At 35.5% G+C, this 57,671-nt stretch carries 59 protein-coding genes and 3 pseudogenes (1 of these 62 only partly in view); 38 read left to right on the forward strand and 24 right to left on the reverse strand.

Annotated elements, in window-relative coordinates; all coding sequences use genetic code 11:
• Positions 1-39: 39 nt before the first annotated feature.
• A complete protein-coding gene (locus CD30_RS02930; RefSeq protein WP_036172277.1) occupies positions 40-789 on the reverse strand; it encodes an HAD-IIB family hydrolase in 750 nt (249 codons plus the stop codon).
• Between the two features lie 228 nt (positions 790-1,017).
• Here CD30_RS02930 and CD30_RS02935 point away from each other — a divergent pair, with 228 nt between their 5' ends.
• Positions 1,018-1,740: a sulfite exporter TauE/SafE family protein gene (locus CD30_RS02935; protein ID WP_036172279.1), complete on the forward strand. Its 723-nt coding sequence runs from the start codon at positions 1,018-1,020 to the stop codon at positions 1,738-1,740.
• Between the two features lie 230 nt (positions 1,741-1,970).
• On the opposite strand, the gene CD30_RS02940 is transcribed toward CD30_RS02935, so the two are convergent.
• Positions 1,971-3,638, reverse strand: coding sequence for a M20/M25/M40 family metallo-hydrolase (locus CD30_RS02940; protein WP_036172281.1), 1,668 nt, complete (start codon positions 3,636-3,638; stop codon positions 1,971-1,973).
• 304 nt (positions 3,639-3,942) lie between these two features.
• Between CD30_RS02940 and CD30_RS02945 the strand changes: the two genes are divergently transcribed.
• Both CD30_RS02945 and CD30_RS02950 read left to right on the forward strand, forming a co-directional pair.
• Entirely contained in the window at positions 3,943-4,422 is a 480-nt protein-coding gene (locus tag CD30_RS02945) for an RNA polymerase sigma factor (RefSeq protein WP_036172283.1), read from the forward strand.
• Complete coding sequence (locus tag CD30_RS02950; RefSeq protein WP_235801993.1) at positions 4,422-4,949, forward strand: hypothetical protein; 528 nt, start codon at positions 4,422-4,424, stop codon at positions 4,947-4,949. The genes CD30_RS02945 and CD30_RS02950 overlap by 1 nt, the downstream gene beginning before the upstream one ends.
• A 176-nt stretch (positions 4,950-5,125) precedes the next feature.
• Here CD30_RS02950 and CD30_RS02955 read toward each other — a convergent pair.
• From CD30_RS02955 to CD30_RS02965, 3 genes and pseudogenes are all read right to left on the reverse strand, one after another.
• Positions 5,126-5,329: pseudogene (locus CD30_RS02955) on the reverse strand (effector binding domain-containing protein); the annotation flags it as partial.
• 274 nt (positions 5,330-5,603) lie between these two features.
• Positions 5,604-6,077 carry a DUF4188 domain-containing protein gene (locus CD30_RS02960; protein ID WP_036172287.1) on the reverse strand — a complete coding sequence of 158 codons (474 nt, stop codon included), beginning with the start codon at positions 6,075-6,077 and terminating at the stop codon, positions 5,604-5,606.
• 3 nt (positions 6,078-6,080) lie between these two features.
• Positions 6,081-6,635, reverse strand: coding sequence for a PadR family transcriptional regulator (locus CD30_RS02965; RefSeq protein ID WP_036172289.1), 555 nt, complete (start codon positions 6,633-6,635; stop codon positions 6,081-6,083).
• 168 nt (positions 6,636-6,803) lie between these two features.
• On the opposite strand from CD30_RS02965, the gene CD30_RS20015 reads away from it, so the two are divergent.
• Entirely contained in the window at positions 6,804-6,947 is a 144-nt protein-coding gene (locus CD30_RS20015; RefSeq protein WP_156962295.1) for a hypothetical protein, read from the forward strand.
• Positions 6,948-7,024: 77 nt separating this feature from the next.
• Here the strand turns inward: CD30_RS20015 and CD30_RS02970 are convergent, their stop codons facing one another.
• Positions 7,025-8,197, reverse strand: coding sequence for an MFS transporter (locus tag CD30_RS02970; RefSeq protein WP_036172292.1), 1,173 nt, complete (start codon positions 8,195-8,197; stop codon positions 7,025-7,027).
• An 80-nt stretch (positions 8,198-8,277) separates the two neighbouring features.
• Between CD30_RS02970 and yeiL the strand changes: the two genes are divergently transcribed.
• Entirely contained in the window at positions 8,278-8,967 is a 690-nt protein-coding gene (yeiL, locus tag CD30_RS02975) for a transcriptional regulator YeiL (RefSeq protein WP_036172294.1), read from the forward strand.
• Between the two features lie 82 nt (positions 8,968-9,049).
• Here the strand turns inward: yeiL and CD30_RS02980 are convergent, their stop codons facing one another.
• Positions 9,050-9,724 (reverse strand): NAD(P)H-dependent oxidoreductase, encoded by a 675-nt coding sequence (locus CD30_RS02980; RefSeq protein ID WP_036172297.1) that lies wholly within the window; start codon positions 9,722-9,724, stop codon positions 9,050-9,052.
• A 194-nt stretch (positions 9,725-9,918) separates the two neighbouring features.
• Positions 9,919-10,068, reverse strand: a pseudogene (locus tag CD30_RS19710) (anion permease); the annotation flags it as partial.
• 143 nt (positions 10,069-10,211) lie between these two features.
• On the opposite strand from CD30_RS19710, the gene CD30_RS02985 reads away from it, so the two are divergent.
• The 6 genes from CD30_RS02985 (at position 10,212) to CD30_RS03010 (ending at position 14,264) form a co-directional block, all read left to right on the forward strand.
• Positions 10,212-11,798, forward strand: a complete 1,587-nt coding sequence (locus tag CD30_RS02985) for an S-layer homology domain-containing protein (RefSeq protein WP_036172299.1) — start codon at positions 10,212-10,214, stop codon at positions 11,796-11,798.
• 198 nt (positions 11,799-11,996) lie between these two features.
• Positions 11,997-12,233 (forward strand): hypothetical protein, encoded by a 237-nt coding sequence (locus CD30_RS02990; protein WP_036172301.1) that lies wholly within the window; start codon positions 11,997-11,999, stop codon positions 12,231-12,233.
• A gap of 191 nt (positions 12,234-12,424) precedes the next feature.
• On the forward strand, positions 12,425-12,742 hold the full coding sequence (locus CD30_RS02995; RefSeq protein ID WP_036172303.1) for a DUF378 domain-containing protein: 318 nt from the start codon (positions 12,425-12,427) through the stop codon (positions 12,740-12,742).
• Between the two features lie 164 nt (positions 12,743-12,906).
• A complete protein-coding gene (locus CD30_RS03000) occupies positions 12,907-13,149 on the forward strand; it encodes a DUF1540 domain-containing protein (protein WP_036172305.1) in 243 nt (80 codons plus the stop codon).
• Positions 13,150-13,583: 434 nt separating this feature from the next.
• Positions 13,584-13,907: a DUF4190 domain-containing protein gene (locus tag CD30_RS03005; RefSeq protein ID WP_052126025.1), complete on the forward strand. Its 324-nt coding sequence runs from the start codon at positions 13,584-13,586 to the stop codon at positions 13,905-13,907.
• A gap of 48 nt (positions 13,908-13,955) precedes the next feature.
• Positions 13,956-14,264, forward strand: coding sequence for a DUF4190 domain-containing protein (locus tag CD30_RS03010; RefSeq protein ID WP_052126026.1), 309 nt, complete (start codon positions 13,956-13,958; stop codon positions 14,262-14,264).
• A gap of 64 nt (positions 14,265-14,328) precedes the next feature.
• Here the strand turns inward: CD30_RS03010 and CD30_RS03015 are convergent, their stop codons facing one another.
• From CD30_RS03015 to CD30_RS03035, 6 genes are all read right to left on the reverse strand, one after another.
• Entirely contained in the window at positions 14,329-14,652 is a 324-nt protein-coding gene (locus CD30_RS03015; protein ID WP_036172307.1) for a DUF5658 family protein, read from the reverse strand.
• Between the two features lie 201 nt (positions 14,653-14,853).
• Positions 14,854-15,045, reverse strand: a complete 192-nt coding sequence (locus CD30_RS03020; RefSeq protein WP_036172309.1) for an H-type small acid-soluble spore protein — start codon at positions 15,043-15,045, stop codon at positions 14,854-14,856.
• 11 nt (positions 15,046-15,056) lie between these two features.
• A complete protein-coding gene (locus CD30_RS20275; RefSeq protein WP_170215800.1) occupies positions 15,057-15,227 on the reverse strand; it encodes a YfhD family protein in 171 nt (56 codons plus the stop codon).
• Positions 15,228-15,343: 116 nt separating this feature from the next.
• A complete protein-coding gene (locus tag CD30_RS03025) occupies positions 15,344-16,000 on the reverse strand; it encodes a hypothetical protein (RefSeq protein ID WP_036172311.1) in 657 nt (218 codons plus the stop codon).
• A 118-nt stretch (positions 16,001-16,118) separates the two neighbouring features.
• The gene (locus CD30_RS03030) at positions 16,119-17,309 is read right to left on the reverse strand and encodes a M14 family metallopeptidase (protein ID WP_036172313.1); all 1,191 of its coding nucleotides are present in this window, start codon (positions 17,307-17,309) and stop codon (positions 16,119-16,121) included.
• A gap of 10 nt (positions 17,310-17,319) precedes the next feature.
• Positions 17,320-18,738 (reverse strand): LysM peptidoglycan-binding domain-containing protein, encoded by a 1,419-nt coding sequence (locus CD30_RS03035; RefSeq protein ID WP_036172315.1) that lies wholly within the window; start codon positions 18,736-18,738, stop codon positions 17,320-17,322.
• A gap of 242 nt (positions 18,739-18,980) precedes the next feature.
• Here CD30_RS03035 and CD30_RS03040 point away from each other — a divergent pair, with 242 nt between their 5' ends.
• From CD30_RS03040 to CD30_RS03060, 4 genes and pseudogenes are all read left to right on the forward strand, one after another.
• On the forward strand, positions 18,981-20,729 hold the full coding sequence (locus tag CD30_RS03040; protein WP_036172317.1) for a DUF6583 family protein: 1,749 nt from the start codon (positions 18,981-18,983) through the stop codon (positions 20,727-20,729).
• A gap of 19 nt (positions 20,730-20,748) precedes the next feature.
• Positions 20,749-21,969, forward strand: coding sequence for an ABC transporter permease (locus tag CD30_RS03045; protein WP_036172319.1), 1,221 nt, complete (start codon positions 20,749-20,751; stop codon positions 21,967-21,969).
• Positions 21,970-23,115 (forward strand): annotated as a pseudogene (locus CD30_RS20500) (ABC transporter permease).
• A complete protein-coding gene (locus tag CD30_RS03060; protein WP_036172325.1) occupies positions 23,108-23,779 on the forward strand; it encodes an ABC transporter ATP-binding protein in 672 nt (223 codons plus the stop codon). The pseudogene CD30_RS20500 and the gene CD30_RS03060 overlap by 8 nt, the downstream one beginning before the upstream one ends.
• A gap of 284 nt (positions 23,780-24,063) precedes the next feature.
• On the opposite strand, the gene pgeF is transcribed toward CD30_RS03060, so the two are convergent.
• From pgeF to CD30_RS20020, 4 genes are all read right to left on the reverse strand, one after another.
• The gene (gene pgeF / locus CD30_RS03065; protein ID WP_036172327.1) at positions 24,064-24,822 is read right to left on the reverse strand and encodes a peptidoglycan editing factor PgeF; all 759 of its coding nucleotides are present in this window, start codon (positions 24,820-24,822) and stop codon (positions 24,064-24,066) included.
• Between the two features lie 62 nt (positions 24,823-24,884).
• Positions 24,885-26,570: a beta-N-acetylhexosaminidase gene (gene nagZ, locus CD30_RS03070; protein WP_235801994.1), complete on the reverse strand. Its 1,686-nt coding sequence runs from the start codon at positions 26,568-26,570 to the stop codon at positions 24,885-24,887.
• 152 nt (positions 26,571-26,722) lie between these two features.
• On the reverse strand, positions 26,723-27,844 hold the full coding sequence (locus tag CD30_RS03075; RefSeq protein ID WP_036172330.1) for a M20 metallopeptidase family protein: 1,122 nt from the start codon (positions 27,842-27,844) through the stop codon (positions 26,723-26,725).
• 395 nt (positions 27,845-28,239) lie between these two features.
• A complete protein-coding gene (locus CD30_RS20020) occupies positions 28,240-28,377 on the reverse strand; it encodes a helix-turn-helix domain-containing protein (protein WP_156962296.1) in 138 nt (45 codons plus the stop codon).
• Between the two features lie 457 nt (positions 28,378-28,834).
• Here CD30_RS20020 and CD30_RS03085 point away from each other — a divergent pair, with 457 nt between their 5' ends.
• Entirely contained in the window at positions 28,835-29,680 is an 846-nt protein-coding gene (locus CD30_RS03085) for a hypothetical protein (RefSeq protein WP_036172334.1), read from the forward strand.
• Between the two features lie 118 nt (positions 29,681-29,798).
• On the opposite strand, the gene CD30_RS20025 is transcribed toward CD30_RS03085, so the two are convergent.
• Together CD30_RS20025 and CD30_RS03090 are read right to left on the reverse strand one after the other, a co-directional pair.
• Positions 29,799-29,969 (reverse strand): hypothetical protein, encoded by a 171-nt coding sequence (locus CD30_RS20025; RefSeq protein ID WP_156962297.1) that lies wholly within the window; start codon positions 29,967-29,969, stop codon positions 29,799-29,801.
• Positions 29,970-30,089: 120 nt separating this feature from the next.
• Positions 30,090-31,475, reverse strand: a complete 1,386-nt coding sequence (locus CD30_RS03090) for an amino acid permease (RefSeq protein ID WP_036172336.1) — start codon at positions 31,473-31,475, stop codon at positions 30,090-30,092.
• A gap of 242 nt (positions 31,476-31,717) precedes the next feature.
• Between CD30_RS03090 and CD30_RS03095 the strand changes: the two genes are divergently transcribed.
• Together CD30_RS03095 and chrA are read left to right on the forward strand one after the other, a co-directional pair.
• The gene (locus tag CD30_RS03095; protein WP_036172338.1) at positions 31,718-31,909 is read left to right on the forward strand and encodes a hypothetical protein; all 192 of its coding nucleotides are present in this window, start codon (positions 31,718-31,720) and stop codon (positions 31,907-31,909) included.
• A 120-nt stretch (positions 31,910-32,029) separates the two neighbouring features.
• Positions 32,030-33,232 (forward strand): chromate efflux transporter, encoded by a 1,203-nt coding sequence (gene chrA, locus CD30_RS03100; RefSeq protein ID WP_036172340.1) that lies wholly within the window; start codon positions 32,030-32,032, stop codon positions 33,230-33,232.
• Between the two features lie 40 nt (positions 33,233-33,272).
• Here the strand turns inward: chrA and CD30_RS03105 are convergent, their stop codons facing one another.
• Both CD30_RS03105 and psiE read right to left on the reverse strand, forming a co-directional pair.
• Positions 33,273-34,571 carry a PLL family lectin gene (locus CD30_RS03105; protein WP_036172342.1) on the reverse strand — a complete coding sequence of 433 codons (1,299 nt, stop codon included), beginning with the start codon at positions 34,569-34,571 and terminating at the stop codon, positions 33,273-33,275.
• A gap of 130 nt (positions 34,572-34,701) precedes the next feature.
• Positions 34,702-35,109, reverse strand: coding sequence for a phosphate-starvation-inducible protein PsiE (psiE, locus tag CD30_RS03110; protein WP_084077620.1), 408 nt, complete (start codon positions 35,107-35,109; stop codon positions 34,702-34,704).
• Between the two features lie 356 nt (positions 35,110-35,465).
• Here psiE and CD30_RS03115 point away from each other — a divergent pair, with 356 nt between their 5' ends.
• From CD30_RS03115 to CD30_RS03140, 6 genes are all read left to right on the forward strand, one after another.
• The gene (locus tag CD30_RS03115; RefSeq protein WP_036172344.1) at positions 35,466-36,137 is read left to right on the forward strand and encodes a YdeI/OmpD-associated family protein; all 672 of its coding nucleotides are present in this window, start codon (positions 35,466-35,468) and stop codon (positions 36,135-36,137) included.
• Between the two features lie 473 nt (positions 36,138-36,610).
• Positions 36,611-37,837 (forward strand): ABC transporter substrate-binding protein, encoded by a 1,227-nt coding sequence (locus CD30_RS03120; RefSeq protein WP_036172346.1) that lies wholly within the window; start codon positions 36,611-36,613, stop codon positions 37,835-37,837.
• Between the two features lie 103 nt (positions 37,838-37,940).
• On the forward strand, positions 37,941-38,819 hold the full coding sequence (locus CD30_RS03125; RefSeq protein WP_036172348.1) for a branched-chain amino acid ABC transporter permease: 879 nt from the start codon (positions 37,941-37,943) through the stop codon (positions 38,817-38,819).
• An 11-nt stretch (positions 38,820-38,830) separates the two neighbouring features.
• On the forward strand, positions 38,831-39,769 hold the full coding sequence (locus CD30_RS03130) for a branched-chain amino acid ABC transporter permease (protein ID WP_036172350.1): 939 nt from the start codon (positions 38,831-38,833) through the stop codon (positions 39,767-39,769).
• Complete coding sequence (locus CD30_RS03135) at positions 39,766-40,545, forward strand: ABC transporter ATP-binding protein (protein ID WP_036172352.1); 780 nt, start codon at positions 39,766-39,768, stop codon at positions 40,543-40,545. Before CD30_RS03130 ends, CD30_RS03135 begins: the two co-directional genes overlap by 4 nt.
• On the forward strand, positions 40,545-41,252 hold the full coding sequence (locus CD30_RS03140) for an ABC transporter ATP-binding protein (RefSeq protein WP_036172354.1): 708 nt from the start codon (positions 40,545-40,547) through the stop codon (positions 41,250-41,252). Before CD30_RS03135 ends, CD30_RS03140 begins: the two co-directional genes overlap by 1 nt.
• A 91-nt stretch (positions 41,253-41,343) precedes the next feature.
• Here CD30_RS03140 and rluF read toward each other — a convergent pair whose 3' ends face one another.
• Positions 41,344-42,045 carry a 23S rRNA pseudouridine(2604) synthase RluF gene (gene rluF, locus CD30_RS03145; protein ID WP_036172356.1) on the reverse strand — a complete coding sequence of 234 codons (702 nt, stop codon included), beginning with the start codon at positions 42,043-42,045 and terminating at the stop codon, positions 41,344-41,346.
• 358 nt (positions 42,046-42,403) lie between these two features.
• Here rluF and adh point away from each other — a divergent pair, with 358 nt between their 5' ends.
• The 4 genes from adh (at position 42,404) to CD30_RS03165 (ending at position 46,550) form a co-directional block, all read left to right on the forward strand.
• On the forward strand, positions 42,404-43,924 hold the full coding sequence (adh, locus tag CD30_RS03150) for an aldehyde dehydrogenase (protein WP_036172359.1): 1,521 nt from the start codon (positions 42,404-42,406) through the stop codon (positions 43,922-43,924).
• Positions 43,925-44,079: 155 nt separating this feature from the next.
• Positions 44,080-44,439: a DUF779 domain-containing protein gene (locus CD30_RS03155; RefSeq protein ID WP_036172361.1), complete on the forward strand. Its 360-nt coding sequence runs from the start codon at positions 44,080-44,082 to the stop codon at positions 44,437-44,439.
• 165 nt (positions 44,440-44,604) lie between these two features.
• The gene (locus tag CD30_RS03160) at positions 44,605-46,032 is read left to right on the forward strand and encodes an aldehyde dehydrogenase family protein (RefSeq protein WP_036172363.1); all 1,428 of its coding nucleotides are present in this window, start codon (positions 44,605-44,607) and stop codon (positions 46,030-46,032) included.
• Positions 46,033-46,073: 41 nt separating this feature from the next.
• On the forward strand, positions 46,074-46,550 hold the full coding sequence (locus tag CD30_RS03165) for an acyl-CoA thioesterase (protein WP_036172365.1): 477 nt from the start codon (positions 46,074-46,076) through the stop codon (positions 46,548-46,550).
• Between the two features lie 37 nt (positions 46,551-46,587).
• On the opposite strand, the gene CD30_RS03170 is transcribed toward CD30_RS03165, so the two are convergent.
• A complete protein-coding gene (locus CD30_RS03170) occupies positions 46,588-47,898 on the reverse strand; it encodes a globin-coupled sensor protein (protein WP_036172367.1) in 1,311 nt (436 codons plus the stop codon).
• A gap of 244 nt (positions 47,899-48,142) precedes the next feature.
• Between CD30_RS03170 and CD30_RS03175 the strand changes: the two genes are divergently transcribed.
• The 10 genes from CD30_RS03175 to gltX form a co-directional block, all read left to right on the forward strand.
• Entirely contained in the window at positions 48,143-48,364 is a 222-nt protein-coding gene (locus CD30_RS03175; RefSeq protein ID WP_036172369.1) for a hypothetical protein, read from the forward strand.
• A gap of 206 nt (positions 48,365-48,570) precedes the next feature.
• Positions 48,571-49,038, forward strand: a complete 468-nt coding sequence (locus tag CD30_RS03180; protein ID WP_036172371.1) for a CtsR family transcriptional regulator — start codon at positions 48,571-48,573, stop codon at positions 49,036-49,038.
• A gap of 11 nt (positions 49,039-49,049) precedes the next feature.
• Complete coding sequence (locus CD30_RS03185; protein ID WP_036172373.1) at positions 49,050-49,604, forward strand: UvrB/UvrC motif-containing protein; 555 nt, start codon at positions 49,050-49,052, stop codon at positions 49,602-49,604.
• Positions 49,601-50,701 (forward strand): protein arginine kinase, encoded by a 1,101-nt coding sequence (locus CD30_RS03190; protein WP_036172374.1) that lies wholly within the window; start codon positions 49,601-49,603, stop codon positions 50,699-50,701. The genes CD30_RS03185 and CD30_RS03190 overlap by 4 nt, the downstream gene beginning before the upstream one ends.
• Positions 50,691-53,132, forward strand: coding sequence for an ATP-dependent Clp protease ATP-binding subunit (locus CD30_RS03195; RefSeq protein WP_036172376.1), 2,442 nt, complete (start codon positions 50,691-50,693; stop codon positions 53,130-53,132). The genes CD30_RS03190 and CD30_RS03195 overlap by 11 nt, the downstream gene beginning before the upstream one ends.
• Before the next feature lie 205 nt (positions 53,133-53,337).
• On the forward strand, positions 53,338-54,717 hold the full coding sequence (gene radA / locus CD30_RS03200; protein ID WP_036172379.1) for a DNA repair protein RadA: 1,380 nt from the start codon (positions 53,338-53,340) through the stop codon (positions 54,715-54,717).
• A 223-nt stretch (positions 54,718-54,940) separates the two neighbouring features.
• Positions 54,941-56,041, forward strand: coding sequence for a PIN/TRAM domain-containing protein (locus CD30_RS03205; RefSeq protein WP_036172381.1), 1,101 nt, complete (start codon positions 54,941-54,943; stop codon positions 56,039-56,041).
• 36 nt (positions 56,042-56,077) lie between these two features.
• Positions 56,078-56,773 (forward strand): 2-C-methyl-D-erythritol 4-phosphate cytidylyltransferase, encoded by a 696-nt coding sequence (gene ispD, locus CD30_RS03210; RefSeq protein ID WP_036172383.1) that lies wholly within the window; start codon positions 56,078-56,080, stop codon positions 56,771-56,773.
• A gap of 195 nt (positions 56,774-56,968) precedes the next feature.
• A complete protein-coding gene (gene ispF / locus CD30_RS03215; RefSeq protein ID WP_036172557.1) occupies positions 56,969-57,445 on the forward strand; it encodes a 2-C-methyl-D-erythritol 2,4-cyclodiphosphate synthase in 477 nt (158 codons plus the stop codon).
• Positions 57,446-57,542: 97 nt separating this feature from the next.
• Positions 57,543-57,671: the 5' end (the start) of a glutamate--tRNA ligase gene (gene gltX / locus CD30_RS03220; RefSeq protein ID WP_036172385.1), read on the forward strand. Its footprint extends 1,332 nt past the window's final position; the window shows 129 of its 1,461 coding nt (coding positions 1-129); it begins with the start codon at positions 57,543-57,545; the stop codon falls past the right edge of the window.

Consider the following 57,671-nt stretch of genomic DNA (forward strand, 5'->3'; position numbering starts at 1 on the left):
CCTGAAATAGGTTTTAAAAGAACACTCAGAAACACTATATTAATAGTATTTCTGGGTTTCTTTATGAAGAAATTTATTGCTTACTTCAAAAATAGTACTGGCAACATCTTTATTTGAAATCGTTAAAGAAGCAAATTTTTGTACATCGTTTTGCCCAACACATACGCTATAATATGCTTTTTCAAACAAGCACTGGTCATTACTGTCATTTCCAAAAGCAATGAAATCCTTTATATGAAGTTTTTCCAGTCCATAAACTTTATTAATACCTAATGGGCTAATATCAATGGCATCCTCACTTTTATAAGCTGTTACACAAACGGGCAAAGTGCTAAGTGCATGAATGGTAGCTTGAGTAGGCTTAAAAAGTACTAATTTACAAATTTTTTGTAGGGCAGTAATATCAACATTTTTTGCAGAGCTTTGGTTAATATTGTTGTAAATAGGGTGATCTTCACTTCCTGTATAAGCATAATCCCATTCACCATCTGCTAAATAAGTAAGCTGATGCTTTTCAATCATTGTATGTAGCTGTGTCACTAGCTGAGGTGTAAAAGAATTCGCTATAATTTGTTCATTATTTGAAATGAAACAACCATTTCCACCAACTAGTTTTCCTGTTTTAAATGGCTCAGGGAGTATAGGTACTAAATCTCGAATTGGCCGAGCAGAAGCAAAAATAACATCGTGTCCATCTTTAGAAAGCTTATCTAAAGCAACGACAATCGAATGATCGATTGTTTTCCCATCAAAGCAAAGCGTGCCATCAATATCAAATACAAAATTCATTCGAATCCCCTCCTATAAACAGTATAATAGGTTCAGTTTTTAAATGGGGATAAATTTGCAGTTATTCTAATGGCTCACGATTCGAAAAATCATATAACCGAACTTATACAACCGTATTATTAAATATAATTTGGATGGTCGAACAATTAATGAAATGTTAAGATAGTTGGAGAGATACTGTTTATTAACGGTATCTTTATTTTTTTGTTAAAGGGGAGTTGATATTTTATGGAGATAATAGCATTTATTATAATCATTTTAGTCGCTTCCGTACTTCAAACAAGTACAGGATTCGGATTTTCGATTTTGGCAACTCCCTTTCTTCTTTTAATATTTGAACCAATTGAAGCAATTCAAATAAATTTAATATTGTCTTTCATAATTTCTAGTGCATTAATAATGAAAATTAGAAAGGATGTTGACTTTGGCATCCTTCGAAGATTTGTGGTAGGAAGTGCTGTAGGTCTGCCTATCGGAATTCTAATCTTCCTGTTAGTCGATATAAATAAATTAAAGTTGGGAGTGAGCCTTATTATTTTAGTATTAACAATAATGCTCATTCTTAAGTTTCGAATTAACCAAAATAAGAAGAGGGATTTAATTGTTGGTGGACTATCAGGTGCATTTACTACAAGTATAGGAATGCCCGGACCTGCTTTATTAATATACTTTTCAGGAACAGATACTCAAAAAGAAAAATTAAGAGGAACGACACTAGCCTTTTACTTATTTATATACATTGTTAGTTTAATCATCCAAGTAATTTTTGCAGGAACAACTAAGACAGTCTGGGTTTCAAGTTTATGGGCTTTACCTTTGATATTTGTGGGATTGTACTTGGGACAACTATTATTTGAAAGGATTAATCAAAATGCTTTTCGAATTTTTACATATATAATTTTATTGTTTACAGGGATTTACTTGCTGATTGAAAGTTTGGGATTACTATAATTAATAAGTTTATCAATATATGTTTTACTACAACCTAGATTCCGAAACCGTCGTATAAGTAAGTACAGTTTATGAAAAGAACCACCTAAAACAATTAGATTAACAATGTTTTAGGTGGTTTTTATTTATCTAATGCGATAATGTCTTTTTCAAAATATGTGCCTGTAGCTGTCTGTTTTTGAAAATCCAACATTTCTCAGGAAATGACAGGCATTATTCCTGTCGATTAGCTACAGGCTTTTCTCTTCGTTGGTAAATAGATTTTGAATAACAAGGTTTGTGATATTTGGTACTATTTCGAGTGAGTATTTCATTTCCATTCTTTCAAGCTTCTTGTGAGCATCCAAGCCATATGGGCCGATATTAATCACAGGTACATTTATATCTCGTATATCTTGAAACTCGACATAGTGTTTTGTGCCCCAACCAGGGTTATTTTTTGAAACAGCGTTGATGCCATCTTCATCATCACTTAAAGCCATAAAGCTCATATCAGAAATATACGGGAAAAAATTCCGAGTAACAATCGGATATGGATATTCAGGCTGTATGGTCTCCACTGCTTCATCTAGCGCTCTAATTAAATTAAGCTCATCAGTTGTTTTCCCTGTCATTTCAATCCTTGGTGAGTAAAGGGAAGAGTAAAATAAAATAATAGCTGGAGCTTTATCCTTCATCCATTTCCAGGATTCTTCGACAACTCGTGCAGCATACATCCGGGTATCTAAATCTAAATTTGTCAGTAGGTTTTGTTTAAACCCGTTCATGTGTGTGATGAATGAATCACCATTTTCCTCGATTAATAGCAGCTCCATCTCTTCATATGTAAAAACTCTCGGCTTCCAAGAAGGGGAGACAAAGGGTTCACCACTAATTTCACTATATTTGCGATACCGCTCTTCAAAAGTAGCTAGCGCATTGGTAAAAGCAATCGTAGCTTGTTCCTTAAGCTTATCCAGTACATCTTTTGGAGACCAGGAATGAATAAAGAAATTATAATAAACATAAGCCGATAGTGCTGTTTGTACAGTATAAGACGGTTTTAAGTCTGTTTGTTTTAATGATACGGGCGGAACGGTCGTTTCTCCATAAGCCTCGTTGCAAAGCTCGGGATTATAATTTATTTGTTTTGTCAGTTCAGCAGCGATAAAGTTAGGATCTAAACCTTCAAAGGCTGAACCAACATGTGTCTCTGCGCCTGTTATAAAGAATGACGGCAATAGTTTACCTACCGTACCTTTATAAATATAACGATTTTCATCCCCTTCAAAACGAGGTGAAACGAAATCAGAATTAATGGCAGCAATATATTCAAAACCATGTTCCTCTTTCCATTTCTTCAACGTTTTCAAAGAGGAAAGAACCCCGTGTGAGCTATCTTCCTCATCACATTCTGCTAACAACAAAATGTTGCCGTCCAGTTCTTCAGGATGTTCGGAAAAGTACTTTAAGAGATAGAGATTACTTGCAACGCCGCTTTTCATATCAAGGACACCACGGCCAAATAACCAATCCCCAGATTCTAAATGTTCTTTGGCTGATGTAGGCAGTTTTTCCCTTTTCAATGCGTCCATCAGTTCATCTGGGAAACAAGCATGTTCCTTCAATTGGTTAAAGTCCTCAATCCCAACTGTATCGATATGTCCCATTAAAATAATTGTGCGGTTGCTGTTTCCTTTCTTTCCTTTAACAAATGCCATGACATTACATCTTTCTTGCTCATCGTTTATAGTCTTCTCTAAAGCTACTGAATTGGGATTTTGTAAAAAGTATGGTAATGAAGAGATGATTTGGAATAGAGAACGGGCAATTGTCCCCTCACCAGTTGTATTTACGATACTTTCTATATTAACAAGCTGTTTCGTATAGGAAAGTATATCGTCACGACAATTCAACATAAGACGGCCTCCATTTTTTGTATATGATTTTATCAAAATGTAACGAATGATATAAAACTAGTCAAGTATACAATCATACAAATAAACTAAATTGCTAATGCTAAATTTCATATCAAAACCACAGCTTTTGTATTAGAAGGGTGAGAAGTCGCGATTTACCTGATGAATTCTCTCTCTTTTTCTATTAAGGTATATCTTAAATGACATGCAAATCTATTTTTATAGAATTAATTTGTGAAAAAAAATTATCTATTGCACGAATCTTTGATGATGAATCGTATTATGAAGTGAAGGAGGCCTGAGTATGAAAACGTTCGCCGGCTTACGTGTTCATGAAATAGTTCAAACTTATAGTGACACTTTAATACGAATTGCTGTGCAGCAGACAAAAAACATGTCTGAGGCTGAGGACATTGTGCAAGAGGTCTATATGACACTTATGAAACAGAAAAAGCCTTTTGATAATGAATCGCATTTAAAGGCTTGGCTTATCAAAGTGACTTTTAATAAATGCAAGGATTACTTTAAGTCTTCTCGTGTTAGGAAGACAGTATCGATAACAGATGAGATGACGTTTATTGCAAAAGAGGAACAAAGTGTTCTCCCTGAAATTTTTGAACTTGTTCAAGAAGATAGGGTCATTGTTTATTTACATTATTACGAAGGTTACACGACAGCGGAAATTGCCAATCTATTAGAAATGAAAGTAAATACGGTAGGCTCAAAGCTGAGAAGGGTTCGAATGAAGCTAAAAACGATTTTAGAAGAAGGGAGTAAAGTGTGATGAGTGCTTATAAGAATGTGATGAAGCAGATTCATGCTTCCGAAGAATTTAAAAATAAAATGCAAAATGAAATGTTGGAATATGAAATAAAAGAAAAGAGGGGCTTTATGAAAAACGTAAGATTAATGGTTGGAAGTTTTGTAGCTTGCATCGTAATCGCTGTAATTGCGGTTGTTACTTTAACAAACATAAACAACGATGTAGCGTCGTTAGATTTAACGGATAGAATTGTGGTGGATAATTCAGGTCCTGCTGCAAGTGTCATGCTTAATATTGAAGGAGTTATAACTGAAGTTGGAGAAGACGGGATGAGCTTTACGTTGGATAATGGAATGAAAGTTGTGGTTACAGATGAAACAGAATTGGGGATAGATGGCCCAACAGCCCCCCCTAAGGAAGAACAGTTATTTGAACCTACGTTTAGAGTAGGGAATTTAATAGGCGGTTTTACGGAAGATACGTCGGCAGATCCAGTGACTGCTGCGGTAATCTATACTAACTGGAACTTTGAAAACCCAATTCGATAAGAAGCTGTAAATTCCTTTAGGTTCTGATTTTTAATATAAAGACTATTATGCAATTGTTATAATATCAATTTAAAAATTATAGATTAATATGATGCGCGGATAAAAAATTTCAGTTTATAGAGAAAATAACAGCACCCTCTAATATGGAGAGGTGCTGTTTAGTTCGGTTCCACCCTTTATTTCCTCACAACAGGAATCCACATTTCACCAAAAACTAAGCCATTTCGCTCTCCCATTTCAACGGTTGTATTCGGTCCACCGACATAGGCGAAATCCTTTGCTGTTGGTAATACTTGACCAAAGGCAATACCAGTAAGCATATTACTCAACTCAAAAGCTGTATTCGCTTCACCTTTAACAACCAGGTATTCGCCCTTAGGAAGTATCAATGTTAGTAATTCAGAAGAAATAACAGAGATAACAAATTGGCTACGTTGTCTTGGTAGTGATATTAAGATTAGGGAAGTGCCAATAGAAGTTTTAGAAGTTTTCCAAGAGAGAGTAGGATTTTATTGCCCATAATCGAAGCTAGTAAGAACTCAAAGTAAATGTTTTAAAGTAAATGAGGATAAATTCGCTTTATAAAAGAGAATTAATGAACTACTTATAGTGAAAAAGGAAACTGTAAGTAGTTACAAAAGGATGCTTAGAAAACTATACATTAAGTCGTTTCCGAGCATTATTTCTCTCTGCAGAAACTGGAATGTGGTTTACTGCATTTCCTAGACCATAATGAGGCATATTCACATAAACGGATTCATAGTTCCCTTTACTTAATTGATAAGTTTCATGATAAATTCCAACAGCGTCGTTATTCCCTACTTTTTTATTAAAATTTTTCCACGCAGCTAAATGCTTTTCACTTTTGGCATATGCGAGTAGGTCGTCGATTGAACGCCAATATTGAATCATCGTAGTTGTACGAAGACCGAAATAACTTTCCATTGATAAAAATCCTAAGCTTTCCTTGTTCGTATAAAGCTCCTTAATCATCCCAGGCATCGCATTGAATACAGGCAACCACTTATGAATAGCTAGCCGCTTGTTAACTCTCATTCCAATAATAAAAACAACTATATCCTCTGTATTTTCAGTTGTAAAACGTCCTGTATAAACATGCTTAGCCATCACTTACTCCTCCTTAATAAATAATTTATCTAAAGTATACTCACACCATTCCAATGCAGCTTTCGTTGTTCGTTTCCCATAATCCAATGTGAATAACCAATAAACAGCATCATCATCATTAGGATTAAAGTCCATAATGCTCTGCTCAATTGCTACATATGTCTGATAACGTTTTTCTAACTCTTGTTTGTAATTCTGTATTAGTGACACAGTTTTTTTGTGGGATTGATAGCGACCAAAAAACAATTTAAGCAAAATTTCATTTCGTTCAATAGGCAATTGTTTCATTGGCTGCTCCAACCAATTTTTTAGTACGTCTCTCCCTTTTGAGGTTAGATTGTACTCATTTTTATCTGGCTTCCCAGGGTTTGATGAGATTTGTACCTCCGCTAATCCTTCTTGGACAATGAACTTTAATGTAGGATATATTTGCCCATAACTAATTTTCCAAAAATGATTTAAGCTTCGATCAATGAACTGTTTAATGGAGTATCCAGATTTACAATCGGTCGTCAAAATCCCTAATATGGCGTATGTTGTATCGTTGTAATTAGTCAATATGCTCACACCTATCTAAAAGATATATATCATTAAGATATATAGTAGCCGATTGAAAGGAGAAGTTCAACTAAAATTTCAGAATAAATAAAATATCTCTTAATAAACCCGAATTCAAATAAAAAGCGCCCTTTATTTCAGAAGAATGCAATGATGTAAACTCGGAATATGATAAAATTTACTTTCTTGATTTCAGATGAACGAGAGCTAAAAGAATTAGTTATGAATGAAATGATAAAATTACAGTTACATGATGAAGTAGAAAGGTTAAGAAAGCTTGATATTAATGAAGAAAATCAATTCTTCTTATAACAATAAAACGCGGGATGTTTAGTCGCGCATACATAAAAAAGATGAGACTTATCTTAATCAGATAAATCTCATCTTTTTTAAATAGAAACTAAAACATCTTTTTTAAGCTCAAGCTTTCTGTATACAAGTGCAATTAGCATTGCTGGAATGGTACAAACAATCATGCCGATAAAGGCATATCTTGGTTCGATTTCGTATAAATAACCGCCGAAAATAGTAAAGACTGCCGTACTCCAGCTAAGGGCAAAGGCTGAGTACATCCCTTGTGCTTTTGGAATTTGAGCGTGTGGGATATTGCCGATTAAGTATTTCATAAAAGCAAAATGTCCCATAGCAAAGGAGAATGCATGTAGGGATTGCGCCACACAGAAAACTGCAATATTCGGGAAGGCAAAAACTAATATCCAACGTACAGAAGAACCAAATGCTGCCATTGCTAGTAAAGATCCTACTGATAAATGACCAAATTTTTTATCTGCAATAGAGAAAAATATGATTTCTGCGATTACGGCAATGTTAATAATCAGACCGATTAAATATACTGGTGCATGAATATCTTGTAGAAAAATATAGCCATAGTTGTAATAAGTAGCGTGGGCTGCCTGTAACAAAACGACAATCACCAGTACTAATCCAAAGTGTTTAATACGGAATAACTGTAACAGCCCCACACCTTGCTTCGATTCAATATTCGGTTTTGTAGATAAAATAACAGGTGTAGGCATAAATCCAAGAAGTACAAAGCCGATTACGCCAAGTAATAATGCCCAAAATATTACTTCATCACCAAACAGACCTGTAAAAATGGTTATAACCATGCCGATTGAGACAAACCCAATAGATCCCCATTGACGGCTTCTTCCATAGTGATTTAATTGTTTATTTTGCACAAGAACACCGGCGGCGCTATCTAAAGCAGGCATTAGTGCTGGGTAAAATATGTGCAAAACGATTGTAACGATAAGTAAACTAGTAAAAGAATTAGCAGGAATATAACAGAGAAGGGACACCAATGTACCAATTGCAGCTACCTTTAATAAGGTTTTACTGCTAAACCTTCCTGATAAGTAAGGAAAGGCAAATAGTGTTGAAAGCCCCCTTGCAAGCAAACCTAAGCTCATAACTAAGCTCGCTTCTGAAACGGTTATTCCCTTTGTATAAATCAACCACCCCGACCAATAAGGTAGAAAAATGCCCCAAGTCATAAAAAAACTAAAAAAATGTGTACTCATCCAGCGCTGTGTATTCATGATTATCCCCCTCATTGAATGCATGATATCATGGATAGTAAGATGATAATATGAGATATCTCATATTTTAGAGGTGGAATATGGAAATTTACAAAGGTGAAAAAAAGCGTCTGTTTTTGGAAAATAACTCAATAGCAAATCTATTTTCCTTTCCAGTTGAAGAGTTTATGGAAGTGCATGAATACAAACGAGATGAATGGATTATTCAAGAGGGCATGAGACCGAATTTTTTATTTTATGTTTTAGAGGGAAAAGCCAAAATTTATGTAACCCATCTAAACGGGAAAGTATCTCTAATCAATTTTGTTAATGCTCATGAGTACATAGGAGAAATGGAATTATTAAATGATGTTTATTATACAAAGGGAATTCAAGCATCTACGAAGACCATTTGTTTTGCACTTCCAATTTATCGTTATCGAAAAAAATTACTAGAGGATACAAAATTCTTGCGGGAATTAACCAAATTTTTAAGTGGAAAGGCTACACAAATGGCGGCGAAGTATTCACAAAGCCTCGCTTTTCCGCTTGAAAATCGACTTGCGGATTTTATTTTACAAACTGCCGACCAAGGGATTTATAAGGAAAAGCACGTTACAGTTTGTGATTATTTAGGAGTATCCTATCGGCATTTACTATACATACTCACACAATTCTGTGAAAAAAATTACTTAGAGAAGGAAGGGCGCAACTATCGAATCAAACAGTATGATTCCTTGTATGAGCTTGCAGGGGTTTTAAGAAATGAATTAAATAATTTAAATACGTAAAATCAGAGATTAAATCTCGTATTAATATCAAAAAGCCGATTCAATAACTCTCCAGAATCGGCTTTTATAACTTATAAAATCACTACACCCATTTCACAACATCATCAAATGGTCTTCGCGTTTTTGGACGAGGATCTTTTGCTCGATATCCAAAGGCTACCATGACTGAAATACCGAAATGTCCATTCTCTAATAATCCCTCTTCATCAAGCAACCGATTCATTTTTTCCATATTAAATCCTTCAATTGGACAGGAATCAATGCCAATCTGAGCGGCAGCAGTCATCATGTTGCCAAGAGCAACGTAGGTTTGTTTACAAGCCCAGTCAAATAAAGGGCGATCACCATCAAGTAATTTGAAATCATCTTTTTGAAACTCTTCTACTCTTTCTAAATATTTCTCAAGATGTTCTTCAGGAAATTGAGATACATTCAGCAAATGGTCCTTTAAATAATCTGAACTGTAAATTGTATCTAGTTTCGTTCTAGCCAATATGATAACAAAATGACTCGCTTCTGGCAGTTTACTAAATGCTCCCCATGAAGTATGCTTTATTTTTTTGCGGAGTTCAGGATTTTGAACTACTACAAAGCGCCATGGTTCAAAACCAAAGGAGCTAGGAGATAAGCGTCCAGTTTCTAATATAAAACGAAAATCGTCATCGGATATTTTCTTATCAGGATCGAATTCCTTTGTCGCATGTCTGAAATGAAAGGCATCTAATATTTCCTGTTTTAAATCTTCTTTATTACGCAAAGTAATCACTCCTACTCATTATTTTTCAAATTCGTTATAAGTATAATCTATTTGTATTTATCTATCAGGTTATATGCATTGATATTGTGATCGAGGTATTTATTAACCCTAAAAACAAAAAAGACTGTAAATAAACTTGAAAGCTAATCAAGTTTATTTACAGCTAGTCATTGTCAAAACGCCCTTTTAGTAATTCACCAAAGCCTAAGAACTTTCCACCAAATACCACCTATAATAATCCAAACTACGAGGTGGATGAAAGAAATAATAAGCCCAATTCCCCACCACTTTTCTTGTGTAACATAACCTGTCCCAAAGAATACAGGAGCGGGTCCGCTGCCATAAAAGGAATGAATTTTACTTCTCGTTTTTCTTTAGTTTTTCTATAAAAAACGAATTAATGTAAGGAGATTAATAGACTGTAGGTGATAAACTTGAGATAATAGAAATGGGAAATTAAGTTAAAAAATGAAGGAGGCTACTAATAGTGAGTTTTAAAAAAGTACTTACGACGTTCTCTGCAGCTGCTTTATTATTCACAGTACCCGTTACAATATCGGCAAAAGCGGAAGGATTGTCATTTAAAGACGTACCAAAGGATGCAGATTATTATCCTTTTGTTCAAAAGTTAACAAAGTTTAAAATACTAGGTGGGTATGAGGATAATACTTTTAAACCTACTCAATATGTCACTCGTGCACAAGCTGCTTCGATTCTCGCAAAGGTATTAGAACTTGATTTAACAAATGTAAAAGATCCTGGCTTTTCAGACGTTTCGAAAGAGAATTCTCATTATGCAGCCATTGCAAAGTTAACAGAAATGGGCGTGTTTTCAAAACAAGAGAAATTCAATCCCAATAATCCGTTAACACGTGCTCAGATGGCGGCAATTCTTGTGCCGGCTTTTAATTTAAAATCTGATGAAATAAAAACATATCCAGATGTAAAAAAGGATGATTGGCACTATCATGTAGTAGGTACTTTTGGTGCGTTAAATATTACAGCGGTTGAAGGAAACTATAATCCAAATGGCTATGTGAAACGTGCAAATTTAGCGGCATTTATTGTTCGTTTAATTAATCTAAAAAGAGATGATGATAAACAAGACATTTGGGATCAATGGAAAGACTGGGATAACAGAGGGATTATTCAATTTCCTGGAAAACCAGATAAAGATGAAGAAACGCCAATTGATAGTCCAAAACCACCTAAAGATACAGACGATGAACAAGAGTTAAAAGAGCTAGAAAAAGCCATTGATTCTGCTGTAGACGATTTAGAAGATACTCAGGAAGAAGTAGAAGATGTATTAGAAGATTTAAGGGAAGCAGAAGATGACAATGACAAAGAAGAAATTGAAGAAGAAAAAGAAAACTTATCAAAAGTTTTAAATGAGCTAGATAAGTTGATTATAAAAGCTGAAGACTTACTAGAAAAAGCAAAAAAAGCTGATTATAAAGAACTTGAAAGTGACGAAAGAGCTTTAGAAAGAGCTATTCGTGACGCTAAAAAGGTTGTTGATGAAACATATGGCAAAACCTTCGATAAAGAATATTATGAAGAATTATTGGAAGAAACGATAGAAGATATTGAAGAAGCGATTAAAGACGCTGAGAGAGCAATTAAAGACAACTCTAACTCTATCAATTCATTAAATAGAGCATACGAAGATTTAACGAAAATGATAGAATCAGCAGAAAAACTACTCGATTCTTATGATGATTCCAATGTAGATACATTACAGGATGAAGAAGAGGAACTATTAGATTTAATTGATGAAGCCGAATCAGTATTAAAGGAATTAATCGATAAATTTGAGGATAAATTAGATAATCAGGTTGATTATTTTGAAGACTCACTGAAAGCTGCAATGGATGAACTGGATGATGCCATTGATGAAGATAATCGAGGCGACATTTACGATGCTCGTGAAAAGCTAGAAGGTATCTTAGAAAATGCTGAAAATTTATTAAAACAATATCGTAATGTCAACATAGACAAATTACAAGATGAAAAAGAATCTTTAGAAAAGGCAATTAAAAAAGCAAAAGATGAGCTAGAAGATTCAAAATAGACCACGGTTATTAAAAGAGGTAAATTCTAAAAGTCATTAAACTTTGATTTTTAGATTTACCTCTTTATTAGTTATTAATTAAATTTTATGCCAAGTGTGAGAAAAAAATAATACATATTGCACAAACTATAATTGAGAAGCATAGAGAAGACCCATCTTTTCTATCTTTTCTATAACAGATCAGTGAGGAGGATAGCTATGTCAAATATAGAAGTGAACAATACTGGTGTGAATTGTGCAAAAGATGCAAATAGTAAGGTATGCAAGGTTTCAAATTCAAAGGAGAACACTTTGAATAATCAGGCAGAATTTGCTTCGGAATTTGATTTTAATGATACTTCTAATCAAGTCTATAATTCCGGAAATACTTCCAGTAAAATGTTCAAACCTAATCAGCAAGATCATCCTGTAAGTGAACGCACTGCATGGAATTAGGGATATGTTTGACGGCTGTTTGAATCACCTGAGATGCTAGGACTAGAAGAGGAATAATCCTCTTTTAGTCCTTTTCTTTTACCAACCTTGATAAATTTGTATCGTATTTAAAATAACCTTACGTAAAAAATATAGTTGACTCATGATGAAAAGGAGTCGGTAATTATTTGGAAAAAAGGAGGTGTAAACTAGTGGGGGCATTATATAAAACAGCATTAACATTAGTGATTATCGGAGCAATTAACTGGGGTTTGATTGGTTTTTTTAACTTCAATTTAATTGCTGCTATGTTTGGTGCTGATACTTTTATGACAAACCTCATCTACTCGATTGTAGGGGTTGCGGGTATACTTTCTATTCCGATTCTTGCAAAGCAGTTTGACGAAGATCGTTCAACGGTTGCTTATTATAATGAGCCAAAGTATCAGATGGAAGCCGGAGAAGAGTTTGATTTTGCTGATACAAATACAAAACGTGTGGATGATGACGATAAAAACCAAATTGTTTAAAAATCCTTTAACAACACGAGCATTTTGTTAAATTGTTACCATTAGTATGCACCCTAAAAAAGCGTATTATGATAAATTCTAAAATGCACAAAATACTTTGAAGAATATAGATAAGGATTCATTATCTGTATTCTTCAAAACATCTCAATGAGGAGGAAGAGGCTGTGCCAAATGTAGAAGTGAATTGTTCTGTATCAAACTGTGTATTTCACAAAAAAGGTAATTTATGTGGCGCGGAAAAAATCCAAGTAGATATGGATTACCATTCAAGTGACGCTAAGACAGAATTTGCTTCTGATTTTGACTTCAAGCATATTAAAGAAGAAGCTAACAGTTCGCGGGATACGTGTTGTAAAACGTTTAAACCGAAAAACAATCATAAAGAACCGGTAGATTTTTCTATATAGTCAAAAAGTATTTGCCAGCTAAAAACAAAACATTGAGATTCTTTGGGCTAAAAGGGAATACCCTTTTAGTCCATTCCATATTTTATGGATAAGATGAAATAATTTATCCTTCAGTTTAATAATATTACCATTAATAGTAATATTATTAACATTTTAATTTAGTATTTTTTTGCTATAATGAAAAAGCGTTTATAATGAAAAAGCAAATAAAATTACGGGATGCTAATATTTGTATATCCTGGTTTTAGAAAAAGATACTAATCGTTATAGTGCTAAAATACTATTTTAATGAAATGAGTATTTTTCATCAAAAAAGTCATGCTATACTGATTTTGGAATATAATTAGGTATTATTCATTATCGTTTGGGAATTAATTATTTTTAGGAAAATACCCTTTATATTGTAATAAGTATAATCATTAGGAGGAAAAAAGTTGGATCAACAACAATATCAACAACAACAACAATACCAACAACAACAGTATCAACAATATGCTCCAAAACAACCAACTAACGGAATTGGTATCGCTGCTTTGGTAGTAGGTATTCTTTCATTAGTATTTATCTTTATTCCAGTACTTTCATTTATCTTAGCTATTTTAGGTGTAATTTTTGGTTTTGTTGGTTTAAAGAAACCTTTCGGTAGAGGAATGGCGATTACGGGTATCGTTACAGGTTTTATTGCGATTGGTTTACAAATCGTATTCTGGGTATACGTTTATATCATCGCTGCATCTTTTTATAATTCATTTTATTAATATTTAAACTGGATTTATCCAGAATAAGAACGAGAAAGGTGAATTTTATTGCAATATCAACAACCGCCAGTGCAAACAAATGGAAAAGCCGTGGCTTCAATGGTTTTAGGGATATTGGCACTTTTCTTTTTAATTATCCCTTACGTTAATATTATTAGTATCATCCTTGGCATAGTTGGAATCGTTTTATCAAAGAAGGCGTTCAATGAAATACGATTATACAACCAAGGTGGTAGAGGGATGGCCATTGCTGGACTAACGACTAGTATTATTGCCTTATCCATCATGGTTTTAATTATATTATTTGTTATTTTAGTTTTTGTATTTTTTGCAAGTACTTATCCATATTATTATTAAATCATCGAACTTATATATTTTATTTTTTCTAGCATTAGTTTGTATTATTCAAACTAATGCTTTTTTATATCATAGAAAGCCAAGTAAAGTGTAAGCCAATAATTCCAACATAGATCATACATACAAAAGCCAAAGAGAACATGAAGGTTTTTTTGAATTTCTGGGAACTACCTTTATATACTAAGTAGGAAATAAACAATATCAAAAATGATAAAGCTATCTTTAAAAGAATGAATAAATTAGGGCTACAATTAATGATAAAATCCATGATTGGATTTAATTCCTCAATAATATTATGTAATAATCCATAGCTTGTAGCATAACCATCGAAAATATTTAAGATGGCAACAGCAATAGCCAATGCAATGATGGTTTTATTTGTAGTCATCATACCGTCCTTTTTTCGCTTTAAGTATAAAACCATTATTTTCAAATTTTTCTATAAATATTCATCTAATAGGATTAAATTCGTCATAAATTTAGTAGTACTCCTTAATCGTGAGTCAGTTTATGCAATGGTGAATACAAAGATGAAACAGATTAAAAAATAAAAAACCCACAGAACATATAAGGTCTGTGGGGAAAGAGATTATTGAACTAAGTACTCTTCTTTTAATTCATCAATGGTTACTTCTGATTTTTCTTCTAAGGAACGACGTAAATGGACTGTTGCAGTTTTTCCGTCTTCATGCAGCTTATCGATCCAAACAGAAACACCGTTGTAACTAACTTCATATTCTTTTGGGGAAGTTACGATTTGTTGTGCTCGTTGATAATCCATTGCTAGGCCTCCTATTTATCTTTTTTTGAATTCTTTTTTGATTTTTTAACTAATAGGTCTAGCTCATCTAATTCTTGGGCAAATTCTTCATGCACTTTGTCAGGTGCAATCTTTAGATTCTTAGGTGTTTGGGGCAATGAATTTGTATTATTACTTTTACCTTGACTATCGTCTCGACCCATGCGAATTCTCCTTTCAGTTGAAATCATTTTTAATATGGCTGTTAAGGCATTTTTTATCACATTTCAAGCAATAAAAAATGCAAACCCCTATAAAAGAAGTTTGCATAATGATATTTTTAATTTAAAGAGACACCAGTTTGACTAGAAATCTTCTGCACTTGACTCTGCCATTGACTAATAAGTGTTCTGGATTCTGCTAATCCTTGGTTCGCTAAATCAACCAATTCGTAGCTTTGCTCCTCCAATGCAGATATCATCACAGTAAACGCACCTAGTTGAATGTTTGCACCTTCAACATATAGGTTGTGTAGATTTACGATTTCTGGATTACTTGGTTGGATGCTTTCTAAGTTTTTCACAAATTCTGTATAAGACGGCACCACATCATAGTATAAGGCATCATACATAATTGCATCGTTGACATAATTTTCACCTGATACACTACCATATACATCAATTATTCTTGTTTCTTCTGGTGCGAGTAAACGAATTTCATCTATATAAGCTTGAAATGCAACAGCTAAGTCTTCTTGGCCATTATTTGGTGGATTAGTGATTTGTGGTGGATTTGGGTTATTTGTGCCGGGGTTATTTGTATTATCTGGCACAGGATTATTATTTGGTTCAGGCTCGGGATCATTGTTTGTTTCCTGTTGCGGAACGTTATGATTGTTCCCTGGGTCAGTTCCTTGTTGTCCAAAAGGGAATAAATTACATCCCACTAATAAGAAAGCAAGGGATAGGACAGAAAGAGAAAATAGAAGTTTTTTCATAAGTCTCCATTTCCCCAGTATTATCGTATACTGGAAGTTTATTTTAAATAAAAAATGCATACGGAAACAGTATATTCACACACTTAATAAAAGGTTACAGGATTTGTAAAATTTTGTTTTACATATACAAGCCTGCAAGGAAAATACCTAAAGTCTCTTCATAAATTTCATTAAATTGACTTAAAGGTAATGGATTGACTCCTGTCCCCAGTTCGACTGTAAAGCCAGGTCTTCGCCAATCCTGAATAAACCAATCTTTATATCCTGCCCAGCTTTCTATTGTTCTTTCAGGTGTATAGCCACTTACTCTACTAAATTCATTAACGATTGTCTCAGATTCCGGTGGCTCCATGTTTTCATAACCCCAATAAATAACCTCACCTTGTGTGTGGAAAGCTAAAACTCTTGTAAAGTCTCTCCTTCTTGTTAAATCGGCCATCGCAATTGCCTCAGGCTCAGTTAATGGCGCCTCACCACCATAATCTCTCGGTCCTGGAGTTTTTGGATTTCTCTCTCTTTCATCTTCCCATCGCGCAGGAAATTGGTCATTTAAATCCACACCATTTATATTTGCCTTCCAATTAGAAAAGTCCATGCTTCCACTGTTCCATTCTATTACTCTACTTCTATAAGGTTCAGCCTCAGAAGGTCCATTGATGACGAGGTTAACACCATCTGGATTCACCATGGGAACTACTGATAACATTGCTTGCTGATAAAGTGGGTAAGTACTTAAACCGCGAATTGAATTTTGATTTGTTAAGGATAGAAGGAAATCATTTATGAAGGTCATAATAACTGATGTAGTGATCCATTCGTTTGCGTGAAATGAACTATTATAATGAACACGCTTTGAACCGTTCCCGATTAATACTTCAGGAATATTGCGCCCAAGAACAGTGTTACCAATGGAAGCTGATTGAATGAAAGGATAAATCGTTACTAAATTTTGCAGGTCGTTTATCAAAATATTGTAATCATAATTTTGTATGCCGTTCACGACTCTCCATGTAACCCTTTGTGGAAGTTGGATTGTTTGACCAATTGGGAGATTATTTGGATTTAAATTAGGGTTAACAAGAAAGAGTGAATCGATTGGAAGGTTCAGCCTTCTCGCAATTAACCATAAACTATCACCGGGTCTAACTTGGTAGTTTATAGTAATAAATCCTGGTATACGGATTGTTTGACCAATTATAAAGCTTTGAGGGTTGACGTTTCGGTTTGAATCAATGATTAATTGAAGAGGTAAGCCAAATACTTGGCTATAATACCAAAACGAATCCCCTCTTCTCACGTAAACGTCCACTTCATTCCTCCTAACTATTGTTTAATTTTTGAATAGTAAAGTTATCATTTAATAATGCCCAATTTTGTGGGAATGGGTAGCCTAAAGCCCAATAGCTAATACCACGTAAATTATACTGTTTTACCATATCAAATTTTGCTTGAGCGCTTCGGGCATCTTCAAACCACACTTCATGTCCCTGACCGTTTGTTTCTGTATAACGGAAAAATGGTGATTGAGCGACAGTATCGTATTGAATAACAGCATTATATTGAGTTGCTCGTCTTATTGCCTCTTGAGGACTAAATGTTTCTGCGACGGCCCCTTCTACATGCGGAATTTTCCAATCCCTTGCGTAAATTTGAAAGCCAAGAAAAATTTTATTAGCCGGCATAACGGATAGTGCATACTCAACAACTCTTCTCATTTGATTTATTGGAGAAATAGCTTGAGGGGATGCACCTCTCCAGCCCCATTCGTAGGTCATTAATACAACAAAATCTGCAATCCGACCATGAGCTTCATAGTCATGCGCGGTATAGAGTAGACCTTCCTGTGCGCCGCTTGTTTTAGGGGCTAATGCTGTTGAAACAAAATAGCCTCGTTCATGTAACCGATCGACAGCTAATTGTAAAAATTGATTATAATTTTCACGATCACGAGGCTCAACATACTCAAAGTCGATATTAACGCCTTTGTAACCTTTTGTCTCCATTACTTGAAGAACATTTGTAATAAGTGTTTCCCTAAGTTCTGGACTTGATAAAACAGCATGAGCTAAATTGGTGCCGTTACTAGTGGCAGAAAGGTTTGTTATAGCTAACATAGGCACTGCATTTCTTGAAACAGCAGCATTTAACATTAGCTCGTCATCAAAAGGTTCTAATGTTCCGTCTTCTTTAATCATATATGCGAACGGACTGAAATACGTTAGTAAATGACCTATTTCCTTTAAAGAGCTAGCGGCATCCTCATCCTTTTGATACGAATAGGCATTAACTTCAACAACGGGCTTTCTTTTTGGAATGATTAACCTGCTACCTGCATAAATAACATTTGGGTTTTGTATTTGATTTTCTCTAATGATGGCATCAACAGTAGTACCATAAATATTTGCGATTTGTAGTAGGTTTTGTCCCGGTTGGACGACATGGATTAATGGGGGAATAAAAAGTGTATTTCCAGGGTACAGAAGATTTGGATTGATGATTTGATTTGCTTGTAAAATAGCATTTATTGAAACACCATATTGCCTTGAAATCGATGAAATGGACTCACCTGGCTGAATCGTATGAAGAGTACCTGCTACTGGAATCACAATAGATTGGCCTAAAAGTAGGATGTTCGGATCCGGTAACTGGTTAATTTGTTGGATAGTATTGACACTAACATTGTACTGACGAGCAAGCTGCCAAAGAGTCTCGCCCCTCTTCACAACATGGATTAACACGTAAAGAGCCTCCTAATATCATGTTTGATAATGCAATATATGTTAAAAAAGGCAATAGTATTAAAAAGGTTCGAAATATGTAAAAATTCCCTATGTATTCTTGTGAAATCATATACTAAACTTAGAAGAGATATATAATTTCTATTAATTGACCATTATTCCATATTGGTGGAAATTTTTATAGGATTATATTTGAAAATAACTAGTTTAATATACTAGTGATAATATTAAGGAGGATTAAAATGAACGAGGATAATCAATATCCAAATCAAAATGACAGGCCGGATCAAACTCCGAATGGAAATTCAAATGACACAACCAATCATGGACAATTCGGTCATCCAAATCAAAATGCAGGATCAAATTCAAACCAATACGCTAACCAAGGGGGATTTGGCAACCAAAACCAACATCCGCACCAAGGTCAATTTAACAATTCAAATCAAAACCAATTCGGTAACTCCAATCAAGATCCCGTTTTACCACCTAAACAAAAAAAGCCAAAATCAAAAACGATACCAGTGACGATCGTGTCAATCGCATTTGCTCTATTGCTGGTAGCTGGAGGAGCATTTGCATTCTTTAATATGCAAAAGTCCACGAAGGATAAAATGCTATTAGCTGAAATTAATTCTTGGGCTCAAGTAAATAAAGCCTTTGAAAGCAGATATCAGCCAGAGCTTGAATGGGCTAAGAAAACAGAGACTACACCGTCTGAATATGATTATGAAATTAGTGCATCCGTAGATGGTGATTTTTATAGCTATGAAGAAATGATGTTTGCAGAAATCGTAAATGGTTCAACGATTAATTTAGGTATTCAAATGGATCCAAATAACCAATTAATGAAAATGGATGTTGGTGCAGATGTACAAGGTGTAACAATTGACGACATCTCTGGCTATATAACACCACAAGCGTTTATGCTTGCATTTCCGTTCACGGACGATGTATTGCAAGTAAAAGATGAGGATTTTGGTAATTTCATGCGCTCGATGGATCCATCTTATGTAGGGTCTGAAAATCTAGGACTTTCTGATTGGATGGGTAAAAATAGCTTCCTTTCAGAAGAAAATAAAAAATATTTACTAACGGAATACTTATTGTATTTATATAATTCGATTCCTGATGAATCATTCACGGAGTCACAAGAACAAATTAATGTGTTTGGTCAATCTTTAAATACAGATAAAATTACAATGGAAATTAATGATGAACAGTTCATCGATATCCTTTTAGGTGTACTAGAAAAAGCAAAAAATGACCCTAAATTTAAAGAAATTGTGATTGAAACGTTAGAGAATATTACAGGGGCAGTTGGTACACTTGAAGAAGACTATGACTTTGATCTAGAAGAAGGAATCGATGAGTTAATTGCCGAACTTAAAGATATCGAGACTCAAGATAATAAACTTCAATATACAGTTTGGATTAGCTCGGATGCTGTTGTTCAAAGTAAATTAGATCTGGGTGACTTTGTGATGGAAGGCAGCCGTCTATTTGCCGAAAATACTCAACAATGGGATTACTCATTTGGTGATGGTGAAGTGGAATATTTTAATTTCACAGGAGATCTTTCTTACGAAAACGGTAAAATAAACGATGTTATTTCATTCTTTGATGATTATGAACGTTTTGAGTATGTAAGTGAAGAAACAGTTAATGGTGGAGAACGTCAATTTGATCGTACTGTAAACTATCAAGATGAATATGAAGAAGGATTTGAATTATTCTGGAATGGTGAGACCAACTACCAAGGTGATTCTGTGACAGGAGAGCACAGACTTGGTGTTAGTTCTTATGATTTTAATATTGAATTTTCTATGGACGAAACAGCTTCATTAATAAAGAATGTTGAAATTCCAACTGATAATATTGTAGATATAGGAGCTATGAGCTCAGGCGAGATAGAAGATTATATCATGAACGAGTTCATGCAAGATGCACAAGGTTGGTTTATGAGTCTTTATTTTGAACTAGGAATTTTCTAAATGAATGGGTGAATACACCTTGAAGAGTATAAATAGAATTTTGTTTTTTATCCAATTATATGGGAAACAATTACAGAAGAAGTGGAAATCACTTCTTCTGCTTTTTGTATTTCCAGTTTTTTTAGTATCAATCGTTGCCTTTATAATCGTCACTTTCATATCCCCAACATCAGATTCTTCTATCAATGTTGCGATAGTAGATGAAGATGATACAGAAGAGACAAGAATGATTCGAAGCTTTCTTCAAACAAGCTTTTCCCAAGATGGATATATTGAATTAATCGTAATGCCCCAAGAAGAAGCGCTAAAGAAAATAGAAGAAAATCAAATTGTAGCTTATATAAAATTGCCTAAGACATTTACAGATAGTATGTATCAAGGTGCTCCATTAACAGTTCCAATTGTAGGTAATTCAAAGCGTCCATCAGAAAGCTACATTGTAAAAGAATTAGTCGAAAGTTTAACAAAATACATAGAGTCGGCACAAGCCAATATTTTAACCGTATACGATTATGCAAGAAAAACGGAAATGTCAGATTCAGATTTCCAAACATATCGTTATAATGCATTTATTGAATTTACACTATTCACTCTAGCGAAAGATCAGTTAGTAAAAGAAGAAGTAATTACAAACATTGCAACTTCCTCCCCAGCAAACTATTTTGCACTATCAGGTTGGTTTATTGCCATTTCAATTTGGTTCTTTGGATTTTATGAATTATTAAAAAGAGAAGAGCATCCAGCCATTCTTCATCGTCTCCATCTTTTTGGTGTAACACCTTGGCAGTATAGTATTTCGAGAATAATTGTTTCAATGATTTGTAGCATATTACTCGCAATGATCTCCTTTACTATATTAATGAGAGTGTTAGATATACAGCTTTATGGAATCGATTATTTGAGAATTTTCCAATATGTCTTTTTATATGGTCTTTTACTAGTAGTGGGACTTACTATAATCGAAGTTTGGATAAAGTCGATGAAACTCTCACTATTGCTGCAAATTCTATTTTTATTAATCGTTATGATTACAAGCGGTTCGATTTTTCCATCGATTTATTTACCGATGTCGATACAACAGTTTTTACCTTTAATATTCTCAAATGAAGTGTTTAGTTGGATGGTCGATATTGTATTGGAAGAAAGAAACTATGCAGAGTTTGCTAGTTTATATATAAAGGCAATCATGGGGCTAGTAGTCTTATGGGCATCAACCGTTGTGAAAAAGAGGTGGACTTAGATGAAAGGGGTACTGTTTACAAGATTTTTGAGATGGAAAAAAGAATGGAAATCCTTATTATTCTGGTTGATGCTTCCCGTTGCCTTAACGATTTTCACCGTTCAATTGGTTGGCTCATGGAGTCAGGATACGAAGGTGCCTATCGCTATTGTTGTGGAGCAAAAGACAGGGCTAACAAATCATTTTATAGAGAATGTTCAAAAGGTCCCCTACCTAAATGTGAAGCTATTAGATGAGAAAGAGGCATTAAATCAATTAGAAAAGCATGAGCTTGATAGCGTATTTATTCTCGCTAAAGATTACGAGGAGATGGTGAAAGATGGGCAAAATAAACGACTTATTAAAGCCTATTCTTCAAACAGATCCATTGCCTACTTCGCAGTAGTTGAATTGATAAAAGCTACTGCGCAAGATGAAGTTTCTCGGTCAAAAGCTGCTTATGAAGTAAAAAAGCTTTTTGAACAATATGGAATGGATGAGGAGTGGAATTGAAAGGAAGTTGTTCAGGCTAGTAAAGAAAAACAACAATCTCAGCAACTGCTTCAAACAAGCTTTAATTATTATGATGAAGATACGACAGGCACAAATATTGTAGATACTACTACACCAATGCTCTTTCAAATATGGGGAATATGGGCATTTTGTATGATGATTTCAACCTTCTTTCTATTTGACTGGGTATTAAAAGAAAAAAGAAAAGAAATTCAGATGAGATGGATTTTTACTTCCTATTCCTTTAAAAAATACGCCATGTACAATTTAATTGTTTACACAGTACTTTTACTTAGTATAGACGCAATTGGGCTTATTTTAATAAGTGCCGTATTACAGGAATCTCTAAATATTTCAACCATACTATCCATCTTCTTTTTTAGGATTGTTGTAAACCTTTTAGCCTTTTTATTCGCACAGCTATTTAGAAAGCAGCTTCAATACTATGTTAGCTCAATTGGAATGACCCTTATTCTTATCTTGTTAGGCGGCGGGATATTGCCAATTGAAGGAGTAATTGAAAACTGGCATTGGGCAAAAAACATTAGCCCAGTTCATAGTCTGATTATAGGAGAAATCCCTTCTTTCTGGTTGTGTTTTCTTTTAGTGATGCTATTAGTATGGTTTGGGAAAGGAGAAAAACGTAATGCTTAATGTGGTTGAATTAGACAAAAACTATGGGAAAAGGAAAATACTTGAGCAAGTCTCCTTCCAAATTCAACGTGGGGAAGTAGTCGGTTTAGTAGGCGAAAATGGTGCGGGGAAATCAACCCTATTAACAATTTTAGCAACGATTACAAAGCCAACAAAAGGTGCTATTGAATTAAATAATGTTGAATATAGTAAAAAATTAGATGATATTCGAAAAATGATTGGATATGTCCCACAAGAAATATCGGTTTGGGAAGAATTTACCGTTGAACAGAATATGCTATTCTTCGAAAAATTATCTTGGAAAAGGCACACAAAGGAAGAATGTCGGCAGTTATGTTTAGATATGCAGCTATCCAGCTGGAAGGAAAAAGTAAAGGATTTATCAGGTGGGATGATGCGTAAATTAAATATTGCTATAAGTTTACTAAATGATCCATCGCTAATCCTTTTGGACGAGCCGACAGTGGGTATTGATATGAAGTCTAAAAATGAAATAGGGAAATATTTAGTTCGTTTAGCAAAAGAGCAAGGGAAAATCATTTTATATACTTCTCATGATATGAATGAAGTGATTACCTTCTGTGACCGAGTATATGCAATAGGTCAGGATTCATTTTACATAAATCTTCTTCAAAGTAATGGTGTGAAGGTTGAAAAGCTATAAAAAGGGCTGTCCAATAAGCGGAAAATTACAATCGACCACTATTTCAAAATTATACTTTTTTGATAAATGTTAGTTGATTTCCGTTCCAGGCGGACGCTTTCCGCGGGCGAGCGGTGAGCCTCCTCGAGCTTTGCTCTGCGGGGTCTCACCACTGCTCTTTGCTCCCGCAGGAGTCGCCGCCTTCCACTCCAATCAACTACTTTTCAAAATAATTAGTAGCAAAAAAATACCATTTTTCTTTGAGTAGTTCTAAGAAATTTTTTCTTTTGGGACAGCGCCCTTTGTCATTTCTTCATTATAAAACTTAAATGCCTACCACTTTTTCTGTCCTGGCGATAGGAAAAGCCTTCGTCACTTAAAAACGTGCATGTGCGATCAATGTCAATGTTGTCAGAAGGAATACCTGCTAGCTCACATTGCTTTTTTACGGTTTGTTGGTTATCAATATGAAACTTGTGGGTCTCCTCTTTATAATACATAAACTCATCCGCATAGCCTAAGTCTCTAAAGCGAATATAAACATCTTCATCTACTTCGAACTTCTCTTGACTTAAAGCGGGGCCAAGGATTACTTGGAAGCCTTCAGGATTACAGCCTTCTTCTTCGATTAACTTGTTAAATACCTTTAATGTTATTTCCTTAACAGTCCCCTGCCAGCCAGAATGAATGACACCAATAAGTCCTTTTTCTTCATGCTGGAAAATAACCGGAACACAGTCTGCAGTAAAAGTACATAAGAGAATGTTTGGTTCATAGGTATAAAGAGCATCCGTATTTGGAATGGCAGTATTTAAAGATAGTGCACCTCTGCCTTTATCTTCTACCGTCACTTTATGAACATTTGCACTATGGGTTTGATTGGCACAAACAAAATCCTCGACACGGCAATGAAGAAGGTTAGCTAGTTTCGTTCGATTTTGAATAACATGTTCTTCCTCTTCGCAAACGTGTAGTGCCATATTACTGAATTCAAATTCCTTCTTGTCTTTTAACGTAATTCCAGCAAGAAGATTCTCATGGTTTACATACATTTTTGTATTCATCTCATCACCTATCCTTACTATATACAACTATGTGACAGATGTCCTTCAAAAGACAATTGAAATTATCCATTATATTCATTCAGTACACCTTTTATTTGCTCATTAAGTGTATTGATATTAAAGCTTTGGATTTGTTCATCCTTCAACTGATATTTTTCTTTTAGCTGTAAAATTCGAATGATGCTTTCATCAATTCGTTCTTCAGATAGCTCACCATTTTCAACGGCAGTTTTCAATGATTCAAATATATCAGCTGCATTTTCGAAACCATGGGCAACCATCACAATATCACTGCCAGCTTTCACAGACTGAACAGAAGCATCACCTATATCGAAGTTATCGATGATCGCTTCCATTGTCATATCATCTGTAATAACTACCCCATCATATTGAAGCTGATTTCGTAATATATCTGATATCACGACCTTTGACATAGAGGAAGGATTGGTTGAATCGATGTTTGGTAACAAAATATGTGCAATCATTACAACATCAGCGCCTTCAGTTATCGCTTGTTGGAAAGGTAATAACTCTAACTGTTGCAATTCTTCAAGAGATTTATTGACTCTTGGCAATTCCAGATGTGAATCGGTGGAAGTATCCCCATGTCCAGGGAAGTGCTTTACAACTGCTATAATGTTTTCGGATTGTATTCCCTTCATCGTCGCGATACCAAGTCGGCTAACTAAGTCTGCACTATTTCCAAAGGAGCGATTACCAATAACAGGATTGTTCGGATTACTATTGATATCAAGAACTGGCGCAAAGTTCATATTAAAGCCATATGCTTTTACTTCTTTACCGAGTAATTGCCCAATCGAGTTGGAAAAATCAATGTTATTTACTTTTCCTATCTCTAGATTTGTTGGAATAGGTGTGAGATTCCCTGGTAATTTCGCAACAATACCGCCTTCTTGGTCAACTCCGAAAAATAAAGGGATTTTATTACTTGTATTTTCATATCTAATTTTGTTCAAGTATTGAATTGTTTGTTCAGAAGAAGAAAAATTTTTCTTATTAAAAATTATGCCCCCTACTTTGTAATCGTGAATTAAACTTAATGCATGTGAGTCAAATGTAGTGCCATCAACTCCAGCGAAAATCATCTGACCGATTTTCTCCTCAAGAGTCATTCCTTTTAGAAGTGTTAATACTTCCGCACTAACTGGAGGTTTAGTATAAATGGAAATATGATGAACAACTGGATCACTATTTAGCTCCGTAGGGTTTGGAAGTATCCATTTTAGCTGATAAGTTGAGTTCACCTGATAAATAAGTATGATTTGATCGGTTGTGTCATCTTTATAATATTTAGTTTCAGTTGGTTCACCTTGCACCTCTTTTATATTGGAGAGATGAATTTGTTGTAATCGTTTATCGTATGAGCGTAAGTCAAAGGAAAGATTGTCCTGGTAACCAACCGTAACGTCATTGGAATAAGTAACATAATTTCCGAGAATCGATTCATCCGTAATCGTTGGTTCTCCCAATGCTTCGTTGATCTCATCTATCTCTGATACCCCTGCTTGATACGGGAAGTCTATAATTTTCCCTTCCTTTGAGAGTGATAGTATTTTAGAAACAAGCTGTTCGGGCGTTTCCACTTTATCAGTTCCCCCTGCTTCAATTTCCTGTTCCTGCTTAGTATTACTATCTGTATTAGGCTTAGTAGAATTAAAATTCATAAATATAAATACTCCCGCTGCGATAATAGCGAGTAATAGGATAAGATATATTCCTTTTTTCAAAATAAGACCCCCAAACTATCCTTATGTAAAGATAGACGAATATAACGTCATTTCGTTACAATTATTCTCTTCATATAGCTTGTACAAACAAGTAAAAGGCTACTATGTCAATAAAAAAAGATGCCCCCTATTTTAGAAGCATCTTTATATTTCTATTTTACTCCTGCGAGTCCTTTAAATAACTCTACACCAATTTCAATATTTTCATCACGGAAGTCGTATTCATAAGTGTGCAAGGCAGGATATTGTTCACCATTGCCAATAAAACAATAAGCTCCTTTTGTCTTTTTCAAATAATATCCGTAATCTTCAGAAGGGCGATAAGCCTTCGAAAGCTCAAATAATGGCAAGTTCTTTTCTTTACAAATTCCACGAATTTTATCAGAGCTCTCTTTATGATTAACTGTTTCAGGGAATTCATCGTGATATGTAAAACTTACTTTTATACCTTGTTCTTCACAAAGTTTGTTTGCAAGCCCTTCAATATTTTGTTGAAGTTGGTTTAATTCTTCTTCTTTCTCTGCGCGAATCGTCATTCGTAATGTTCCTTCGTGGGCAGAAATTCCATAGTTTTCTGAACCAACATCTATTTGGATAATCGTACATAGTACTAAACCTTCATTATTTTCAGCTGAAGTGAACTGCGGGATACTATCAATAACTTTAGAGATTGTGTATGCAGGGTTTATCCCATTTTCAGGCTCACTTGCATGGGATGGAGAGCCGATCATTTTAATAGACATTCCTCGAGATGCACAATGGGCAGTACCATCAATTACACCAACAACCCCTTCTTGTAATCCTGACATATTATGATATCCGAAAATCTCATCGATTTTTTCGTCATCGATAAATTCTTGTGCTTCATATGCCCCTTGTCCAGTTTCTTCGGCATGTTGGAAAAGGAAAAAGATATTATTGTCTGCGCCTTTTTGATCAACTTCTAAAGCAAACCCAGCAAGTGTCGCTGAATGGCCATCATGTCCACATTTGTGGGCAATGCCAGGGAATTGTGAGCCCCAAGGTAATTCAATGGTTTCAGGAATCGGAAGAGCATCAAAATCTGCGCGGAAGGCAATGTTCGGTCTATCATCACCGACACGGTAAATGGCATAAAAATACTTTCCTTTATCCACGATGTCTAAATTTGAAGTATGTGATTTAAGGAAATCTATTAAATGTTGCTTTGTCCAAACCTCTTGATAAGAAAGTTCAGGATGCACATGCAACTCGTGACGTAATTGAATCGCTAAGTCTAAATTTTTCTTTTCCATTCATTTCTCTCCCTTTATAAAACAATATTAATAGTTTTCCTACTGAGTATTACTAAAGATATTTCATTTTAACTGTTTTGAAATTTCGAACAATTAAACATGATTATATCATAGTGAGTTATAGAAGAAGAGAGTGGCTGTTTAAATTTCATAATAAAAAGACCTGAGGGTGGGACATAAAGTGAAAAGTACAATCCATTTAAAATGGACCGCTCCCCGTCAAGTAGAAATAATAAAAAGTTTTTAAGCGGCTCGAGCTCGGAATTCGATTGTGCTTAAGCCGTTTAATTTTTTTGTATTACGATAATGATGATAAACACGTTTTTGCTGATAAGAAACCTTATATGTTCCGCTGTTAATTGATCACGATTAAAAACTGCTTCACCAATTACTTCTTATTTTCTGTACCATTCTTTTAAGGCACTCTTATGAATTTGGAATTTTTGTGCAAGATCTCCAATGGAGAAATTACCAGATAAGTATAATTGAATAACTAGTAATATAAATCCTTTTGAATATTTATAATGACCCATAAAAAATACCCCCAATTACGTAAGATAAATTATTATTTTTTCATCTGTCTACCTAATTGGGAGCATATCAGTCTACCTGGTTTACTTTTTTATTTTAGCAAGAAGTGAAAGAACTCTTACCTTGATGCTACAACGCTAATACTCCAAATAATTAGTATAAAAGATATAGTTAAAAATGAAGTTTCTCTTGTTAGATCCTTTTTTTCTTTGTTTATCTTCTTTAAAAGGCTAACAAGGCTCAAACAAAATGCAAGTCCATATATCGGCATAAGGTATATACAACTAAAATAAAAAAAGAGAAACATAAATTCCATTTTTACACCTCCTAATTATATATAAGGAATTTTACCATATTCAGATACGTTATAATTAGTAATAAAATACCATTTTTGTATATCATGTGGAATTAAATTCCTCGCAATGATATTATATTTAAAAAATAGGAGGTGCAAAGGTAATGACTATTAATTCTTCTATGATGGATAGAAAGATATTAATTTCTATCTTTTTCATCTTCCTGTCATTTTTTGGTTTATTTTCTTTAAAAGCTGAGGCTTCAAGTGTAGAGGATTCACCATTAACAGAAGATGAGAAACAATATTTAATCAACATTTTGAAATTTTCAGAGGTAGAAGTGGATAATTTACCTGTAGAGGTTGCAAAAGACTTGGTGAAAAAAGAAGCAAAAATTATAGGTGAATTTACAGAAACATTCGACATGGCTGATGCAGGAACTTCTAGTACATTAGAAGAGATTGAAGTATTTGCAATTTCAGATTCTGATATGACTTTCAGAGGTAAAGTTTTAGCCCTATCTAGTAGCTCGGTTTCTGGTTACGATGCCTTCTATGCGTATGTTAATTATGATTGGTTAAACAGACCTTACTGGAAAATAACAGATAAGATTACAATAGGGTTTCCTGATTTCCTTGGTGCTTATATGACTACGAGCAATGGTAAAATTACGGGTCACCACTCTTCTCATTGGGTTTATAACACAAACACACGAACATCTACTACTTATTACACAAGTACTACACCTACCGATTCTCATCCATCGGCAGGTGTATCTGCTGCATTTGACTTGTACGATTCTATTAGCACTAATCACAGACTTCAAGGGCAAGTATCTCAATACTTCTATGTTAAGAAGACTTTATCTGGTAAGGCAAATGTTAGGTTTGAGTATGGACATCAGCAAGTAGCGTTCTCTCCTAACGTATCCATATTCCCTTCTGGATTAGGCATTGCGCCAGCTGTGGGAGTCGATACAAAGCAATGGTATGAGTCATTTGAATACTAATTGTATTAATCGAGTAGGAGACTAGTCATTAATTGGCTAGTCGACCTCTCACATCACCGTACGTACGGTGATGTATACGGCGGTTCAATAACTTAAGTATTTACGCTCATACAAATAATTAAGGTCTTTTGTACCCATTTGATGAGCGTTTTTGTTTTAATAGCTTTGTGTAGAGTTTCACTTCCTGAAATCCTCCAATAACCCTTACGGGTATTCCCATTTTCCATGCTTCATTGTGTAGGATACCTAACCTCCTAAGTTGATAGTATCTTTTTTGACTTTCTTCCATACTTATACTCATAAGTTTCCATAGTGAAATGAGTTTCAACCAGAGATGAGCAAATAATTAATTTTCATTCTTGAGTCTACTTGTTCGAAATTTACTTTTGTCCCAGCCTCAGGCAAAATACTATTCATTCATTGTGCTATGAGTTCGACCGTACAAGAAATAGAAGACCATTCCCACTATAAACCATAGTCCACAGGCAATCCAAGTATCAACTGAAAGCTGGCTAATTAAAAATAAACAAGCTAAAAACGATAAAATTGGAATGACTGGATATAAAGGGACTTTAAATCCATCAGAAGGTATTTGTTTATTTTTGCGTAAGAAAATTACGCCAATGGAAACAACCATAAAGGCAATTAATGTCCCCATATTGACTAACTCTGCTAGCTTACCTAATGGTACAAGTCCAGCACATATAGCGATTAAAATGCCGAAAAACCAAGTGTTCTTTACAGGCGTTTGATGTTTAGGGTTTAATTCTTGCATAACCTTTGGTAGTAAACCGTCTCGACCAAGGGCATAAAGAAGTCTTGTCCCACCATAAATCATAACAAGAATAACGGTCATCATACCAAAGACCGCACCTAATGATATAATTCCAGACACCCAATTTTGTCCTGCAATTTGCATGGCAAAGCTTACTGGATCCGTTACATTAAGATCTGTATACGAAACAATACCTGTTAGAACTAACGAAACGAATACATATAGTAAAGTACATATTAATAAAGAACCGATAATTCCTATAGGTAAATTTCTTTGAGGATTCTTAACTTCCTCAGCTGCAGAAGATACTGCATCAAAACCTAAGTACGCAAAGAATACGAGGGCGGCTCCAGTAAAGACACCATTAATGCCAAATGGGGTAAAGGGTTGCCAGTTTGCAGGCTCTACATAAAAAACACCTACGAGTATAAATAGTAAAATAACCCCTACTTTAACGAACACCATTATTTTATTGATTCGTGTGGATTCCTGCATCCCCAGTGTTAATAAAAAAGAAATAATTAAAACAATAAAAATTGCTGGTAAGTTAATATATGTTCCATTTGTAGGATCAAAAGGTCCGGCTAATGCAGCTGGAATATGAATGCCCAATCCTTCTACTAGATTGACGAAGTATGAAGACCATCCGGTTGCTACGGATGCAGATGCTAGTCCGTATTCTAAGACTAATGCCCATCCTACAAACCAGGCTACAATTTCACCAAATACAATGTACCCATATGTATAGGCACTACCAGTTACAGGAACTGATGAGGAAAACTCAGAATAGCACATTCCCGCAAGTGCACAAACAATGGCTGCAATAATAAATGAAAAAACAATCGCTGGGCCTGAATGAGTGGCTGATACTGTTCCGGGGAGAATGAATATACCCGTTCCTACAATAGCACCTACACCAAGCATAATTAGATCAAATGCACCAAGCGTTTTAGGTAATTGCACAGTATTCGTTTTATTCAATAACTGTGAAATATCCTTTTTACGAAATAAATTGTTCAAGTTAATACACCTATTCTTTTTTGAAATATGTAAAAATTCTATCTGTTAATTTAGTTATGGTCAAATATTTATTAAGAAAAATCAGTATTTATATAGTAATTCTTTATTTTTTGGGAAATTAAAGGTAAGAAATTCCTTAATTTTAAAATATAAATTGTAATATTCTGATTAAATAGTATATTCGGTCATTTCCAAGGGTTGTTGTGGTAAAATATTACAAAAACATAAGGGGATGGATTGAGATGGGATATGCATTTTTAGGAACGTTTATAATGCTCATCGTTTTAATTTTACTTTCACTATTAATACGGGATTTTTATATAGCATCCATTTTAACACTTATTTTCACAGTAATTTACTGTACGATCAGCGGTGCAAAATATGTCGTGGAAGAAGTTAAGAAGTTAATTGAAGAAAAAAATAGTGCTGAATAAAAAACAGTCAAAAAACTAATTGTTAAACTTATGTAAAGATTTAATGGATTTTAATAGTTTTGTTCTTATTGTTTGTTATTATAGGAATAATAATAAATATCTGTCTTTGGAGAATGATAAATGAATCAAAACAGCTCGAAAAAAATCACAATTAAAACGTTACTTGAGATATTATTCGTCTCAACACGATTAGGGTTAACATCCTTTGGAGGTCCGACTGCACACTTAGGCTATTTCCACGAGGAATATGTTCGAAGACGTAAGTGGATGGATGAGAAAAGTTATGCGGAATTAGTTGCACTATGCCAATTCTTACCTGGCCCTGCGAGTAGCCAAGTGGGGATAGGAATAGGGGTTATTCGCGGAGGAGTACTAGGTGGCATTATCTCTTTTCTCGGTTTTACTATGCCTTCTGTCATCGTCTTAATTCTATTTGCTCTTGCACTACAAGGATTTGATGTAGGTGATGCTGGTTGGATTCATGGATTAAAAGTCGTGGCAGTTGCTGTTGTTGCTCATGCAATTTTAGGGATGGCAAAAAACCTCGCCCCAGACTTAATTAGAAAAGCAATGATTCTGTTAGCGTTAGCTGTCGCATTATTATGGCAAACGGCATTTTCGCAAATTACGATTATTTTATTTGCTGCTATTCTTGGTTTTTTCATATATAAACAGGAAAAGGGTAGCGATGAGTCAATTTCTAAATTTCCAATTTCAAAATGGTTTGGCGCAACCTGTCTTGCTCTATTTTTTGGTTTATTAATCTTTCTACCTATTTTAAGAGAAGTGACAAAACTAGAATGGGTTGCGATGTTTGATAGTGTTTATCGTGCAGGATCATTAGTGTTCGGAGGCGGGCATGTTGTCTTACCACTACTTGAAAACGAATTTGTTCCAAACGGATGGGTAAGTGAAGAAGCATTCCTTGCAGGATATGGCGTAACACAGGCTGTACCAGGTCCACTATTTACATTTGCTGCTTACTTAGGGGCAATTATGAATGGATGGTTAGGTGGTTTGGTTGCTACGGTTGCAATCTTTTTACCAGCATTTTTACTTGTTTTTGGAACATTGCCATTTTGGAATTTGCTTCGAAAAAATAACAAGATTAAAGGTGCTTTTATTGGTGTAAATGCGGCTGTAGTTGGTATTTTAATTGCTGCATTTTATGATCCAATTTTTAGCACAACTATTCTTAGTGCAGTTGATTTTGTGTTTGCTGCAATTTTATTTAGTATGCTTCAGTATTGGAAGCTGTCCCCATGGCTAATTGTATTAACTGGAATTATAGGTGGTGCGATTTTACAATTTATAACTATATAAAAGTCGTTATGAAGAATATTTTTCTTCATAACGACTTTTATTATTGACCGAACCAACGATGATAAAGATTATTGTTTGCTCCTCTAGCAAATACATCAATACGATCTGGTCCCCAGGAAACGGCAGCAGGGGCACTTGTTAAACTACCGCCAAGGTCTTGCCAATCTTCCCAACGAGATCCGTTCCAAGTTCGTTTATAAAGTCGGTTACCATTACCACGAACAAATACGTCAAGTTGATTTGCACGGCGCGACGAAACTGTTGGCCCACTCGTTAAAGTACCGCCAAGGCTCTCCCAATCACTCCATCTACTACCGTCCCACCATTTATGATAAAGGGCATTATCTGTTCCTCTACCAAATACATCGATTCGATTTGGTCCCCAAGAAACAGCGGCAGGTTCACTTGTTAAATTACCACCAAGGTCTTCCCAATCTTCCCAGCGAGAACCATTCCAAGTTCGTTTATAAAGTCGGTTACCATTACCACGAACAAAAACATCTAATTGATTTGCACGGCGTGATGAAACAGCAGGACCACTAGTTAAAGTGCCCCCGAGGTTTTCCCAATCACTCCATCTGCTACCATCCCACCATTTATGATAAAGGGCATTATCTGTTCCTCTACCAAATACATCAATACGATTTGGTCCCCAAGAAACAGCTGCTGGAGCACTCGTTAAAGTACCACCAAGGTTTTCCCAATCACTCCATCTACTACCGTCCCACCATTTATGGTAAAGAGCATTGTCCGTACCTCTAGCGAACACATCTAATCGATTTCTTTGCCATGAAGATACTGTAGGAGCTGAAGTTAGTACCCCACCAAGGTTCTCCCAATTAGACCAGCTACTTTCAGGACTAGGCGTAGGTCTAGGTGGTCTACTTGGGCCAGGAGCTGGTGCTGGACTCGGTTGTGCACCTCTAACTGCATTTAAAGTAATTTGAATGACACGAAGTAATATTTGATCAATTGTATTTAAAGGAAGATTCATAGATCGAAGTAATAAATTAAACCAAGGTGTATCCCTTTGGAATAAGTTATAGATTTGATTTGCAGTTTGATTTGTATTTGCTTGATTAATCGTATAATTTACTACGTTAAAGAAGAATGCTTCCGTTAATTGACGACTTACACCTGCACGGTCCATCTGTGTATAAAGGTTGCTATTTTCAGAGCGGATTGTTTGCAAAACTTGATTAACTGTTGGTCTACCTGTTTGTTGAGCATACATAGGTTGAGGATTTTGTACGTAATAATTCATTGGTACGTTTCCTGCGGGCTGTTGCATAGGTACGTTTTGAACGTAATAATATGGGTAACCATTAAACATGTACATTTGCCTATTTGCCTCCATTTTTTTCTAATGTATGCGAGCTTTTTAACTAGTAGGTAGGCAAATGCCACGATAGTACATTTAAATTAGGTTTAAATCATAAAACCATTGTCCTTATAAATAGGACAATGAATTATTCTTTCCTCTGCGATAACCAAAAGTTTTTGGGGCGGTCCCTTGGCGTAACATTAATTATAAAATAACAAACAATAAGGACTAAGATTACAAGCGAGAATATCAATGTATCAATTGGGTGCTCATGTTCCACGATAATAAGTCGTAACATTGCTGTAATTCCAATATATAAAAAATAGCGTAATGGGAAATGGTAATCTTCTTTGAAGTATTTCACAATCATGGTTAGAAACTCAAAGTATAAAAAGAAAATGAGGATATTCGCGAGGAACAGTTTGTAATCCCTACTTTCACTTGATAGGACAAGCCTTATAAACTCCCAAATTTCATGTAGTAGCTGGTAGGATAATAATATTGCCAGTACGATGAGGCAGGTGTTGAGCAAATATTGTAGAATTTTTGGAATGAGTAAGATGGTCTCCTTTAATTGTATCCTTGTTCGCAAGCTATCCCCTCCAATTGATTTACTATAACCCCCAAAGGTTTTTTAATTTATATGTGGATTATCAAAAAATATGAATCCAAAACCATCAAATTAGGAAAAGTGGAAATAAATGAGAAATTTACGTAAGTTTTGTCGAAAATAAAAAAGGATGAGTTATTTCTAAAAATCCATTCGTAAATTCATTTTCTACTTATTATATTGGGTTAGACAATAATAAACGAAATCGTATGATTCAAGGAATAAATAGTCCACTATGAAGTAAAGTAGCAATAGCTATTATTTGCTTTCTATTTTATTTTTCTGTTTGGAGGGGCAATATGGAAAAAACGATTGTAAATAAATTAAACCTACTGAAGTACGAGAAGATCGCCCTACTTCATTTACCAAAGGGTAGTAACTATTTTAATGAATTAAGTCATTTTGATACATCGTTAGTAGACGGGAAAAAATATGACTTAATTTTTACATTTGTAACAGACATTGATGCAATGAAAGAAATTATAAGTACTATCATATTTGAAAATCATCTTAACCCAAAAGGATACCTCTATATTGCTTATCCAAAGAAAGGGAATAAAGTATATAACACCTTTATACACAGAGATGAAATTTTCCCGAGTATCGGTGTGGATGAGGAGGGCTATGTGGGTGGCAGCAACATCAAGTTTGCTCGAATGGTCGGCTTAGATGATGTATTTACTGTAGTTGGATTAAAAGAGGAATCCAAGGGAAAAGGTACTTCATCTAAAAAGGCCAGTCAAAGAGTAGAAGACTACATTGACTATATTCCTCAAATCGAGAAGGATTTAGAGGATGCTCCTAAACAATTAGCCTTTTACCAATCACTTACACCGGGGTATCAAAAGGACTGGGCGCGTTATGTATATAGTGCAAAACAGGAGGCCACGAAAGAAAAAAGGCGAGAAGAGATGAAGATGATTTTAAGTGAAGGATTTAAAAGTAGGGATATTTATTTAAGAGAAAAATAAATTACTTTCGGATAATTTAAATTACCTTCACTTAAAAGTCTAACATCATTTTGCAAATATGATCTGATTCGGCAAGGGAAACCCTTGCTTTTTTTATTTTACTGGGGTTGCAAAAATTAGAATCAACGCAACGGTGTCAGTATTTTTTTGCAATAAATAGAAACAGAGATCATTTTTTAAGAAAAAAATTGTTAAAATAATTTCCTTTAAAATCAATTTTTAGGAAAAAACATCAATTTAATATTATCGAATGTTCTATATAATAAGAAATATCTAAAAATACTAAAAAATCACACTTTACTAAAATATGAGAATGTTATAAAATTGGGTAAGTCAAATAAAACGAGGAAGATATAAAAATAGAGTCAATTTTCTGAATATTTAGATTGATTAATGGAATATGTTCATTATATTTCTAAAAGATTACATTTTTTATATCTTCTTAGAAACAACATGATTTAGGGGGAAAAAACATGGAACAAAATAAAACACTTAAAAGATTTGCTTCTGTTTTCTTAGCATCTTCACTAGTGGTAGGAGCATTAGCAGGGTGCGGAAGCTCAGAATCAGGATCTAGCACAAGTACAAGTACAGAAGGAGGAAATTCATCTGATGCAAACGAAAGCGCTGAAGTGATTAAAATCGGTGCAAACTTAGAGCTTTCAGGTGATGTTGCGTCTTATGGTTCTTCAATTTTAAAAGGTGCTCAATTAGCAATCGAGGAAATTAATGCTAAAGGCGGTATTGACGGTAAACAAATTGAATTAGTTTCAGCAGACAATAAATCAGAAAACGCTGAAGCAGTAGCAGCTGCACTTAAGCTTGCAACACAAGATAAAGTACATGCAATGATCGGACCTGCTACATCTGGTAACATGCTTGCAACAGTCCAAATTGCAAACACAAATAAAGTTCCAGTTGTAACTGCATCAGGTACAGCAGAAAACTTAACAGTTAATGAAGACGGTTCTATTAACGAATATGTTTTCCGTACATGCTTCATTGACCCATTCCAAGGTGTCGTAGCAGCTAACTTTGCTACTGAGCTTGGTGCAAAAAATGTAGCAATCTATGCTGACAACTCTTCAGATTATGCTAAAGGTTTAGCAAAAGCATTTAAAGAACAAATCATTGCAAATGGTGGAACAGTAGTAGCTGAAGAAGCTTATGTTGCAAACGACGTTGATTTCAAATCAACATTAACAAATTTAAAATCAGCAAATCCAGACTTTGTCTTCATCCCTGGTTATTATGAAGAAGTAGGTCTAATTGTTAAACAAGCACGTGAATTAGGTATCGAAGCACCACTTATGGGTGGAGATGGTTGGGATTCACCAACTTTAGTAGAGTTAGCTGGGGCAGATGCTCTAAACAACACTTATATGTCTAATGCATTCTCTTCTGAAGATCCAGAAGAATTAATTCAAGACTTCGTTAAAGCATTTGAAGAAAAGAATGGTGAAAAACCAAACGGATTCCACGCTCTTGGATATGACACAGCTTACTATATTGCAGATGCAATCGACAGAGCAGATTCACTTGACGGGGAAGCAATCAAAAACGCTTTAGCTGAAACAACAGACTTTGCAGGAGTTACTGGTTCATTCTCAGTAGATGAAAAACATAACCCAATTAAATCAGCAACAATTTTAGAATTTAAAGACGGCAGCCAAGTATTCAACTCTAAAGTTAATCCTTAATTCTTTAACCGAAAGGGGGGCTTGTTGCCCCCTTTTTTTCCTTTTAGAAGAAATAGAGATATCTAAATAAATGTTAATAAGATTTGTAAAGGAGTGAAAGATAATGGAGTGGCTCCAACAACTGGTGAACGGTATATCAGTAGGGAGTATCTATGCGTTAATAGCATTAGGATACACGATGGTATACGGAATCATAAAATTAATTAACTTTGCTCATGGTGACGTCTTCATGCTTGGTGCATTTATCGGTTTCTTTGCCATAGCAAGGTGGGATTTAGGTTTTATACCAGCTTTAATTATCTCGATGGTTCTATGTGCAGTTATAGGGGTTATCATTGAACGTGTTGCTTATAAACGACTACGTAATGCAACACGTATTGCGGCGCTTATTACAGCGATTGGTGTTTCATTATTAATCGAGTATACTGTGATTTACTTCCGTGGTGCTTCACCCGAAGCATATCCAGATGGCGTAATACCAAAAGCTTCCATTGATATTTTCGGAGCAAGTATTAGTTCTCAATCCATTATGATTTTAGTAGTAACAATCATTCTTATGGTTTTACTACAATTTATCGTCCATAAAACAAAAATCGGTAAAGCGATGCGTGCAGTATCACATGATGCTGATGCAGCAAGATTAATGGGAATAAATGTAGATAATACTATTTCAGCGACGTTTGCTATTGGGTCTGCCCTAGCTGGTGCAGCTGGTGTTATTTTCGGTGTTTACTATACAAGAATCGATCCTTTAATGGGTGTGCTACCAGGCTTAAAAGCATTTATCGCGGCCGTTCTGGGTGGTATTGGTAGTATTCCAGGTGCGATGTTCGGTGGATATATTTTAGGTATCGTTGAAACGATTGTAAGTGCGATTGGATTCTCTCTATGGCGCGATGCAGCAGCGTTTGTCATTTTAATTATCATATTAATCGTAAAACCATCGGGTATATTTGGTAAAAACGCCCGAGAGAAAGTGTAGGTGAGGCGGAAATGAAGAAATCTAAAGCTTTCTGGAGCTATAGTATTTTAGCGCTAGTAATCTATGCAGTCGTACAGGTCATGATCTCGGGTGGGATGCTAGATGCATATTATCAAAATATGCTAGTGACGATGTGTATCAATATTATGCTAGCAGTAAGTTTACATATTGTTATTGGTATAACAGGGCAATTCTCCATTGGTCATGCTGGATTTATGGCAGTAGGTGCTTATTTTAGTGCCATTGCAACGATGAAACTTGGACTTCTATTTCCGATTGCGATTGTCATCGGTGCACTCGTTGCAGGCTTAGCAGGATTACTTGTAGGAATTCCTTCTCTTCGACTAAAAGGAGATTATTTAGCAATTGCAACACTTGGCTTTGCAGAAATTATTCGTATCATTTTTGTCAATGTAGATTATGTCGGCGGAGCAGCAGGAATGGTTGTTAATCAAATGTCAAATTGGACATATGCCTATATTGGTGTAATTATCACGATTCTAGTTGTTGCAAACTTTACGTACTCCCGACATGGACGGGGCTGTATTTCAGTACGAGAAGATGAGATTGCGGCAGATGCGATGGGTATTAATACGACGTACTATAAAGTAGTTGCCTTTGCAATTGGTTCGGCATTCGCGGGAGTTGCAGGTGCTATTTATGCTCATAATATCTTTATCATTCAGCCGACAGCTTTTGGATTCTTAAAATCCTTTGATATTTTAATTTTAGTTGTATTAGGTGGTTTAGGTAGTTTATCTGGAGCTATAATAGCGGCAGTATTTATCACATTTGTTACGACGTATTTAGCAAACTTCCCAGAAACACGTATGATTATCTATTCTTTAGTATTGATTATCGTAATGCTATATCGTCCAACTGGGTTAATGGGTACGAAAGAAATTACAGATTTATTCAAGTTTGGTAAAAAGGGAGGTTCAAAAGCATGACAGGTAACCTTCTTCTAAATGCAGAAAATGTTGGTATTCAATTTGGTGGGTTAAAAGCGGTTCAAAAGGTAAATATGTATTTAAACAAGGGCGAATTAATCGGTTTAATCGGTCCAAATGGTGCTGGTAAAACAACTACGTTTAATATGTTAACGGGCGTATATGAGCCGACAGAAGGTGAAATTTCCTTCGACGGAAAGAAAATTAATGGTATGCAACCATATCAGGTAACTAAATTAGGAATGAGCCGTACATTCCAAAATATTCGTCTTTTCAAAGATATGACGGTACTAGACAATGTTAAAGTAGCAAATCACCAAGTAGCAAAGCATTCCATTATTTCATCCATTTTACGTTTGCCGAGTCATTTTAAAGGTGAGGCGGAGATGGAAAGACAATCTATTGAGTTTTTAAAGATTTTTGGACTAGACGTATATAAGGATGAGCTTGCTAAAAACTTACCGTATGGGATGCAGCGTCGCCTTGAGATTGCACGTGCTCTTGCGGGGAAACCTAAGCTGTTATTACTAGATGAACCAGCTGCAGGTATGAATCCTCAGGAAACACATGATTTGATGGAGCTTATTGCATTCATAAGAAAAGAATTTGATCTAACGATTCTTTTAATTGAACATGATATGCATTTAGTAATGGGGATTTGTGAAAGAATCTACGTGCTTGACCATGGACAATTAATTGCAGACGGTACACCAGAAGCGATTCGTAATAATCCAAAGGTTATTGAAGCTTACCTAGGTGAGGAGGTTAGTGAATAATGCTAAAAGTGAACAACATTGATGTGTACTACGGAAATATTCATGCATTAAAAGATGTCTCCTTAGAGGTAAATGAAGGTGAGATTGTAACACTCATCGGTGCCAATGGTGCAGGGAAATCTACTCTATTAAAAACTTTATCAGGTCTTTTAAAACCAAAGAGTGGACATATTTTATATCAAACGCAGCAAATCGTAGGAAAACCTGCACAGACGATTGTAAAAAGTGGTATTTCTCATGTTCCAGAAGGCCGTCGTGTGTTTTCAAATATGTCAGTAGAAGAGAACCTAGAATTGGGCGCTTTCTTACGTAAAGATCGAGAAAATATTAAAAAAGATTTAGACTATGTGTATGAGCTTTTCCCAATTCTAGACGAACGTCGTAAACAGCTATCAGGTACCCTATCAGGTGGGGAGCAACAAATGTTAGCGATGGGTCGAGCATTAATGGCAAGACCGAAACTATTATTAATGGATGAGCCTTCTATGGGATTAGCTCCGTTAATCGTGAAAAAGATTTTCGAAATCATTCAAACAGTAAATAAAGAAGGCACAACCGTTTTATTAGTTGAGCAAAATGCAAATATGGCATTGTCTATTGCAGATCGCGCCTATGTACTTGAAACAGGTAAAATTGTGCTAAGTGGTTCAGCTAAAGAGCTTCAAGAAAGTGACAAAGTAAAAGAAGCTTATCTTGGAGGAGCATGATTGATCATAAAAAATGACTCAGAAAGGTATTGTTCAAGCCTTTATGAGTCATTTTCTTTTATTGTAATTCGTCGGAATGTGAAATAACGTTCTATTTTGGTGTGTAATTTAATAATTTAAAAAGCTCTGTTCGTTCCTTCTCTGTTAAATCTCTCCACTTGCCTACTTTTAAATTTCCTAGCTTAATATTCATAATGCGAATTCGCTGAAGTCTTTTAACAGAATATCCTAAAGCCGAACACATTCTTCGAATTTGTCTATTCAAGCCTTGCTCTAATATAATCTTAAAAACATGGGATGATATTTTCTCCACTTTACAAGGCAATGTTTTCGTGTCTAAGATTTCAACACCTGATGCCATTCGATCTAAAAAGTTATCGTTAATAGGCTTATCAACCTGTACGATATATTCTTTTTCATGGCGATTTTCTGCCCGTAATATTTCGTTCACAATGTCACCGTCATTTGTGAGTAGTAATAAACCTTCAGAGTCTTTATCAAGTCGCCCGATATGAAAGATACGTTTTGAATGTCCGACGAAATCTACAACATTCCCTTTAATATGTCTTTCTGTTGTGCTTGTAATACCCACAGGTTTATTTAACATAATATAAACTAGCTCTTCTTCTTTTTTGACTGGTTTACCGTCAACGTGGACAACATCGTTTTCTTCTACTTGGCTTCCGACGGTTGCTTTTATACCGTTAATGGTAACTCTACCTTCTTCTATTAACTTATCGGCACCTCTTCTAGATACTATGCCAGTTTCACTTAAGTACTTATTAATTCGCATAAACTCTCCTAATTATCTTTTATTCATACTGCTCAAGGTTCACTATAAATTAGTATACAATATGAAAATTTTTTTGCCTCTACTATTGTTAACAGGAACAAATTCATTAATTCACTATAGATCTTAAAATATAGAAGGAATCTTTGTCGTCAAATATATATTCAAATCTCTATAGGTGTTTTCTATACATATTTTCGAACGTGAATTTTGTCGAAAAAAATATATGAAAAAAATGGATTTTCTAGAAATATTCTAGCATATCGAATAATAGATTATAGTAAATACCTTTTTCATTACATTGGTACGGAAATTGAATATATGAAAAGGTATTACTAATTTCAAAAGGGGAGAGTTATAAATGGTTTATGCATTTCCTAACACTGAAGGGGCAATTGTGAATTTTAAAGAAAGATATGACAACTATATTAATGGAAAATGGACTCCTCCAGTAAAAGGCCAATATTTTGACAATGTAACACCTGTCACTGGACAAGTATTTACACAAGTGGCTCGTTCAACAGAAGAAGACATTGAACTAGCGCTAGACGCTGCACATGCTGCAAAAGATGCTTGGGGTAAAACATCGCCAACAGAAAGAGCGAATATTTTAAATAAAATTGCTGATCGTATCGAAGCTAACTTAGAGTTACTTGCAATTGCCGAAACGTGGGAAAATGGTAAAGCAGTTCGTGAAACATTAAATGCTGACTTACCTCTTGCAGTTGACCATTTCCGTTACTTTGCTGGTGCCATTCGTGCACAAGAAGGCGGGATTTCTCAAATTGATGATGATACAGTTGCTTATCATTTCCACGAGCCAATTGGTGTAGTTGGTCAGATCATTCCTTGGAACTTCCCACTACTTATGGCGGTATGGAAACTTGCACCTGCTCTTGCAGCTGGTAACTGTGTCGTATTAAAACCAGCTGAACAAACTCCTTCATCGATTTTAGTACTAATGGAGTTAATTGAAGATTTGTTACCACCGGGTGTTGTAAATATCGTAAATGGATTTGGTTTAGAGGCTGGAAAACCGCTAGCATCAAATCCACGTATTGGTAAAGTGGCATTCACAGGTGAAACAACGACTGGTCGTTTAATTATGCAATATGCATCTCAAAATTTAATCCCAGTAACATTAGAATTAGGTGGGAAATCACCAAACATTTTCTTCGAGGATGTTATGGATGAAGAGGATGCATTTTTAGATAAAGCAGTTGAAGGATTTGTATTATTTGCATTAAACCAAGGTGAGGTATGTACTTGTCCTTCCCGTGCATTAATTCAAGAGTCTATCTATGATAAGTTCATGGAAAAGGCGCTTGCTCGTGTTGCTGCGATTAAAACAGGTAACCCACTTGATCCAAATACAATGATGGGTGCTCAAGCATCATCAGAACAAATGGAAAAAATTCTGTCTTATTTAGAAATTGGTAAACAAGAGGGAGCAGAAGTATTAATCGGTGGAGAAAAGAACGATTTAGGTGGAGATTTTACTGAAGGCTACTACATTAAACCAACAGTATTTAAAGGGAATAATAAAATGCGCATTTTCCAAGAAGAAATTTTTGGACCGGTTGTAGCTGTTACAACATTCAAAACGAAAGAAGAAGCACTTGAAATCGCAAACGATACTTTATATGGTTTAGGTGCAGGTGTTTGGACGCGTGATATTAATACTGCTTATCGCTTCGGTAGAGAAATCCAAGCTGGACGCGTATGGACAAATTGCTATCATGCATATCCAGCCCATGCAGCATTCGGTGGATACAAAATGTCTGGTGTAGGTCGTGAAAACCATAAAATGATGCTTGAACACTATCAACAAACGAAAAACCTACTTGTAAGCTACAGCCAAAATAAATTAGGATTCTTCTAATCCACTTTCTCAAGTAAAGCTGTTTGTTAGCTGAAAAGAGACCGCCCTAGCCTAAAGAAATAAAATTGCGTGAGTTTCATAGAATATTGTATAACCAGTTGTTAAAAATATCTTGTTTTTTGCGAAGGTGGAATTGATTTAAAGGGGGCTAGCAAGTGGTAGAACGTGTAATTGCAACGGAAGAAGCACTTGCATTAATCGAAAAACTAAAGGAACAGCATGGTCCAGTGATGTTTCATCAATCAGGTGGTTGTTGTGACGGATCAAGCCCAATGTGTTATCCGGAGGGAGATTTAATTCTTGGAAATCAAGACGTGCTGATGGGTGAAATTGGTGGAGCGAAGTTTTACATGCATAAAAGTCAATTCGAGTATTGGAAGCATACGCAGCTTATTATTGATGTTGTAGCTGGTCGTGGAGGAATGTTTTCTTTAGAAGGAGTTCATGGGAAAAGATTCTTAACAAGATCTCGAGCATTTACAAAAGAAGAGATGCTAGAGCTAGGTCTAATTTAAATTGATGGTAAGGCTTTTTACAGAGTAATGTAAAAAGCCTTTTTTATAGGCAAATTTGTTGAAAATTAAAAACGAATTATAACCACATTTGTCAGGTTGCATTATTTCTTTTCAAAAGTAAACAAGTGCTAAAATAGACATAAAGAAATTTTGGGGGTGTTCGAATTGAAGGAAACGAAATTGTGGATAAATGGTGAATGGGTGGATGCGAAGAATTCCTACGAATTAACATCGCCTTATTCTGGAGAACCAATTGCAAATGTTGCAAAGGCATCTGTTATAGACGTTGAACATGCGATTGAAGGAGCACACAAAGCTTTCCTAGCATTTAAAAAGACAACGGCATATGAACGTGCGGAAATATTATATAAAGTCGTAGATATTATGCGAGGACGTAAAAATGAGTTCGCTGAAATACTAGCAAAAGAAGCAGGCAAGCCGATCTCTGCCGGACTGACTGAAATTGACCGTACCATTGCAACTTATCAATTTTCAGCAGAAGCGGCAAAACAATCAATGGGTGAAACAGTTCCTATGGACGCCGCCCCGGGTGTAAAAGATCGTATCGGTTATACAAAACGTGTACCACTTGGCGTTGTTTCGGCGATTACACCTTTTAACTTTCCTTTTAATTTAGTTGCTCATAAATTAGGCCCTGCTTTTGCAGTTGGAAATACAGTGGTATTAAAACCAGCAACTCAAACGCCTTTAAGTGCATTAGTAATGGCGGAAATCTTTCAAGAGGCTGGTTTACCTGATGGGGCATTACAAATTGTAACAGGTTCTGGTGGAGAGCTAAGTGATACTCTTATAACTCACCCATATGTAAAAAAGGTTACTTTCACAGGTAGTGGTGCTGTAGGGCTTAAAATTAAAGAAAAAATCGGTTTGAGAAAAGTTACGTTAGAGCTTGGATCCAACGCTGCTGTTATTGTAGAACCAAGTACGCCTATTGAAAAAATTGTATCCCGATGTGTAGGTGGAGCCTTTGGTTTTGCAGGCCAAGTCTGTATCTCGTTACAGCGTGTATATATTCATGAATCAATTTATGATGAGTTTTCGAAAGCGTTTATTGAAGAGACGAAGAAGTTAAAAGTGGGTGATCCACTAGACCCTTCAACTGATGTAAGTGCAATGATCCATCCAAAAGAAGTTGAGAGAATTAAACAATGGATTGAAGAAGCGAAAGAACAAGGTGCACAAGTTGCAACAGGAGCAGAATTCTCGGAAAGATGGATGACACCGACAGTAATGACAAATGTGACTCCAAACATGAAAGTCGTGTGCTTGGAAACCTTTGCTCCAATCGTATCCCTCGTACCATATAAAACATTAGATGAAGCGATTGAGCTTGTAAATGCATCAGATTTAGGATTAAATGCAGGGATTTATACAAACGTATTACCAGACGCCCTAAAAGCTGCTGATGAATTAGAAGCAGGTGCAATCGTCATTAATGATATTCCAACTTTTCGCGTTGATAACATGCCATATGGAGGAATGAAAAACAGCGGTTATGGACGTGAAGGAATTAAATATGCAATACAGGAAATGACGGATTTGAAATTCATTACGATCAAAACAACCATTTAGAGAAATACTAATGAATAAAATAATAAAGGATGTACTTAACTATGGAAAATGCTGTACCAATGAAACAGTCAAGGACGATTCAATCAAGACTTGTATTACCCCCAGATACGAATCATCATCTATCTATTTTTGGAGGAAAGGTTTTAGCTTATATTGACGAGGTAGCAGCCATTGCTAGTATGAAACACGCAAAAAGTGAAATCGTTACAGCTGCATTTGATTCTGTTGATTTTGTATCTCCCGCCAATGTTGGAGACATTTTAGAATTAGAGGCAATCGTAACTTCAACCGGCACAACATCAATGGAGGTCTATGTAATAGTAAAGGCTCTTAACTTCCGAACTGGTGAGCAAAAAATTACAACGGAATCCTTTATAACAACTGTCGCAATCGATAGTAAAGGTGATCCGATTCCAGTACCAAAAATTTACCCAGAAACAGAAGAAGAAAAGGTTCTTTACGAAAAAGGTCTGCTACGAAGACAGCAAAGACTAGAAAGACGAAATAATAGTAAGTAAAAAAAGGGGGTTCGAAATAATCGAACTCCCTTTTATATTAATCTGTTAAATCATGTAATACACTTACTAAGGAATCAGATGAGGATGAAACCACAGTAGCGCTATCTGCTAGCTCAGCTAAATGATTGGAAATTTCGTTAATATCTCTTGTCGTGTTCGAATACTGATTTTTAATACCCGAAACAGACTGGGCAATAGATTTAAAGGATTCAGCTAATTTTTGTTGTGCCTCCACGCTTAAATGAACTTGCTTATCAACGTGGGTTACTGCCCCTGTCATGCTCGTAATATTGTTTTCTGTTTCTTTAATTAAAGTTGAAACATTTTGTACAGCATTTTTTGTTTCCTCTGCCAGTTTTCGAACTTCCTCTGCAACAACAGCAAAGCCTTTCCCGTGTTCACCTGCACGGGCTGCTTCAATAGATGCATTTAAAGCAAGTAAGTTCGTTTGATCAGCAATGCCAGTCACAAGTCCTACGATCTCCGTAATCTTCTTAGAGGAATCGCTTAATTTATGCATGGATGATTCTAATATGTCGACACTTTCGATAATAATATTCATTAATTGTGTTTGTGTCTCAAGGTGCTTTGTCCCTAAAGAAGACTTTTCTTCCGTTTCGGCAACAAAACTCAATCCTTGCTTAGTTGCAGTAGAAATATTTTCAGATTGAGCAGTAATAAGCTGGAGTGATGCTGTTGTTTCTTCGCTTATGGCATTTAGCTCCTCTGCCGTGTTTTGAATTGTTGAAATGAGCGATATTTTCACTTTTTCATTTTGTTCACGAATGCGCTGTTGCTCCAGGTCGTACGCCTGAATCACAAGCTGTTGTTCAAAGTTAATAATCTTTGAAAAGGCATTAATCGCACGAGCAGTATCATCCTTTGACATCTGTAAATCGTTTATAAAATAAATAAAAGTTGTCATTAATGATTGGAAAGAGCTGAGGTACCAATTAGATTCTAACCCGATTCGTACATGTGCATGGGCAATAGCATTACGTTCTTCAATATACTCTCTATTGATTTGTCCCTTGAAAATATCTTTTAAATGCTTTGTTAAAGTGACTTTTAATCGTTCAATTTTAGAGTGTTCATTAATAATATTGATTAGGTGATTGCTTAATGTTAATGCAGAATAAAATTCATTTACCATCATCGGAATAAATTCATTCGATAATGGCTCAAGCTGTTTTAATATCGCCAAATCTTCTTTTGTTAATTGAATTAACTGAAGTTGTTTTGTTAAATTTGGATATTTCCCAACATCCAGTTGGACATTATTTATAAATTGCTCAGTTTTTAACTCTATTAAATTAGATTGATTTGTTTTATTGAATAAACGAATCATGTAATTCTCCTTATTAAGTAAATTTTTATTCGAAGGCAATTTGAAAATTAGGGATTACTAATTATTATTATACTAATTCGAATTATGCAAAATCTATCTTTTTCTATCAACAGTGCGCACAATATTAATAGGATGTTTGTGGTAGGGGAATTTGTATTTCAGTTGCGTACATTGTAAAATACTTTTGAGTTTAATTTAGGTTTAAGAAAATGAATTATATAAAGCTGAAAAGGAAGTCATATATATGTGGAAGAAGAGAACAAAATATGTTGTGCCAACGATGGTTATCGTAGCGATCGCAGCAATATTTATGTTAACAAATTATTACCCTGAAGTACCGACGTATCATAAAGCCTTAATCATTATTAGTGCCACTCTTTTTTCTGGACTACTATCTGCTGTACTATTCCCTCACGATGAGCATAAAATAGATCCAAAAAAAGATATAGAATCCAAACAAAAATAAACCATTCATCCGACAAATTCTCACTGCAGATTTTGTCGGATTTTTTGTCTAATATTATTGAGTTAAATAGGGGAAAATTAAACCAATACGAATATTTGTGGAACAAAAAAAATTTGAGTTCTTTTGTTTGCATTTTATAAATGACGTTAATATAATAAAGTCAAAGATAGTCAAAGTCAGAATGCCGAGTGAGGTGAGGTATAAAAATGGGGAATATATCTGACATCATTGAAGGTTATTTAAAGCGTGTTATCGAATTAGGAGGGCAAGGACATATTGAGATAAAACGTAGTGAATTAGCCGATAAATTCCAATGTGTACCTTCACAGATTAATTACGTGATAAATACGAGGTTTACCGCTGAGAGAGGGTATTTAGTTGAAAGTAAACGCGGCGGCGGTGGATATATTCGTATATTCCGGATTCGACCGAATTCGAAATCCGATTTATTAGATTCTATGATAAATCAAATAGACAATGGTGCGACTCAAGTTATGGCTGAAGATATCATATATCGATTAATAGACGAAGAAGTGATTACTAAGCGAGAAGCCAAATTAATGTTAGCTGCCATTGATCGATCAACCCTGAGATTGCAATTACCATTTCGAGATGAAGTAAGGTCGTTTATTTTACGGGCAATGTTAACAACTTTAAAATATGATAACCAGTGAGGTGGCGCACAGTGATTTGTGAACACTGTAAAACTAAACAAGCGACTGTGACGGTAACACAAATTATCAATGGTCAAAAAAGTGAAAGACATTATTGTGAGGTATGTGCAGCACAATTTCACCCATTTAATGTAGATTTTCAAGATGAAGAGCAATTTCCGCTTGCACAACTAGTATCAAACTGGTTTGGTCTTCCGATATGGAAAAATGAAACTAATGAAAAACAACAGTCCAATACTCAAACTACCGCTTCTTGTCCTGGCTGTGGATTCACCTTTCGTCAATTTTTGAATGAAGGCAAGCTCGGTTGCCCAAAATGTTATGACACCTTTAGTAGCAAATTACCTCAAGTGCTAGAAAAGATTCAGTCTGGAACGAAACATAATGGGAAAGTACCTGGTAGTTCAAAAAATAATCATTTGTTATTAAAAAAACAGATTGAAACAACTCGTGAACAGTTGCAGTTAGCAATTGTAGAAGAACGTTTTGAAGATGCTGCGATACTTAGAGATGAAATTAAAGATATGGAACGCAAGCTTGAAGTTGGAGGTGTAGATACACCATGAATTTAGAGCATTTTCTTAAAAGTGACGGACCAAGTTGGTTAGAGGTAAAAGGTTCTGATGCAGATATTGTCATGAGCACAAGAATTCGTTTAGCTAGAAACTTAGTAGGCTATCGTTTCCCACTTAGTTTTGATGAACAAGAAGCAAAACAAATTGATCAAGTAGTGACCCAGGCGCTATTAAATCGTAATAATGGGGACCATTTTTTCTCCCATTTCACGATTAAGGAAATGCCAGCATTACAAAGACAGATTCTGGTGGAAAAACACTTAATTAGCCCACTGCTAGCTAAAAAGGAGAAGTCTGCTTCAGTCGTTATTTCAAATGATGAATCCATAAGTGTCATGGTAAATGAGGAAGATCATTTGCGAATACAATGTTTATCACCTGGCTTCCAATTATATGAAACATATGAGTTAGCGAATCAACTTGATCGTTACCTTGAAAAACATATACCCTACGCTTTCGAAGAGTCCTTTGGATATTTAACAAGCTGTCCTACAAATGTGGGCACAGGTTTAAGAGCATCCGTTATGGTGCACTTACCAGCACTTACAATGTCAAAACAAATGAAGGCTATCATTCAAACGCTGACAAGATTAGGAATGGTCGTTAGAGGTATTTATGGTGAGGGTAGCGAAAATCTTGGGAACATTTATCAAATTTCAAATCAAATTACATTAGGTAAATCGGAAGAGGAAATATTAAACGATTTACAAAATGTAGTTGAACAAATTATTCAAAACGAACGAAATGCAAGACAATTGATAATGCAACAAGCGCCTATCGCATTAGAAGATCGGATTCAGCGTTCATTAGGTACATTAAAATATGCGCGGATTATGACAAGCGAAGAGGCGGCTTCATGTTTATCAAATGTTCGTTTGGGCATAGACTTAAATATTATTAAAGACGTTCCTTTAAGCATATTAAATGAATGTATGATTTTAATTCAACAAGGTTTTGTACAACAATATGCAGGCACTACGCTGCAAGCAACAGAAAGAGACCTGTTTAGAGCAAAATTATTACGCGAAAAGTTGAATGCAAAAACTAAAAACTCAGTGGAAAAAGGAGAGGAAAAGTATGATGTTTAATCGTTTTACACAGCGAGCACAAAAAGTATTACAACTTGCACAAGAAGAAGCTATCCGATGGAAGCACGAATCGATTGGAACTGAACATATACTTCTTGGCCTTATTCGTGAAGGTGGAGGAATTGCAGCAAAGGCTTTAGAGGCGATTGATGTAAGCCCACAAATGATTGAGTCAGGAATTGAGGAGTTAGTTGGGAAAGGCACAAAAGACGTTGGCCCAATCGTTCATTATACACCTCGAGCTAAAAAGGTAATCGAGCTTTCAGTAGATGAATCTCGTAAACTAGGCCACGCTTACATTGGAACTGAACATATATTATTAGCCTTAATCCGTGAAGGAGAAGGTGTAGCAGCTCGAGTACTTTCAAATGCTGGTGTAAGTTTAAATAAAGCCCGTCAGCAAGTATTACTACTGCTAGGAAATAATGACACAACGCAAAGTGGAGCAAATCCAACTCAATCAGTTAACACACCAACATTAGATGGCTTAGCTCGTGACTTAACAGCAATTGCGAGAGAAGGCTCTCTAGATCCTGTTATTGGCCGTAGTAAAGAAATTACACGTGTTATTGAGGTATTATCTCGTCGTACAAAAAATAACCCAGTATTAATCGGTGAGCCTGGGGTAGGTAAAACGGCTATTGCAGAAGGGCTTGCTCAACAAATCGTAAACAACGAAGTACCTGAAATCTTACGTGACAAACGTGTCATGACACTTGATATGGGTACTGTTGTAGCAGGAACAAAATACCGTGGTGAGTTTGAAGATCGATTGAAAAAGGTAATGGACGAAATTCGCCAAGCGGGCAATGTCATCTTATTCATTGATGAATTGCATACATTAATTGGAGCTGGTGGTGCTGAAGGCGCAATCGATGCATCCAATATTTTAAAACCATCCTTAGCTCGTGGCGAATTACAATGTATCGGTGCGACAACGTTAGATGAGTATCGTAAATATATTGAAAAGGATGCTGCTTTAGAGCGTCGATTCCAACCAATCCAAGTAGATGAACCATCAGTGGAGGAAACAATTCAAATTATCAATGGTTTACGTGACCGTTATGAAGCGCATCATCGAGTAAAAATTACTGATGAAGCAGTAGAAGCAGCAGCAAAATTATCAGATCGCTATATCTCAGATCGTTTCTTACCAGATAAAGCGATTGACTTAATCGATGAAGCTGGTTCAAAAGTACGACTACGTTCTTTCAATGTTCCACCAAACTTAAAAGCATTAGAAGATAAATTAGAAAATGTTCGCAACGAGAAAAATGCAGCTGTATCAAGTCAAGAATTTGAAAAAGCGGCGGCACTTCGTGATACAGAACAAAAAATTAAAGATGAGCTAGAACAAACGAAAAAAACGTGGAAAGAAAAACAAGGAAAAGAAGAATCAAAAGTTACAGTTGATGATATCGCCATGGTCGTATCAATGTGGACTGGAATTCCGGTTTCAAAAATTGCTCAAGAAGAGTCTGAAAAACTGCTTAACTTAGAAGAAGAATTACACAAACGTGTTGTTGGACAAAAAGAAGCAGTTGAAGCCATTTCTCGTGCAATACGTCGTGCTCGTGCAGGTTTAAAAGATCCAAAACGTCCAATCGGTTCATTCATTTTCCTTGGACCAACAGGTGTTGGTAAAACAGAACTTGCTCGTGCTTTAGCTGAAGTGATGTTTGGCGATGAAGATGCAATGATACGCATTGACATGTCTGAATACATGGAGAAACACTCGACTTCTCGTCTAGTAGGTTCACCTCCAGGCTATGTAGGCTTTGATGAAGGTGGTCAGCTAACAGAAAAAGTACGTCGCAAACCATACTCAGTTGTGCTGTTTGACGAAATTGAAAAAGCGCATCCAGATGTGTTCAATATTTTATTACAAGTATTAGATGATGGACGTTTAACTGATTCAAAAGGACGTAAAGTAGACTTCCGTAACACAGTTGTCATTATGACATCAAACGTAGGGGCAGAGGCCTTGAAATATCGTAAAAATCTAGGCTTTGGTGTCGGTGATAACTCTGATAAATATAAAGATATGAAAGGGACTATGCTTGAGGAATTGAAAAAAGCATTCCGTCCAGAATTCTTAAACCGTATCGATGAAATGATCGTCTTCCACTCATTAGAAAAAGATGAATTAAAAGAAATTATTTCTCTAATGGCGACATCATTAACAAAACGTTTAAAAGAGCAAGATATTGAACTAGAGCTTACAGATGCTGCTCTTGAAAAAATAGCTCAGGAAGGCTACGACCCTCAATATGGGGCACGTCCATTGCGTCGTTCTTTACAAAAACACGTTGAAGACCGCCTTTCTGAAGAACTATTAAAAGGTAATGTATCAAAAGGTCAGCAAGTAATCTTTGATTATGTAGATGGTGAGTTTGTCATTCGACAAAAAGATATTGTGAACGCAATATAGACGAAGAAGTGTCTCGCTATAGCTTATAGCGGGACCTTTTTCATTTTATTAACGTCCAATAAAGTAGAATATCAAAAGTTTACATGTCTACTCGTAAGTAGTTCGCCACTAATCTATTGCTTTTTTAATGGTTAACAGAAACAATATACTTAAAAACGATTGTGAAAGTATTATGTAGCAACTAGCAACAAAATTAGGAGGGCATATGGCAAAAAAGAAAGTAAAGTTTTGTTGTAATTCATGTGGATACGAATCGCCAAAGTGGTTAGGGAGATGTCCTGGATGTGGTGATTGGAATACGATGGTTGAAGAAGTTGAAGTAGTATCAAAAGGTCCACGAGGGGCATTTCAGCATTCCGTTGATACGGTAATTCAAAAAGCGACTCCTATCGTCTCTGTAGAAACAGTAGAGGAGCCTCGCGTACATACAGAAATGAATGAGCTTAATCGTGTACTAGGTGGAGGAATCGTTCCTGGATCACTTGTGTTAATCGGAGGAGACCCAGGTATAGGGAAATCAACATTACTAATGCAGGTATCTGCTCTTTTATCAAGTAAGAATCATCGGGTTTTGTACATATCTGGAGAGGAATCCATGCGTCAAACAAAACTTAGAGCAGAGAGATTAGGTGTTACCTCTAAGGAGTTATATATTTATTCCGAAACAAATTTGGAATTAATTCATCAAACGATTGAACAGGTATCACCGAAATTTGTCGTCGTCGATTCCATTCAAACCATTCATCACCCTGAGGTAACTAGTGCTCCGGGGAGTATTTCTCAAGTACGGGAATGTACAGCAGAATTAATGCGAATTGCAAAAACAAAAGGAATCGCGATTTTCCTTGTTGGACACGTAACGAAGGAAGGGCAAATCGCAGGACCAAGATTGTTAGAGCACATGGTTGATACAGTATTGTACTTTGAAGGGGAACGTCACCATACCTATAGAATATTAAGAAGTCAAAAAAATCGTTTTGGTTCAACAAATGAAATTGCTATTTTTGAAATGGTTCACCACGGATTAAAAGAGGTAAGTAATCCTTCTGAATTATTTTTACAAGAGCGGTCTCATGGTGCTCCTGGATCGACTATTGTCGCTTCGATGGAAGGTACAAGACCAATCCTTGTTGAAATCCAATCGCTCGTAACACCGACGAGCTTTAATTATCCGAAGCGAATGGCAACAGGCGTAGATCAAAATCGAGTGCAATTATTAATGGCTGTGTTAGAAAAAAGAATGGGAATGCTTTTACAGGCCCAAGATGCATATATTAAAGTAGCGGGTGGGGTTAAATTAGATGAGCCGGCAATTGACCTAGCCGTTCTTACCTCGATTGTATCTAGCTACAAGGAACAGTCCGTGAAACCGACAGATTGTTTTGTAGGAGAAGTAGGATTAACTGGTGAAGTTAGACGTGTATCTAGAATTGAGCAAAGAGTGCAAGAGGCAGCTCGTCTAGGATTTAAAAGAGCGTTTATCCCAGCTTCAAACTTAGGTGGTTGGGATTATCCTGAAGGAATACAAGTAATCGGTGTTGAGACAATCAATGATTCTTTAAGAGCATGCTTTAATGATTTATAGGAAAAATAATTAACATGCCTATACAATGAAATGTTTGTATGGGCATTTTTAGTTTTACTTTTGGGTAAAAATATAGTAAATGATGAAAAAGAGGGAAACCCGTTTAAAATTGGTTGTGACTTAAGCTGTATTTTAACTGAATTGTAAATTCAAGGGTACCCGTTGTTCGCAAACTAAATATAAACTATGTATAATTAAACTCAGTAAAGGGAGGTGAATAGTGATGTTAAAACGTATTATTCAAATTGCATTCCTATTTATCGGTGGGGCGTTAGGCTTTGTTTTTTTACCGCCATTATACGAATTTATAAATTTATCTACTAATCCTTGGCTTAACAACCCCTATGTATCGGTAGCAATAGGAGCACTTTTATTATTTGTTTTATCCTTTGCATTATCAGATTACTGTGTCAAATTGATTCAGTGGATGGAAGAAGTCTTGTTTAAAATTCCAGCAGCTGATTTATTTTTCGGAACTTTAGGTCTAATTGTTGGTCTAATTGTTGCTTATCTAATCGGGTTTGCAATTGAGCGTATTAACCTACCGATTATTAATAATTTTTTACCGATATTATTATCCATTATTCTAGGTTATTTAGGTTTCCGAGTTGGATTTAACAAACGGGATGAGCTCATTCAAATGTTTACAAAATCAGGGCCGAACTCAAAGAAAAAAAGCGGCGAACCAGGTAATATACTTGGAAGTGCCGATTATAAAGCATTGTATAAGCTGTTAGATACAAGCGTAATTATAGATGGACGAATTGCTGATATTTCCTCTACAGGATTTATCGAGGGTGTATTAGTTGTACCACAGTTTGTTTTAACGGAACTACAACATATTGCCGATTCATCAGATACATTAAAAAGAACGCGCGGCCGTAGAGGCTTGGATATGCTGAAAAAGCTTCAGGATGAACGTGCTACAAACGTCATTATTTCAGAAGAAGATTTCGAGGATATCCATGAAGTGGATTTAAAATTAGTTCGCCTTGCTAAAAAAATGGGCGCACAAATTCTTACCAATGATTTCAATTTGAATAAAGTTTGTGATCTGCATCATGTTCCAGTGTTAAATATTAATGATCTTGCCAATGCGGTAAAACCGGTTGTCATTCCTGGTGAGGATATGCAAGTCGTTGTGATTAAAGATGGTAAGGAACATAACCAAGGCGTAGCATATTTAGATGACGGTACGATGATTGTTGTTGAGGGTGGCCGTAGCTATATTGGTCAATCCATTACAGTAACAGTCACAAGCGTATTGCAAACTTCAGCAGGTAGGATGATATTTGCTAAACCTAAAGATGAACAAGTAGCTTAATTGATCGTTGTGTTTGATAGAGTAGGAAGTGGTACTGTGAATTATGAAGTCGTTTTACCTGCTGCCGGCAGTGGAAAAAGAATGGGTGCAGGTCAAAATAAATTATTTTTATTGCTTGAGGAAAAGCCAATTTTGATTCATACGTTAGAGGTATTCCAACAGGATGAAAATTGTACAGGGATATGGCTAGCTGTCAAACCTGAGGAGCGAGGCTATATTGAACAGCTTCTTAATCGTTTTGGAATAACAAAGGTGAAGGGTTTACCAGATGGTGGACTAGAGCGACAACATTCTGTTCATGCGTGTATCAAAAATATGGACCAGGTGGAGATTGTTTTAGTGCACGATGCAGCAAGACCTTTTATTACTTTACCAATTATTCAAAAGCTAGCTTTAACGGCACAAGAAAAAGGTGCTGCCATTGCGGGAGTGCGAGCGAAGGATACGATGAAAAAAGTAATAAACAATGTGATTGTTGAAACGGTAGATCGCGACACTTTATGGATGATACAAACACCACAGGCATTTCGCTTTTCGTTACTAGCACAAGCTGAAGATCATGCTGAAAAAGAAGGATTTTTAGGCACGGATGAAGCAATGTTAATAGAACGTTTAGGTCATAAAGTGCATATCGTGGAAAGTTCTTACGACAATATAAAAATGACCACAAAAGAAGACTTAATGCTAGGTGAGGCAATACTTAAAAAACGTAGGGAAACTCAAATAGGTTAAAAGGTAAAAATCTCGTCTAATTTAAAGGGGACGAGATTTTTATTTTTCAGTCACAAGATAGGATGTTACAATCCATCATAATGGGAAATATGTTAATATATGAATTGGTAAATTTAAAAAAGGATGGTGAAAGCTGCATTAAAAATAGACAGTTCAAATGGCTTTGGAGGTCTATATAATAAGCAGCTACAAAATATGTTTCGAGTAGGACAAGGATTCGATGTACATGCATTTGCAGAAGGACGTCCGCTAATTTTAGGCGGTATTACAATTCCTCATGATCGTGGGTTACTAGGGCATTCTGATGCGGATGTGTTATTACATACTGTAACCGACGCGGCTCTTGGTGCAATTGGTGAGGGGGATATTGGGCATCATTTTCCAGATACAGATCCAGCCTTTAAAGATGCAGACAGTGCAAAGTTATTAGAGCATATTTGGAAAATTGTTGAGGAAAAAGGGTATATTCTTGGTAATGTAGATTGCACGATTATGGCTCAGCGTCCTAAATTAGCACCTTACATTGAAGAAATGCGAAATAGCATTGCCCAGTTGTTAAAGGCCGATCCTTCACAAGTAAATGTTAAAGCGACAACAACTGAAAAGCTAGGATTTACTGGACGAGAAGAAGGAATTGCAGCAATGGCAACTATTCTTTTAATAAAAAAATAATAAGAATTCAAAAGAGCAGTAATGACACTCCCTTTCATTTACGACATCACAGTGGTAAAATTAGCAAAGTTATTTACGAATTAGGAGGCACATAATTATGACGAAGGAAGTTCGCGTTCGTTATGCACCAAGTCCAACAGGTTTTTTACACATTGGCGGTGCGCGCACGGCGTTATTTAACTATTTATTTGCAAAACATCACAACGGTAAATTTATCGTTCGTATT

This window comes from Ureibacillus massiliensis 4400831 = CIP 108448 = CCUG 49529, assembly GCF_000772965.1.
Classification (GTDB): domain Bacteria; phylum Bacillota; class Bacilli; order Bacillales_A; family Planococcaceae; genus Ureibacillus; species Ureibacillus massiliensis.

Coding starts and splice junctions, on each gene's coding strand:
- CD30_RS02930 (WP_036172277.1), bottom strand. CDS start 789: ATGAATTTTGTATTTGATATTGATGGCACGCTTTGCTTTGATGGGAAA.
- CD30_RS02935 (WP_036172279.1), top strand. CDS start 1,018: ATGGAGATAATAGCATTTATTATAATCATTTTAGTCGCTTCCGTACTT.
- CD30_RS02940 (WP_036172281.1), bottom strand. CDS start 3,638: ATGTTGAATTGTCGTGACGATATACTTTCCTATACGAAACAGCTTGTT.
- CD30_RS02945 (WP_036172283.1), top strand. CDS start 3,943: ATGAAAACGTTCGCCGGCTTACGTGTTCATGAAATAGTTCAAACTTAT.
- CD30_RS02950 (WP_235801993.1), top strand. CDS start 4,422: ATGAGTGCTTATAAGAATGTGATGAAGCAGATTCATGCTTCCGAAGAA.
- CD30_RS02960 (WP_036172287.1), bottom strand. CDS start 6,077: ATGGCTAAGCATGTTTATACAGGACGTTTTACAACTGAAAATACAGAG.
- CD30_RS20015 (WP_156962295.1), top strand. CDS start 6,804: ATGATAAAATTTACTTTCTTGATTTCAGATGAACGAGAGCTAAAAGAA.
- CD30_RS02970 (WP_036172292.1), bottom strand. CDS start 8,197: ATGAATACACAGCGCTGGATGAGTACACATTTTTTTAGTTTTTTTATG.
- yeiL (WP_036172294.1), top strand. CDS start 8,278: ATGGAAATTTACAAAGGTGAAAAAAAGCGTCTGTTTTTGGAAAATAAC.
- CD30_RS02990 (WP_036172301.1), top strand. CDS start 11,997: ATGTCAAATATAGAAGTGAACAATACTGGTGTGAATTGTGCAAAAGAT.
- CD30_RS03015 (WP_036172307.1), bottom strand. CDS start 14,652: ATGACTACAAATAAAACCATCATTGCATTGGCTATTGCTGTTGCCATC.
- CD30_RS03020 (WP_036172309.1), bottom strand. CDS start 15,045: ATGGATTATCAACGAGCACAACAAATCGTAACTTCCCCAAAAGAATAT.
- CD30_RS20275 (WP_170215800.1), bottom strand. CDS start 15,227: ATGGGTCGAGACGATAGTCAAGGTAAAAGTAATAATACAAATTCATTG.
- CD30_RS03025 (WP_036172311.1), bottom strand. CDS start 16,000: ATGAAAAAACTTCTATTTTCTCTTTCTGTCCTATCCCTTGCTTTCTTA.
- CD30_RS03040 (WP_036172317.1), top strand. CDS start 18,981: ATGAACGAGGATAATCAATATCCAAATCAAAATGACAGGCCGGATCAA.
- CD30_RS03060 (WP_036172325.1), top strand. CDS start 23,108: ATGCTTAATGTGGTTGAATTAGACAAAAACTATGGGAAAAGGAAAATA.
- pgeF (WP_036172327.1), bottom strand. CDS start 24,822: ATGAATACAAAAATGTATGTAAACCATGAGAATCTTCTTGCTGGAATT.
- CD30_RS03075 (WP_036172330.1), bottom strand. CDS start 27,844: ATGGAAAAGAAAAATTTAGACTTAGCGATTCAATTACGTCACGAGTTG.
- CD30_RS20020 (WP_156962296.1), bottom strand. CDS start 28,377: ATGGGTCATTATAAATATTCAAAAGGATTTATATTACTAGTTATTCAA.
- CD30_RS03085 (WP_036172334.1), top strand. CDS start 28,835: ATGACTATTAATTCTTCTATGATGGATAGAAAGATATTAATTTCTATC.
- CD30_RS20025 (WP_156962297.1), bottom strand. CDS start 29,969: ATGGAAGAAAGTCAAAAAAGATACTATCAACTTAGGAGGTTAGGTATC.
- CD30_RS03095 (WP_036172338.1), top strand. CDS start 31,718: ATGGGATATGCATTTTTAGGAACGTTTATAATGCTCATCGTTTTAATT.
- chrA (WP_036172340.1), top strand. CDS start 32,030: ATGAATCAAAACAGCTCGAAAAAAATCACAATTAAAACGTTACTTGAG.
- CD30_RS03105 (WP_036172342.1), bottom strand. CDS start 34,571: ATGTACATGTTTAATGGTTACCCATATTATTACGTTCAAAACGTACCT.
- CD30_RS03115 (WP_036172344.1), top strand. CDS start 35,466: ATGGAAAAAACGATTGTAAATAAATTAAACCTACTGAAGTACGAGAAG.
- CD30_RS03120 (WP_036172346.1), top strand. CDS start 36,611: ATGGAACAAAATAAAACACTTAAAAGATTTGCTTCTGTTTTCTTAGCA.
- CD30_RS03125 (WP_036172348.1), top strand. CDS start 37,941: ATGGAGTGGCTCCAACAACTGGTGAACGGTATATCAGTAGGGAGTATC.
- CD30_RS03130 (WP_036172350.1), top strand. CDS start 38,831: ATGAAGAAATCTAAAGCTTTCTGGAGCTATAGTATTTTAGCGCTAGTA.
- CD30_RS03135 (WP_036172352.1), top strand. CDS start 39,766: ATGACAGGTAACCTTCTTCTAAATGCAGAAAATGTTGGTATTCAATTT.
- CD30_RS03140 (WP_036172354.1), top strand. CDS start 40,545: ATGCTAAAAGTGAACAACATTGATGTGTACTACGGAAATATTCATGCA.
- rluF (WP_036172356.1), bottom strand. CDS start 42,045: ATGCGAATTAATAAGTACTTAAGTGAAACTGGCATAGTATCTAGAAGA.
- adh (WP_036172359.1), top strand. CDS start 42,404: ATGGTTTATGCATTTCCTAACACTGAAGGGGCAATTGTGAATTTTAAA.
- CD30_RS03165 (WP_036172365.1), top strand. CDS start 46,074: ATGGAAAATGCTGTACCAATGAAACAGTCAAGGACGATTCAATCAAGA.
- CD30_RS03170 (WP_036172367.1), bottom strand. CDS start 47,898: ATGATTCGTTTATTCAATAAAACAAATCAATCTAATTTAATAGAGTTA.
- CD30_RS03175 (WP_036172369.1), top strand. CDS start 48,143: ATGTGGAAGAAGAGAACAAAATATGTTGTGCCAACGATGGTTATCGTA.
- CD30_RS03180 (WP_036172371.1), top strand. CDS start 48,571: ATGGGGAATATATCTGACATCATTGAAGGTTATTTAAAGCGTGTTATC.
- CD30_RS03190 (WP_036172374.1), top strand. CDS start 49,601: ATGAATTTAGAGCATTTTCTTAAAAGTGACGGACCAAGTTGGTTAGAG.
- CD30_RS03195 (WP_036172376.1), top strand. CDS start 50,691: ATGATGTTTAATCGTTTTACACAGCGAGCACAAAAAGTATTACAACTT.
- radA (WP_036172379.1), top strand. CDS start 53,338: ATGGCAAAAAAGAAAGTAAAGTTTTGTTGTAATTCATGTGGATACGAA.
- CD30_RS03205 (WP_036172381.1), top strand. CDS start 54,941: ATGTTAAAACGTATTATTCAAATTGCATTCCTATTTATCGGTGGGGCG.
- ispF (WP_036172557.1), top strand. CDS start 56,969: ATGTTTCGAGTAGGACAAGGATTCGATGTACATGCATTTGCAGAAGGA.